The 57,671-nt window shown below is 59.9% G+C and carries 49 protein-coding genes and 1 tRNA gene (1 of these 50 running past the window's edge); 18 read left to right on the top strand and 32 right to left on the bottom strand.

Annotated elements, in window-relative coordinates; all coding sequences use genetic code 11:
* Nucleotides 1–224: 224 nt before the first annotated feature.
* Nucleotides 225–788 (bottom strand): GAF domain-containing protein, encoded by a 564-nt coding sequence (locus tag ACX80T_RS10140; protein ID WP_459304322.1) that lies wholly within the window; start codon nt 786–788, stop codon nt 225–227.
* A gap of 791 nt (nt 789–1,579) precedes the next feature.
* Between ACX80T_RS10140 and ACX80T_RS10135 the strand changes: the two genes are divergently transcribed.
* From ACX80T_RS10135 to ACX80T_RS10125, 3 genes are all read left to right on the top strand, one after another.
* A complete protein-coding gene (locus tag ACX80T_RS10135; RefSeq protein ID WP_459304321.1) occupies nt 1,580–2,131 on the top strand; it encodes a GNAT family N-acetyltransferase in 552 nt (183 codons plus the stop codon).
* Nucleotides 2,132–2,223: 92 nt separating this feature from the next.
* Nucleotides 2,224–2,364 carry a hypothetical protein gene (locus tag ACX80T_RS10130; RefSeq protein ID WP_459304320.1) on the top strand — a complete coding sequence of 47 codons (141 nt, stop codon included), beginning with the start codon at nt 2,224–2,226 and terminating at the stop codon, nt 2,362–2,364.
* Nucleotides 2,316–2,831 carry a GAF and ANTAR domain-containing protein gene (locus ACX80T_RS10125; RefSeq protein ID WP_459304374.1) on the top strand — a complete coding sequence of 172 codons (516 nt, stop codon included), beginning with the start codon at nt 2,316–2,318 and terminating at the stop codon, nt 2,829–2,831. Before ACX80T_RS10130 ends, ACX80T_RS10125 begins: the two co-directional genes overlap by 49 nt.
* Nucleotides 2,832–2,908: 77 nt before the next feature.
* Here ACX80T_RS10125 and ACX80T_RS10120 read toward each other — a convergent pair whose 3' ends face one another.
* Entirely contained in the window at nt 2,909–3,025 is a 117-nt protein-coding gene (locus ACX80T_RS10120; protein WP_459304319.1) for an Lsr2 dimerization domain-containing protein, read from the bottom strand.
* A gap of 769 nt (nt 3,026–3,794) precedes the next feature.
* Here ACX80T_RS10120 and ACX80T_RS10115 point away from each other — a divergent pair.
* The 3 genes from ACX80T_RS10115 (at nt 3,795) to ACX80T_RS10105 (ending at nt 6,532) form a co-directional block, all read left to right on the top strand.
* A complete protein-coding gene (locus tag ACX80T_RS10115) occupies nt 3,795–4,835 on the top strand; it encodes a tyrosine-type recombinase/integrase (protein ID WP_459304318.1) in 1,041 nt (346 codons plus the stop codon).
* Nucleotides 4,832–5,176 (top strand): helix-turn-helix domain-containing protein, encoded by a 345-nt coding sequence (locus tag ACX80T_RS10110; RefSeq protein ID WP_459304317.1) that lies wholly within the window; start codon nt 4,832–4,834, stop codon nt 5,174–5,176. The genes ACX80T_RS10115 and ACX80T_RS10110 overlap by 4 nt, the downstream gene beginning before the upstream one ends.
* 249 nt (nt 5,177–5,425) lie before the next feature.
* On the top strand, nt 5,426–6,532 hold the full coding sequence (locus ACX80T_RS10105; protein ID WP_459304316.1) for a hypothetical protein: 1,107 nt from the start codon (nt 5,426–5,428) through the stop codon (nt 6,530–6,532).
* Nucleotides 6,533–6,562: 30 nt separating this feature from the next.
* On the opposite strand, the gene ACX80T_RS10100 is transcribed toward ACX80T_RS10105, so the two are convergent.
* Nucleotides 6,563–6,979, bottom strand: a complete 417-nt coding sequence (locus ACX80T_RS10100; RefSeq protein WP_459304315.1) for a MerR family transcriptional regulator — start codon at nt 6,977–6,979, stop codon at nt 6,563–6,565.
* Nucleotides 6,980–7,120: 141 nt separating this feature from the next.
* Here ACX80T_RS10100 and ACX80T_RS10095 point away from each other — a divergent pair, with 141 nt between their 5' ends.
* The 4 genes from ACX80T_RS10095 (at nt 7,121) to ACX80T_RS10080 (ending at nt 11,388) form a co-directional block, all read left to right on the top strand.
* Nucleotides 7,121–8,644, top strand: coding sequence for a SulP family inorganic anion transporter (locus ACX80T_RS10095; protein ID WP_459304314.1), 1,524 nt, complete (start codon nt 7,121–7,123; stop codon nt 8,642–8,644).
* A gap of 124 nt (nt 8,645–8,768) precedes the next feature.
* A complete protein-coding gene (locus ACX80T_RS10090; protein WP_459304313.1) occupies nt 8,769–9,116 on the top strand; it encodes a hypothetical protein in 348 nt (115 codons plus the stop codon).
* Nucleotides 9,117–9,149: 33 nt separating this feature from the next.
* Nucleotides 9,150–9,722 (top strand): helicase associated domain-containing protein, encoded by a 573-nt coding sequence (locus tag ACX80T_RS10085; protein WP_459304312.1) that lies wholly within the window; start codon nt 9,150–9,152, stop codon nt 9,720–9,722.
* Between the two features lie 637 nt (nt 9,723–10,359).
* On the top strand, nt 10,360–11,388 hold the full coding sequence (locus ACX80T_RS10080; protein ID WP_459304311.1) for a DUF4192 domain-containing protein: 1,029 nt from the start codon (nt 10,360–10,362) through the stop codon (nt 11,386–11,388).
* A 9-nt stretch (nt 11,389–11,397) separates the two neighbouring features.
* On the opposite strand, the gene ACX80T_RS10075 is transcribed toward ACX80T_RS10080, so the two are convergent.
* From ACX80T_RS10075 to ACX80T_RS10060, 4 genes are read right to left on the bottom strand one after another with little or no spacing between them, the layout of a single operon-like run.
* Nucleotides 11,398–12,582 (bottom strand): alpha/beta hydrolase, encoded by a 1,185-nt coding sequence (locus tag ACX80T_RS10075; RefSeq protein ID WP_459304310.1) that lies wholly within the window; start codon nt 12,580–12,582, stop codon nt 11,398–11,400.
* A complete protein-coding gene (locus tag ACX80T_RS10070) occupies nt 12,575–13,024 on the bottom strand; it encodes a hypothetical protein (RefSeq protein ID WP_459304309.1) in 450 nt (149 codons plus the stop codon). Before ACX80T_RS10070 ends, ACX80T_RS10075 begins: the two co-directional genes overlap by 8 nt.
* A complete protein-coding gene (locus ACX80T_RS10065) occupies nt 13,021–14,049 on the bottom strand; it encodes a hypothetical protein (protein WP_459304308.1) in 1,029 nt (342 codons plus the stop codon). The genes ACX80T_RS10070 and ACX80T_RS10065 overlap by 4 nt, the downstream gene beginning before the upstream one ends.
* Complete coding sequence (locus ACX80T_RS10060; RefSeq protein WP_459304307.1) at nt 14,046–14,534, bottom strand: hypothetical protein; 489 nt, start codon at nt 14,532–14,534, stop codon at nt 14,046–14,048. The genes ACX80T_RS10065 and ACX80T_RS10060 overlap by 4 nt, the downstream gene beginning before the upstream one ends.
* Before the next feature lie 394 nt (nt 14,535–14,928).
* Between ACX80T_RS10060 and ACX80T_RS10055 the strand changes: the two genes are divergently transcribed.
* Together ACX80T_RS10055 and mobF are read left to right on the top strand one after the other, a co-directional pair.
* Nucleotides 14,929–15,459, top strand: a complete 531-nt coding sequence (locus ACX80T_RS10055) for a hypothetical protein (RefSeq protein ID WP_459304306.1) — start codon at nt 14,929–14,931, stop codon at nt 15,457–15,459.
* Nucleotides 15,456–19,019 carry a MobF family relaxase gene (gene mobF, locus ACX80T_RS10050; RefSeq protein WP_459304305.1) on the top strand — a complete coding sequence of 1,188 codons (3,564 nt, stop codon included), beginning with the start codon at nt 15,456–15,458 and terminating at the stop codon, nt 19,017–19,019. Before ACX80T_RS10055 ends, mobF begins: the two co-directional genes overlap by 4 nt.
* Nucleotides 19,020–19,677: 658 nt before the next feature.
* Here mobF and ACX80T_RS10045 read toward each other — a convergent pair.
* From ACX80T_RS10045 to ACX80T_RS10025, 5 genes are read right to left on the bottom strand one after another with little or no spacing between them, the layout of a single operon-like run.
* A complete protein-coding gene (locus ACX80T_RS10045; RefSeq protein ID WP_459304304.1) occupies nt 19,678–20,406 on the bottom strand; it encodes a M48 family metallopeptidase in 729 nt (242 codons plus the stop codon).
* The gene (locus ACX80T_RS10040; protein WP_459304303.1) at nt 20,393–23,491 is read right to left on the bottom strand and encodes a type I restriction endonuclease subunit R; all 3,099 of its coding nucleotides are present in this window, start codon (nt 23,489–23,491) and stop codon (nt 20,393–20,395) included. The genes ACX80T_RS10045 and ACX80T_RS10040 overlap by 14 nt, the downstream gene beginning before the upstream one ends.
* A complete protein-coding gene (locus ACX80T_RS10035) occupies nt 23,488–24,222 on the bottom strand; it encodes a TIGR02391 family protein (RefSeq protein WP_459304302.1) in 735 nt (244 codons plus the stop codon). The genes ACX80T_RS10040 and ACX80T_RS10035 overlap by 4 nt, the downstream gene beginning before the upstream one ends.
* A complete protein-coding gene (locus ACX80T_RS10030; protein WP_459304301.1) occupies nt 24,219–25,445 on the bottom strand; it encodes a restriction endonuclease subunit S in 1,227 nt (408 codons plus the stop codon). Before ACX80T_RS10030 ends, ACX80T_RS10035 begins: the two co-directional genes overlap by 4 nt.
* Nucleotides 25,445–27,874, bottom strand: coding sequence for a type I restriction-modification system subunit M (locus ACX80T_RS10025; protein WP_459304300.1), 2,430 nt, complete (start codon nt 27,872–27,874; stop codon nt 25,445–25,447). Before ACX80T_RS10025 ends, ACX80T_RS10030 begins: the two co-directional genes overlap by 1 nt.
* 86 nt (nt 27,875–27,960) lie before the next feature.
* Here ACX80T_RS10025 and ACX80T_RS10020 point away from each other — a divergent pair, with 86 nt between their 5' ends.
* Nucleotides 27,961–28,281 (top strand): hypothetical protein, encoded by a 321-nt coding sequence (locus ACX80T_RS10020; protein ID WP_459304299.1) that lies wholly within the window; start codon nt 27,961–27,963, stop codon nt 28,279–28,281.
* Between the two features lie 440 nt (nt 28,282–28,721).
* Here ACX80T_RS10020 and ACX80T_RS10015 read toward each other — a convergent pair whose 3' ends face one another.
* From ACX80T_RS10015 to ACX80T_RS09980, 8 genes are all read right to left on the bottom strand, one after another.
* Nucleotides 28,722–29,231: a single-stranded DNA-binding protein gene (locus tag ACX80T_RS10015; RefSeq protein ID WP_459304298.1), complete on the bottom strand. Its 510-nt coding sequence runs from the start codon at nt 29,229–29,231 to the stop codon at nt 28,722–28,724.
* Between the two features lie 62 nt (nt 29,232–29,293).
* Entirely contained in the window at nt 29,294–30,457 is a 1,164-nt protein-coding gene (locus tag ACX80T_RS10010; protein WP_459304297.1) for an ArdC-like ssDNA-binding domain-containing protein, read from the bottom strand.
* A gap of 88 nt (nt 30,458–30,545) precedes the next feature.
* Nucleotides 30,546–31,055, bottom strand: coding sequence for a hypothetical protein (locus ACX80T_RS10005; protein ID WP_459304296.1), 510 nt, complete (start codon nt 31,053–31,055; stop codon nt 30,546–30,548).
* Complete coding sequence (locus ACX80T_RS10000; protein WP_459304295.1) at nt 31,039–32,853, bottom strand: type IV secretory system conjugative DNA transfer family protein; 1,815 nt, start codon at nt 32,851–32,853, stop codon at nt 31,039–31,041. The genes ACX80T_RS10005 and ACX80T_RS10000 overlap by 17 nt, the downstream gene beginning before the upstream one ends.
* Before the next feature lie 8 nt (nt 32,854–32,861).
* Entirely contained in the window at nt 32,862–34,322 is a 1,461-nt protein-coding gene (locus ACX80T_RS09995; protein ID WP_459304294.1) for an ATP-binding protein, read from the bottom strand.
* Nucleotides 34,319–35,824 (bottom strand): SCO6880 family protein, encoded by a 1,506-nt coding sequence (locus ACX80T_RS09990; RefSeq protein WP_459304293.1) that lies wholly within the window; start codon nt 35,822–35,824, stop codon nt 34,319–34,321. Before ACX80T_RS09990 ends, ACX80T_RS09995 begins: the two co-directional genes overlap by 4 nt.
* Nucleotides 35,817–37,289, bottom strand: coding sequence for a type IV secretion system protein (locus ACX80T_RS09985; protein WP_459304292.1), 1,473 nt, complete (start codon nt 37,287–37,289; stop codon nt 35,817–35,819). The genes ACX80T_RS09990 and ACX80T_RS09985 overlap by 8 nt, the downstream gene beginning before the upstream one ends.
* Nucleotides 37,290–37,301: 12 nt before the next feature.
* Nucleotides 37,302–37,589: a hypothetical protein gene (locus ACX80T_RS09980; RefSeq protein ID WP_459304291.1), complete on the bottom strand. Its 288-nt coding sequence runs from the start codon at nt 37,587–37,589 to the stop codon at nt 37,302–37,304.
* A 704-nt stretch (nt 37,590–38,293) separates the two neighbouring features.
* On the opposite strand from ACX80T_RS09980, the gene ACX80T_RS09975 reads away from it, so the two are divergent.
* Complete coding sequence (locus ACX80T_RS09975; RefSeq protein ID WP_459304290.1) at nt 38,294–39,421, top strand: hypothetical protein; 1,128 nt, start codon at nt 38,294–38,296, stop codon at nt 39,419–39,421.
* Between the two features lie 317 nt (nt 39,422–39,738).
* Here the strand turns inward: ACX80T_RS09975 and ACX80T_RS09970 are convergent, their stop codons facing one another.
* The 4 genes from ACX80T_RS09970 to ACX80T_RS09955 form a co-directional block, all read right to left on the bottom strand.
* Nucleotides 39,739–40,569 carry a hypothetical protein gene (locus tag ACX80T_RS09970; protein ID WP_459304289.1) on the bottom strand — a complete coding sequence of 277 codons (831 nt, stop codon included), beginning with the start codon at nt 40,567–40,569 and terminating at the stop codon, nt 39,739–39,741.
* Nucleotides 40,570–41,223: 654 nt separating this feature from the next.
* The gene (locus tag ACX80T_RS09965) at nt 41,224–42,345 is read right to left on the bottom strand and encodes a C40 family peptidase (protein ID WP_459304288.1); all 1,122 of its coding nucleotides are present in this window, start codon (nt 42,343–42,345) and stop codon (nt 41,224–41,226) included.
* On the bottom strand, nt 42,345–43,070 hold the full coding sequence (locus tag ACX80T_RS09960; RefSeq protein WP_459304287.1) for a hypothetical protein: 726 nt from the start codon (nt 43,068–43,070) through the stop codon (nt 42,345–42,347). Before ACX80T_RS09960 ends, ACX80T_RS09965 begins: the two co-directional genes overlap by 1 nt.
* A 52-nt stretch (nt 43,071–43,122) precedes the next feature.
* On the bottom strand, nt 43,123–43,947 hold the full coding sequence (locus ACX80T_RS09955; protein WP_459304286.1) for a hypothetical protein: 825 nt from the start codon (nt 43,945–43,947) through the stop codon (nt 43,123–43,125).
* 269 nt (nt 43,948–44,216) lie between these two features.
* Here ACX80T_RS09955 and ACX80T_RS09950 point away from each other — a divergent pair, with 269 nt between their 5' ends.
* On the top strand, nt 44,217–44,540 hold the full coding sequence (locus ACX80T_RS09950) for an ArsR/SmtB family transcription factor (protein WP_116778076.1): 324 nt from the start codon (nt 44,217–44,219) through the stop codon (nt 44,538–44,540).
* On the opposite strand, the gene ACX80T_RS09945 is transcribed toward ACX80T_RS09950, so the two are convergent.
* Nucleotides 44,494–44,964 (bottom strand): hypothetical protein, encoded by a 471-nt coding sequence (locus tag ACX80T_RS09945; protein WP_459304285.1) that lies wholly within the window; start codon nt 44,962–44,964, stop codon nt 44,494–44,496. The two genes, ACX80T_RS09950 and ACX80T_RS09945, sit on opposite strands and share 47 nt — an antisense overlap.
* A 142-nt stretch (nt 44,965–45,106) precedes the next feature.
* Here ACX80T_RS09945 and ACX80T_RS09940 point away from each other — a divergent pair, with 142 nt between their 5' ends.
* Together ACX80T_RS09940 and ACX80T_RS09935 are read left to right on the top strand one after the other, a co-directional pair.
* A complete protein-coding gene (locus ACX80T_RS09940; RefSeq protein WP_459304284.1) occupies nt 45,107–45,544 on the top strand; it encodes a helix-turn-helix domain-containing protein in 438 nt (145 codons plus the stop codon).
* 143 nt (nt 45,545–45,687) lie between these two features.
* Nucleotides 45,688–45,903, top strand: coding sequence for a helix-turn-helix domain-containing protein (locus tag ACX80T_RS09935; RefSeq protein ID WP_459304283.1), 216 nt, complete (start codon nt 45,688–45,690; stop codon nt 45,901–45,903).
* Between the two features lie 434 nt (nt 45,904–46,337).
* Here the strand turns inward: ACX80T_RS09935 and ACX80T_RS09930 are convergent, their stop codons facing one another.
* Entirely contained in the window at nt 46,338–47,486 is a 1,149-nt protein-coding gene (locus tag ACX80T_RS09930; protein ID WP_459304281.1) for a tyrosine-type recombinase/integrase, read from the bottom strand.
* A gap of 88 nt (nt 47,487–47,574) precedes the next feature.
* Nucleotides 47,575–47,656: transfer RNA gene (locus ACX80T_RS09925), tRNA-Leu, on the bottom strand.
* Between the two features lie 146 nt (nt 47,657–47,802).
* On the opposite strand from ACX80T_RS09925, the gene ACX80T_RS09920 reads away from it, so the two are divergent.
* Complete coding sequence (locus tag ACX80T_RS09920) at nt 47,803–48,405, top strand: ANTAR domain-containing response regulator (protein WP_019482407.1); 603 nt, start codon at nt 47,803–47,805, stop codon at nt 48,403–48,405.
* 113 nt (nt 48,406–48,518) lie between these two features.
* Here the strand turns inward: ACX80T_RS09920 and pyk are convergent, their stop codons facing one another.
* From pyk to trpA, 5 genes are all read right to left on the bottom strand, one after another.
* Nucleotides 48,519–50,012 carry a pyruvate kinase gene (gene pyk / locus ACX80T_RS09915; RefSeq protein ID WP_024475700.1) on the bottom strand — a complete coding sequence of 498 codons (1,494 nt, stop codon included), beginning with the start codon at nt 50,010–50,012 and terminating at the stop codon, nt 48,519–48,521.
* A 70-nt stretch (nt 50,013–50,082) separates the two neighbouring features.
* Nucleotides 50,083–51,540: a glutamate synthase subunit beta gene (locus ACX80T_RS09910; RefSeq protein ID WP_019482409.1), complete on the bottom strand. Its 1,458-nt coding sequence runs from the start codon at nt 51,538–51,540 to the stop codon at nt 50,083–50,085.
* Nucleotides 51,533–56,242 (bottom strand): glutamate synthase large subunit, encoded by a 4,710-nt coding sequence (gene gltB / locus ACX80T_RS09905; RefSeq protein WP_024475699.1) that lies wholly within the window; start codon nt 56,240–56,242, stop codon nt 51,533–51,535. The genes ACX80T_RS09910 and gltB overlap by 8 nt, the downstream gene beginning before the upstream one ends.
* Before the next feature lie 266 nt (nt 56,243–56,508).
* The gene (gene lgt / locus ACX80T_RS09900) at nt 56,509–57,567 is read right to left on the bottom strand and encodes a prolipoprotein diacylglyceryl transferase (RefSeq protein WP_024475698.1); all 1,059 of its coding nucleotides are present in this window, start codon (nt 57,565–57,567) and stop codon (nt 56,509–56,511) included.
* Between the two features lie 3 nt (nt 57,568–57,570).
* Nucleotides 57,571–57,671: the end of a tryptophan synthase subunit alpha gene (gene trpA / locus ACX80T_RS09895; protein WP_019482412.1), read on the bottom strand. It continues 700 nt past the right edge of the window; the window shows 101 of its 801 coding nt (coding positions 701–801); its start codon lies off the right edge, out of view; it ends in the stop codon at nt 57,571–57,573.

Below are 57,671 nucleotides of genomic sequence, written 5' to 3'. Positions count from 1 at the left end.
TCGACCGACGTGATTCGCTAGAGATTTTGATCCTGGGACGGTTCGTTCACGTATTTCGGCTCGGGTGCGGTTTGGTAGGTCATCGATCAGTTCATTGAGTGCCAGAGCGATGGTGTTCCGCTCCCCTACCAGCAGCGGATACATGCCGTTGAGATACGCATCGAGTTCGTAGGCTTTGAGGTTGCCGCCGACGCTGAAGTAATGCAACCAGATCTCGTCAATGGTCAGGTCTGCGTCGTGAGCTGTGAGCCAGGCGCCGCGTTGTCGGTGCGCTGGGCCAAACGCACAGCCAAGCGGAAAGCTTTCGACGTCTGCCGGACATGATCCTCGATAATCTCCATCAGCGGGCGGTCGAAGCGGTGCGGACGATCCGAATACACGTTCAGGGCCGCCCGGGCATCCCCCGCAAGATCAAAAGCGACAGCGACGGACGACCGGATTCTTTCCCAGACCATGATGGGAGTGTAGGCGGGCTGCCGCGACTCATTGTGCATATCGGGTATGTGAACGGTCTGCTGCTCCCGGTTAGCCCGCAGGCACGGACCGTCATCGAACTGGTACTGGATTTCATCCGTTTTCTGCGCTTGTTCACTACTGCTGGCAACCGTACCGACCTTTTTGTGGCGCAACAGAGTAATGCCGCAAAGAAACTCGGGGCCCTCCGAAAGTGCGCTGACGGAGAAGCGGACCAGCTCGTTCAAGAACTCTTCCACATCCACGGTGTCCAGCAGCAGATCCTGCAAGTAGTCACTGATCAAAGGATGGGAGGTATTGGTTCCATCGTCCACCGATGGGCCTCGATTCCGGTATGTGCCCTCAAAATGGGCTAAAGAGGCACTACAAGCCGGAGTGCACGCACGCGTGCGAAAGAGAACATTCAGACGCAGATCGAAAAGCATATCAACGGCTCGCTACCAAACCGTGCCCACCGCGCCGCAGGACACCAACATCGCGAACCGGACCCTTAACGCAGGGGTGCCGGGCACCCCAAGAGGATTGGTAATCGGTATCAACAAACGCTACTGGCGTAACTTCCGACAAGTGGTTGAACTGGCGACGGCAGCGCCCGCAGCCCGTGTCTGACCCGGTGGCTGCCGCCTACGCCCAGCGATCAATGCCACTCGTTCCCTGATTGATCCAGCTTTTGCCTCTTGGCTAATTTCAGCCGTTGACCTTGTGCTAAACCCCGGTTTAGTTATAGCCTTATATTGAGTTCAGCAGTGAGCCGCACAAAGCTTTCTGCCTGATGGAGTGATTTTATGAATCACAAGTTAACAGTCCTCGTCCGATTGGACACGGACCACACGAATGCGGTCATCGCCGTAAATGGATGCTTCACCACTGATGACTGGCGCACACTTCTACCCATTATTGACCGCACCCGGTTACTGACTGGGGGCCCTCCGGTGACAGTGGACCTTACGCGGGCCGACCATGTCGATTCTGCAGCGGTCGAAATTCTGAGAGAATCCGTCTCCGCACAAAAGCCCATGCAAACAGTGGTGTTCAGCACCCCTGCGGTCTTGCCTCTTTGCCCCGCGCTATTGGCGCAGAATCCGGACGACGAGTTGGTGGGATCATGAGCCAGGCATCGGATCTCGAAGAAATCATCAGGTTTTCCTACCCTACCGACCCAGAAACACCTCAACTGCGTCCTGAAGACCTCACCGAGCTCACCACGCAGAAACTACTGCGGCTTTGCGATAAAACATTCCAGGAACTGGACCACGAATATCCGGTATTCGGTGCACAGGAGAACTACCGGATGATCCTGGAGGAAATACAGCTCCGATCCTCCCACGCAAGGACGGATACAGCACCAATCCGTGCCACCGTTCGGGACCATATCGCCGAAACGCGCTTTGAAGTATTCGTGGGAGGGGAAGTGGCTGGTGCGTTAGATTACCGGATAAGTGAACACCAGATGTGGATACTACGCACCGCCGTGGATGAACAGTATGACAGCCGCCGCCTCGATACGGTTCTCCTGGAAACCGCCCTTCATAGCGCACACCGGCGCCGCATCGCGGTCATCCCCCTATGCCCGCTCGCCCGTCAATACCTCATCTCACACCCCCACTACCTGCCCCTGGTACCGGAAACCCATTCCTACACCCTTCTCGCCAGCTAGATAGCGCGTAAAACGATGATGCCGAGCACACGCACTAGCCAAGTCAGTGGGGCCTTTGTAAACTCGCGAACACACTGGACGGTGATTATGCCGTGGCGGACCTACTCCACACACTGGTGGAGCAATCCGTTGAACTCCTCGACGCCACGGCCGCCGGCCTGACCCGCACGGGGTTCTCCACGTACTGGCATCCACCAGCTATGAAAGCCACCTCGTTGAGGCACTTCAACTAAAACATGGTGCCGGACCCTGTGTTGACTGCTATACGACCGGGACCCCCATCACTATCCGCGACATCGCCGGAACCGAACACCGGTGGCCCGAGTTCAGCGACGCCGCAAAATCCCAAGGATTCCGTTCAGCCCATGCCTTCCCAATGCGATTACAAGGCCGAACTATCGGGGCGATGAACCTATTCCGGACCAACGCCGGCAAAATCCCCGACGAAGACATCGCTATCGGACAAGCGCTAACCGACGTGGCAACCATCAACCTCCTGCAAAAACGCACCGCCATGCAAACCGCTATTACTAGCGAACAATTGCGCGAGGCCCTTGGCAGCCGGATCCTCATCGAACAAGCCAAAGGCATGATTGATCACGGACAAAACATCCACACGAACACGGCATTTCACCGTCTGCGCACCTATTCACGAGCACACAGCCGGAACCTACACCTCAACCGCATCCTCACCGTATGAAGTCACCCGAACGGCGCCAGCGGCGGCCTACTTCTGAGCTTCGTTGTAAGCGTCCAGAACTGATTGCGGGATCCTGCCTAGTCCGCCGTCAGATCGATTTCATAACCGGTACCGTCAATCTCAAAGCGAACGGTTTCCTGAGCTGCTTGACCGTTCAAATCAACGATCAATTCCACTTCCACCCGCTGCGCCACTGTCCAACTCCTACGGTCATAGTTACGCGCCAAAAAGCTCCTTGATACCGAGAATATAGCGGCAAAATTGGTTTTGAATGTACGTTCCGAGGTGTAAACGCGGCCCTCGCTTCGTTCAATCCCTGTGCCCACCGAAAGTGGATCAGAAAAAACTAGTGAAGGATCTGAAAATGGAGCTCAACGGACTTACGCACTACCGGGACACTAGACAGGCCGTATTACTGTCAGTGGCGCTACCTACAATGGGGCCCGCGAGGCCTTGGAAGCGCTAATCCCGGAAGGGGCCGCGCTGATCGTGATTCGCACCGGTCAAAAGGTCTAGGCGACTTCTCACTGCGCCGATTGCTGCCGGCGGCTGAGGGTCGGTGCCGGGGCCTGTCGTGGCGGTGCCGGGTGTCTGGACAATTGGGGGCCACCTCCACGACAACCGGCACCATGGGGCCGTGAAATACTGCACGGCTTATCCCAAGTTTACTGATCAACAACGGATACGGCCAGAGCGGGGACAAGACCGCCGGCACGTCAAAAAGATACCGCAACAAGTACGTGGAGTTGCGTCAGATGCGGATTTCTAGGGCAGTATTGATGTACGAATGGTGCTGATCGGCCCTCTTGATCAGTTTAGGTCTTGACCTCGCAATGATTTCTCGCGTCTAATGCATGATAAGTGCGTTTAGCGAACGATTCGGGGTGTGGGTTGAGCCGTCCTTTTGGCGTTTCAGGGGTTCATTTAGTTGATGGGGTTTCTTTCATCAAGGAAGACTCCTCCGTGTTTGACGCGATGTTGGAGGGGTGGAGTTCCCAGCAGCTCGGTGGCCGGCAACTTGTTCGGAAGACTGTCGGGGATCGGTTGCTGATGGTGCGTCGATTTCAGAAGCACGCTGAAACTTGGCCGTGGGAGTGGACGGCGACCACCTTTGATGAGTGGATGATTGATTTGGTTTCAGTTCGGCAGCTCGCACCGGGCACACTTCGGGGCTATCAGATCGCGGTTCGCCTCTTCTGCGATTTCATTTGCTCACCGCATTACGGGTGGGCGCAGCAGTGCGAGGAACGGTTCGGATCGCATCCGGTGCAGATCTGTCACGAGTGGAACACCAGCCCCCATGTGCAGCAAAACGAAGGGGATCCGCGGCGACGCCCGTTGACTCGGGCTGAGCTGCAGCTGCTTTTCGATCGGGCCGATGAGGAAGTCCAGACGCGGTTGTCTATCGGTCGTAAGGGCGCGGCGGCGGCGTACCGGGACGCCACTTTGCTCAAGGTCGTCTATGCCTGGGGTGTGCGGGCGGCTGAGGCTGTCAGACTTGATGTCACTGATCTGTATCGCAATCCGAAGGTGGCCTCGTTTGGCGAGTACGGGTTCGTGCGGGTCAGGCATGGGAAGGCATCCAAAGGGTCGGCTCCGAAGCCTCGAACAGTGGTGACGGTGATGCCGTGGGCGGTCGATTCTTTGCGTGATTACGTGACCGATATTCTGCCGTTGATGAGTACTGGCAGGAGTTCGGCTCTGTGGTTTTCGGAGCGCTCTGGCCGGCTCAGCACACGCTCGCTCAGTGATCGGTTCGCGCTTTACCGGGACGACCTCGGTTTGGATCCGGCGTTGTCGCCGCACTGCCTACGCCATAGCTACGCGACGCACCTGATCGAGGACGGACACGACCCTTTATTCGTTCAACGCCAGCTCGGTCATGCCTATCAGTCCACGACCGGTATCTACACGCACGTCTCCGACGACTTCGCGAACCGCATGATGAATGAAGCGATGACCAGAATCCCTACGTTTCAACACCTTGAAAAGAGGACAAAATGAGCCGGATCATCGGATATGAATGGCATCTACGCGAACAGCTCGCGGTCGCTGGGATGTTCAGCACCACGAAACTCATCCCATTGCTCGAAGAACGCGGCATCCACTTATCACCCAGCCAGGTGTACCGGCTCGTAGCCGAGCGACCGGAGCGCTTGAACCTCCACGTGCTGATGGCGCTGACCGACATTCTCGGGTGCAGCACCGATGACTTGATCGTTAAAGTCGATCTCGGCCAAGCCGAACAAGACAAGGCCGCTGCGGGAGCCAATAAACCGGATTCCGCGTCTTCCATCATCCGGTCGCGGGCTTTACGCCCTCGTCCCGCACGCATCACTCAGTGATCCATCGTGGCCGACTCCCAGGTCCCTTCCACCACAAGTTGTGGACACCCCGGCCGTACCGTGGGGACCCGGGATGGTACTCGGTACTGCGACTATTGCTGGAAGAATAAGCCGGAGACACGACGCCCCTGCGCGCGTTGTGACACTCTGGATCACCTGAATTTTCAGAGCCTTTGCAAACGCTGTCGGGCAACGGATGCGATCAACGCCTTGTTCTCTGAACCGCTTCTGTCCACGCGTCCTGAGCTGGTGCGGGCACGAGACCATCTCCTAGCCGCTGATGCCGCGTATGTGCTGCTGTTGATCAAACGCAAGAAGGCGTGGAACATCCTCAAAGAGGTCCTCGCGCTCCCCCACCCTGCACGGCATGAAGATCTGGATTCGCTGGGTACCGCCCGGGCCGTGAACCAGGTGCGTTCACTGTTCGTCGATCTTGGGGTCCTTCCAGAACGGGATGAGTATCTTCACCGACTATACCAATGGATCCGTCAGCAAACCGCAGCCCAGCCGCAGACCTCCGACCGATTGGTGCTGCACCAATTCATCCGATGGTGCCAGCAGCGACGCCTCCGGAGCGGGCCGATAACTAACACGCAGGCAGCGAACGACAAGCGAGAACTTCGCCTGGTCTTTTCGTTTCTAAATCATGTCAACGCCGACCAGCAGACCATCAGGACCGCGTCTCAGCAACACATCAATACCTGGGCGCTCTCTGCCTCTAGAGATGCTTTCAAGATCCGTAGCTTCATCCGGTGGTGCGCCGTGTCCGGGACGAACAGATCCCTCACAGCGCCTGACTATCCGCACCTGGAATTTCAGATCGGTGGAAGCCTCGGACCCGAGAACGAGGCCGCCCTGGAACGAGCACTCACGGACAAAGCGCTCGACCCGAGGTTGGCTTTAGCCGCCCTCCTCACCGTTGCCTACGGCGTCCGAGTCCATCGAATAGCTGCCTTAAGACTTGATGGCCTCACCGTCAGTAAAGGATCCGCACGAATTCGCCTCGGATCAATAGGAATGGAACTCCCCGCAGCAGCAACACCGTGGGTCCGCGCAGTCCTGAACGGTGCCACCATAAGACGCCGCTTCGGCGGATCTAATCAGGACTCCACCTGGGTCTTCCCCGGGGCCCGGCACGGCGCCCATCAGCTACCATCGAGCCTTGCTGCAAGCCTCCGGCGGCTCGGAATCACACCCGCCGGGGCACACCAAGCATCCAGCGCCGCGATCATCGCCCAAGTGCCGCCCGCCGTTGCCGCGCGCATCCTGGGCGTCGACATGACCACAGCCGCCCACTGGTACAAACTCGTCGGTCAAACCCCTAGCCCCGGGACGCAAAGCACCTTTGCCCCGTAAAACACCAACAGGACGCCCAAGTCATCGCAATCACCCAGTAGGGGCCCGGAGTCTTTGAATAAACTCATCAGCCTGCGCAAGATTCCGTGCCATTTTGGCGCGCTGATGAACAGCCCGCTCCAAAAAAGCTCCGATCACATGTGACGCATTATTGGCATGTTCATCGGTCGCGAGAAGAGCAAGAATCTCGGCCATTTCCTCCAACGAGAACCCCAGGGGTTTCATCTGCTTAATGACAGTGAGGCGTTCGTAATCCTCCTCGGAGAAGACCCTGAAACCCCCGTCGGTCCGTGCTGTTGCAGGCAATAAGCCCACATCGTCGTAGTGACGAATGGTCCGCAGGGACAGGCCCGTCCGCTCCGCAAGTTCACCGATATGCATGGTGCTGGTGCTCCTTGTCTTAGCCGTCATTAGCGCTCCGTCCTCATCTAATTTCAACTCTACCATCACGTTAGGTTAGGGTTTGAGTGTTCGGGTTGAGACCTCCAAGACTAATTCCCCCGTTCCCGGCGCGGCGCTGCGCCCCACATTCATTAGCAAAAGTGAAGCCGCTCACTCGCGTCTTCTCGACCACGAACGGAGCCAAAAATGGCCGTCACACAAACCGAACGTCCTGAGGCGTTCACCCCTGAACAACTCCAATCAGTCAGACAGATCCTCATGTCACCGCGGCGACTCAAGACCGAAGTCCTCGCTGGACTTGTTGTCGCCCTGGCCCTCATCCCCGAGGCCATTGCCTTCTCGATCATCGCTGGCGTCGATCCACGGATTGGTTTGTTCGCGTCCTTCACGATGGCCGTCACCATCGCCTTCGTCGGGGGACGTCCGGCCATGATTTCAGCGGCCACCGGTGCCATCGCCCTGGTCATCGCCCCACTGGTGGCTAGCCATGGTGTTGACTATTTCATCGCCGCGGTGATCCTCGCCGGCATCTTCCAGATCATCTTAGGCCTGTCCGGGGTCGCCAAACTCATGAGATTCATTCCCCGGTCGGTGATGGTGGGCTTCGTCAACGCACTGGCCATTTTGATCTTCATGTCCCAGGTCCCGGAACTACTCGGCGTCCCGTGGTTGGTCTATCCGCTCGTCGTCCTGGGCCTAGTCATTGTTTTCGGCCTACCGAAGCTGACCAATGCAATTCCGGCTCCCCTCGTCGCTATCGTGGTCCTCACACTGATCACCGTCTTCGCCGCCGTTGCCATTCCGACCGTAGGAGACAAAGGCGAACTGCCCGATTCCCTCCCGGCCCTGTTCATTCCGAACGTACCCCTCACCCTCGAAACGCTGCAGATCCTCTTCCCTTACGCCATAGCCATGGCCTTCGTCGGCCTACTCGAATCCCTCATGACAGCCAAACTCGTCGACGACGTTACGGATACCCGCTCCCACAAGACCCGCGAAGCGTGGGGCCAAGGCGTCGCGAACATCGTTACCGGCTTCTTCGGCGGGATGGGCGGCTGCGCGATGATCGGCCAAACTATGATCAACGTCAAAGCCTCCGGCGCCAGGACCCGGATCTCGACCTTCCTCGCCGGTGTCTTCCTGCTCATCCTGGTCGTGGTCCTCGGCGACATCGTCTCCGTCATCCCCATGGCGGCGCTCGTCGCAGTCATGATCTTCGTTTCCGTGGCCACCTTCGACTGGCACAGCATCCAGCCCCGGACCCTGAAGATCATGCCTAAAAGCGAAACGATAGTCATGCTCGCCACGGTCATCGTCACCGTCGCAACACACAACCTCGCGATCGGAGTCGGCGTTGGCGTACTCGTAGCAATGGTCATGTTCGCCCGCAGGGTGTCCCACTTCGTCACAGTCGAACGGTCGATCAAAACAGTAGGAGACCACGAAACGGTCACCTACGCGGTGGACGGAGAACTGTTCTTCGCCTCCTCCAACGACCTCTACACCCAATTCGAATACGCCCTGGACCCTGACCACGTGATCATCGACATGCACGCCTCCCACCTGTGGGACGCGTCCACCATTGCTGCCCTCGACGCCATCACCGAGAAATACCACCACCATGGCAAGGACGTGAAGATCATCGGGCTCAACGACGCCAGCACCCTCATGCGCGAACGCCTCGGGGGCAAACTCGGCGCCGGCCACTGACATCTGACCCCAAATAGGCCGCTTCCATCCCGAAGATCACAGAGCCATTCGGAAATGAAACCATCGAATGCTTAAACGCTGACTAAACGCGATCTAAGCCGCGATCCTATCCACTAGCGACCTCGTGGCCAAGGGAACACAATTCGACCGGATCGAATTGCGCAGCCCGCCAACATACTACGACCGGTTATTGGATGGGTGGATTGAGGAACTGGTGATGCGCGAGGAACCGGTGATGCTCACGGAGGCTGAACTGGATTTACCGTCCAATCCAGTCCATGAGTTCCCAGCACCGCGACGGGTGCATATTTGGATTCGCTACCCCTCGAGCGCATACCGGGTGAAGGGCCACGCGACAGCGTGGACCAAAACGGCCGTCAAAGTATCGTTCTTCGAACCAGGCATCAAGATCCAGCGAGAGGGCTGGGTATGGGTTGGCGCCGTTACCCCTGCCGGACCGAACGAACTCTAGCGCACTAACGCCGTCACGGAATACTCTGTGGTCGTGGCCCTTCCAGCAGGTATCGAGGCGGAGGACCCCGACGACTGGGGTCCGTGCACCTCCACGGCAGAGTGGAAGCTGATGTACCTGAACGGGGTGACAATTGAGCAGATTTCTCGCACCTGCAGGGTGCCAAGTCGTCGAGTCCGCCAGAACATCCAGCTCTTCGTAAAACGCAACCCGGAGCTGGCGGGGGCGCGTTTGGTCCTCCATGATCGCCCAGCACGTCCAACGGCAGCTGAGTTATTGCGCAGGCCGCCGCGCCCCTCCTCGGACGCACGCCTGATGCAAGCAAAAGAGTTCCTCCACAAACACCAACGGCCACCCCGCATCCTCTCCAAGAACCCAGAAGAAAAGGCTCTCGCTGTGTGGATCGCCGGTCAACGCAAACAACTACGCCGACACACCCTGAACTCTGAACGGCTGGAATCGATGCAGACCGCCCTCGGTGACTGGCTTGGAACACCACGGGTACCCAGAGAGACTCAACTGTGGGACCAACGCCTGGCCGAGGTCGCCGATTTCATCAACTCGAAGGTCGCCATCCGCACTACCAGTCCGGAGCGCGAAGATTAGAGGACACCCTTGCGACATGGATGGCCACCCAGCGTGGGCTGCACCGCCGAGGCACACTGGACCCAGGTAGGCGAGAGCGCCTGGACGACCGCATACCGGGATGGGAGGCAGGCTGGAACTTGAACCCAACCAATTCGCAACTTGATGAGGCGATGAGGCATCCGCATTAACACCCAGCTCGCCGCAAACGTGATCGATAACCACACAATTGGCTTTGCCGCCTCCAAGTAGATGCTGACGAGCGGCCGAACCGCTGGAACCTGGCGAATCTTTTATGAGGCACTGTGGTGTTGCCATCGAACGCGGTAACTTCTTCGCGAACAAAGGGACGACCGGAGTCATGCCGCGCCGCCGAAACATGCCCATGAATGACCAGAAGCATCTTCGCTGTTTGTCATTCTGATCCCCATCATCGCTGGGCGGGTCCTCCGCGCAACCAGGGCGCGAAGCGCCGGGAGCTGACCGACTTTTTATTCGGCGCTCCTCCGTCGCTTATTTCCTCGCGAAATTTCGGCCCTCTCCCGGTTCCCCAAGTTGCACTCCGGCCCCTCGTACCCAGCGGTGATTCCTCTATCAGAACGACGCACAAATCTGACAGACACGCCCGGTGCCAGCCAGTCACTGAAGGAAAAGGAACATGGAACCGCTAACCATCAAAACCCCCGCCGACGTCCTCAGTTTCATTGGCCACACCTTAGGATTTTGGCCACAGGAAAGCCTGGTCTGCATCACTCTCGCCGATAACCATGTAGGGCCAACCCTCCGCGTCGACCTGCCGAAGCCAACTACCGAGATCAGCTACGCAAAGATGGTGGCAGGATACCTCGGCCACGACACCAGCGCTGAAGGTGTGCTCTTCGCCGTCTACACCTCGGAGCCCATGAATGGCTATCAAAAGCCCCAGGCGGCAACTATTGCTGCGCTCACGGGCGCCCTAGCCGAGCGAGGACTCACCATCAGGGAAGGACTCCTCGTCGGAGATCAAACAGTGTCACAGTACGACGGCGATCCTGACACGGGCGTCCAGCTCCCCTTGAGTGCCACCCAATCCAGCCAGATCAACGCCGAATTCGTCTACCGCGGCAGCACCATCGAACCCACGAACCGCATCACGCTTCCAGCATCGACCAAGGAATCCCTGACCTTGGATGCCGTTGAAAGCCGGGTCGCCGCCATCCAATGCCTGAACCATCGAGATGCGATGGAGCAGGCGAGGACGCTGTGGACAGAAATGCTGGACGCAAAGGCATACCCGGACGACGAGCAGACCATCAGCCTGATCGCGAACCTCCAGTTCCCCGCCATCCGCGACCAACTCATGGCCGACATCCCCGGAATCGACGAACCCATGGACCGGATCCTCCTAGCCCAAACACGCGGCAAGCCGCAGTGGTCCCGCATCGAATGGGCCGAGCAACTACTCGTCCACGCCTACACTCACAGCGCCACAATTCATTCGGCTCCAGCTTTGACCGCCATTGCGTTCATCAACTGGTGGGAAGGCAGAGGCAGCAAGGCCCATCAGTTCCTGGAGCTCGCCCTTGACGCCGACCCTAACTATCGGCTGGCCAAGCTTAGCGATCAAATGATCGGAACCGGAATCGTCGCTGGCTGGAGCATGGATAAAAGCACGGCCTACCGGGGTCGGGGACTCGAAGCTTCATAAGTCCCTCAATCAGAAGGTTACCGCGGCAGGCCCCGGCGGACCGTTTCGGAGCCAGTTCTCCACCGCTGCGGCCCAACCGTCCGGATCGGCATTCCACTCCTGCGTGTGCTCCGTGGAGGGAAAAGTGATCAGCGTTGCCAGTTCTGGACGTCGGGTGACGAACTCGCGGGAAATGGCAAAGGGCGTCGATCGGTCCCCTTCGCTGTGGATGACGAGGACGGGAACACTGAGTTCGTCGGCCCGGGCCAAAAAGTCCAACGTATGAAAGCTCAAAGGATCGTCCAGGCCCGTAATCCAGCGTGTTCCGTGTGACCCAAGGATCTGCAGTCCAAGCCGTGCAACCAAACCGGGGAGCATACTGGACCCGGCGTTGGCCACTAGAGTGCCGCTCCAGTCGATAACGGGGGCATCGAGCACGAGCCGGGAGATGAGGTCACGAAACTCCGATGATGCCGCGAGCTGAAGAGCAATTGAGGCACCGAGGGACCAACCGAAAAGAACTATCTGGTGTGCACCCTCCCCCACGGCATACGACACCGCAGCTTCAACGTCGCACCATTCGGACTGCCCCAGGTGATACCGGGCGTCCTTGGACGCAGGCGCATCCCGGTCGTTCCGGAGCGAAACAACCAGAGAGGTGTATCCCAGCCGGTCCGCAACAGGAACGCCGCGGAGGGCGCCAGCTCTCGATCCGCCCAAGCCATGAACATGGATCGCCCAAATGGAATCTCCGGACGCCTGGGGCGGAGTGAACTTCCATGCCGGCGCCATGCCGTTCTCGACTGGAATCTGAACGTCCGAGTAGGGCAGCCCCAACGGCTCCGGCGTCGAATAGACGTATCCGCTCCAGATGCCAGTTCTGGCGGTCTGCAGGTCTCCGGAGTCAACCCGTTCTACTACGCGGGTTACCGTTCCGGTGCTAGCGTCCGTCGACACAATATCTCCAATGCAGGCGTGGCCCGTGCCGTTGGAAAACCAGATGCTGTAGCGCCCTCGGGTCGCCGTCCGTGCAGATGTCGGCAACTCCACCACCAGTTTCCCGTCGGCGCCGTGGAAGACACGACGGATTTGCAGATCTTCCTTCCGCCGCGTTTTGGGCACCACAACTTGCCGGGCGAAATAGGCGGCCGCGAGAAAGGCGGCCGCGCCAGCAATTCCGCAGCTAATGGCTACAGCTGCAGCGGCCCTACGCATCGGCGTCGTCCTCGGGAGTTTTCAGGCGTTCGTCGATGGCTTCTCGGAGCCGCAGTAACATCTCCGGGGAAATTCCCTGCAGTTGTCTTGCGGCGAAGTTTCTTACGCGGTTTTCCCGCAGTGTGCGCAGTAGTTCGAGTTGAGCGTCCACCAAGTCGGGAATCTCGCCGTCGTCGTCCAGAAGATACCTGGGGTCAACACCAAAGAATTCGGCGAGGTTCTGCAGAAGCTGCGGGTCCGTCGCCATGGAACTATCGCCGGCACGCATGTAGGCCCAGCGGGATCGAGACAACGGCGTTCCGCGATCTAACATGTGCCTGCTGATCTGCGGATACGTCAGGGGCGATGATCCCTGGGCCTCAAAAAGATCCAGTAGGAGATTTAGCTTCCGCGCGAGTTTCGCCTGCGGCTGTTCATGGATCCCACTGTCGCTGTCAGTCACGGATAAGTGTCTCCTTTCCGTGAGACCCCTGGTCGCCGATGTTCGGGGTCTGCCAACCGGGTTCCAAGATGTTGCTCTGTCTCTCGCAGAACATTCAGATCATTTTGAGTCAGCGATTGAGCAAGGTGAGGGTCCATGAACAGTGCGTCCTGGATCTCTATCAACATCCGATGAAGACGGCGCTTGGGTGCATCGTGGCGGTCGACCACAATTTGAGTCAGATTTAGTCGAATTTCGGATCGCTCCGACGTGATTCGGTCCCAGAGCCCAGACAATCGTTCGACGAGGATAGCTGAGGCACGGGCATCGGACCTGCGCTCCAACCGACGCGCGACAGGCGGCAGGGCTAAGCCGACGCAGAGGAAAACCATGGCGGCCACTAGTGCGGCGTCGTACACGTAGGAGAGACGCGTCATTGCCTCAAGCTCCCCTATGAGATGGAGAACGTTCATTCCCAGCACGACGAGGACCAACACCACAGCCAGAGCGCAGCCCACGCCGATAAACATCAAAGCCACGCGAAAATACGGCCTTGCCATCTCGCCGCGGAACCTGAAACAGGTAAAGCCGGTGATGGCCATCACCACGCCGATGTAGAGGAACTGGACGCCCGAGTACACGGCGGCCGGCCACTGGCTTCCGAAATCCCTCATGAAAGAAGTGGAAGTCAGCGGAGCATCAATCAGGCTGAAGCTGACAATGAGGGCCACAACCACAGTCCCAAGCGTCCAAAGCCTTGCACTTTTGTGAGCGTCTACTGTCTCGCCGACATTAGCGGCCCGCAGGATCGCGCGGGACAGGAAGTAGATACCCACAACCATGAGGATATTGGCTATGAGGTCAAGAAGATTGCGGCTACCGAGCAGCCGGTCTCCCGCGGTATAAATCAGGTCAACGTTGAGCGTAAGTGCGGTGGCTATGGTTAGGGCCGCCGCCAGGATGCTCTTGTCCTTGCGCCGCTTTAGATCCGGCAGGAGGCACAGAGCCAGGCACCAGATCACGGCAGCAGCAATTCCCTGAATCATCCGAAGATCCGTTCAAACGAGCGCGGCTCGAGGCTGCTGTCCCGGATGGCAGCAGCAAAAAGATCCGCCAAGGTTTCGGCAGCGGCCTCGATATGATCCAGGAAGTCACTTCGTCCCAGGATTCGCGACACCTTTTCGCCGGAGAGGTTCGGAAACAAAGTCTCCGCATAGTGTGAGGACACCACAAGCTCATCGTGACGGAGGACCATATGCCCCAGTTCGTGAAGGATGAACTGCTGACGATGTAGTGCCGACGGCGTGGGCGCGTGCAGGATTATCTCCGCACTATCCGTTGACAGCCACAACCCGCAGACCGATCCCCCGTTCAGGGACACGGAAACGGCGACCTCGATCCGCCGATGCCGGAGGGTTTCGACAATCGATAACAGCCCTTCCAACGAAAGACGGCTCGGTAGATTGAGTGCGAGGAATCCTGCTGCAGCGCTTCGCGCCGGCGAATACTTTACGGAAGCTGCGTCGTCCATCGGAACCCCATCCTGCGGCCGCCGATGTTTGCCAGCCGGTCGCCGTTCGTCCCACGGCCCCTCTTCCAAGACCGTCCGGAACCATCTCAGTTCCATTGAACGCTCATACTCTGGACATGTCCAGAGCTTTCAAACAAAACGGCTTCAGGAAGGGCATCCAACTTCTCCGAGGGGCACGCAGACCAGCTAGATGAATGCAGAGTTGCTCTACCGAGGCAGCACCATCAACCTCGCCGGCCACATCATGTTGCCATAACAGCCCTTGACCAGCCAGCAGGCTATTCGTCCGCCCCGCGTTCCAACCGCATCACACCTCTGGCATCCAAGGCGGTCGCCGTGAGCGCGTACTCACGGGAAGTCATGTCGCAAGGCAGGTCGGCGTAGATGAACAACTGTGAGCGGAAAGATTTGTGGGGAATGCGGCGAGCGCTTTAAGCCGTCGCGCACGACGCAGCGGTTCTGCACTGCCCGCTGCGCCAACAGACAGCGTGATCGTCGGCGGCGGCATAAGGCAAAGGGCGCGCCGCCCGCACCCGGCGCGGATGCTGCGCCGGATCCACCCGCCAAAGCATCGGCCCCTGGGGCGCGCCAGTACAACGCCAATACCCGTTTGTCTGCAGCCCTTGCGACGAAGAGCCAGCTTCTGGATACGCTCAATGCCCAACTCCGATCCCAAGCCGTAGACATCGAGCACTTGGCTGCAGAGAACTCGGACCAACGAGCCATCATCAAGGGCCTCCGCGCCGACATCGACCGACAGCAAACCGCGCACAAAACTGACGATTACGACTTGATCCGCCTTGCCGGCAAGCTGCTGGCTCTGTCCCAAACGACCGGCCTGGAAATAGACGACACCACCAAAGCCATATTCCGCCGGCGGGGGTGGACATCCACCAGCCGTCATCGGGAGGCGCAAAAGCCATGACCATGTCTATCGCCCGGCTATCCGCACAGTCAGGCCTGAAATATCTTTTCAAGACCACCATGTTGGACGATCTGACGGTCGCGCCCGCCAATGCAACCACGTACTACATGAAGGCGGGAACGCCGCAGGGACGCTGGCTGGGTTCCGGCCTTCAAGGCATCAGCCGAACCGGCGGAGACGTCGTCACGGCATCCGACGCCAAAGCTCTTTTCGACCGCGCGGTCCACCCGGAAACCGGCAATCCTCTGGGACGTCGGCACGGCCCACCCACGGTCGTCCAGAACAGCCAAGGCCGAACCAAAAAGCGTCACGCCGTCGTTGGTTTTGACCTCACGTTCAGCGTTCCCAAATCCGTGTCCGTTCTCTGGGGCCTGAGCACCCGCGCTCTGCAGGACCAAATTCTCCAAACTCACCACGACGCGGTCGATGCCACCCTGCAGTGGCTCGAAGAGTCAGTCATCCACACGCGGGCGGGCCGCAACGGCGTTGCCCACTTGGGCACCCGAGGCGCCATTGCCGCCGCCTTCGACCATTGGGAGTCCCGTACTGGAGATCCTCAGTTGCACACCCACCTGGTCATCGCCAATCGCGTCCAGCGCGTCACCGACGATGCGTGGGTCACCCTGGATTCACGGACGCTCTACAAGGCCGCTGTCGCTGCCAGCGAGCACTACAACGGTCTTCTATTCGACGCACTTCACCGGAATCTCGGCGCCGACGCAGACATCCGCGAGCCGGATGCGAGCACACGCAACCCGAGCCAGCAACTCACCGGCGTCGACCAAGTACTGATCCGTGAATTCTCCAACCGCTCCCGCCTCATCGATCTGGAAACCGACCGTCTCGTCGCCGAATGGACCGCCAGTCACAGCACTCCGCCAACCGCAACGACCACGATCAAACTCCGCCAGCAGGCAACACTCTCCACCCGCAGTGCAAAGCCGGAATCCGTAGCGCCACTCCATCAGCTCTCCGCGCAGTGGCGTGCCCGTGCTGCAGCCCAAGGCTTCGAGCCCAGCGTCGTTCTCGCGAACACCATGCGGCGCTCCCACTCCGCCCCGTACCGTACCGGTGACTTCACGGCCGACTGGATCGTCGCTGTCGGCTCGCTGACCTGCGAGCGCGTCGCGGCGAAACGCGCCACCTGGAACCGGTGGAACCTGCTCGCGGAGGCGGAACGGGTCTGCGCGGACATCCGCTGCAACACGCCGGTGGACCGCAACACCATGATCGATGCCGTTGCCGCCGCCGCGGAAAACCAGTCCGTTCCACTCAACGAGTACCGTTACACCGTCCCCGTCTACGCGCAGCCCGACCTCAGCTTCGCAAACCGCAGCATCTTCGACTTCCACGGCTCCCGGCTCTACACAGACACAGCGACCCTCGCCAATGAAGATGTCGTGATGGCGGCACGGAACGACGACGGCGGCCCGGCAGTGAGCGCGTCCGTCGCCATGGAATCGCTCGCCGGCTACAAACACCATGGTCGGCTCGAACTCCACAGCGACCAGCGCTCCGCGGCGGCCCAGGTACTGCTCAGTGGCAATCGGCTCGACGCCGTCGTGGGTCCCGCCGGAACCGGCAAGACCACCACCCTCGGCGCAGTCAAAGAAGCCTGGGAGGCTGAATTCGGGGCCGGATCCGTCATCGGCCTGGCACCGGCAGCGGCGAGCGCCGAGGTCCTTGGGCGAGAACTGGCGATGGCCACGGAAAACGTCGCGAAATGGCTCTACGAGTCGGTCGGCAATGGAGCCAGCTATCGGGCTGAACAGTTCTTCGACACGGAACAACTGCTTACCGTCAGCACGGCTCCCGGTCCGCTGTCGCTTCGGCTCGCTCAACGTGCTGCCCGTCTCGCAGCCGAACAGGACAAGTGGCGTTTCCATCTCAACCAGTTGGTCGTCGTTGATGAGGCCTCTATGGTTTCCACCCTTCAACTGTCTGCGCTAGTACAGCAGGCCCGAAAGGCCGGAGCCAAGGTGCTGCTGGTAGGTGACCCCGGACAATTGGATGCCATTGATGCTGGCGGTACGCTCGGCTGGCTCGAAAGGCAAGGAAAGACGGTCCGGCTGACCACCATTTGGCGGTTCGAAGAGGGGTGGGAGCAGGCCGCATCGCTCAAGCTCCGCGCCGGGGACTTCGCTGCCATCGCCGCCTATGAACGACACCAACGTATCCAACACGGCTCGTACGTCGCTATGGTCGACGAAGCCTATGCGAGTTGGCAATCGGACCTCCAAGAAGGCAGGTCGTCCATTCTCATTGCTGCCGACAATGACACGGTCAGTATGCTCAACCAGCGAGCCCAGGCCGACCGCGTCATCCAAGGCACCGTGGACGCGGAACACACGGTGTCGCTTAACGATGGATCCCGGGTTGGGGCTGGCGACACCGTCATTGCCCGCCGCAATGACCGCCACATCACCGACAGCAGCGGTGACTTCATCCGGAACGGAACCATGCTCTACGTTGTCCGGACTGGTAGGCGCGATGGATCGCTAATGGCGGTCCGCCGGGACACCGGCGCCACGATTGTCCTTAGCCGGGAATATATCGAGGCCTCGGTTGAGCTGGGATATGCGACGACGGCCCACCGTTCGCAGGGCATTACGGTGGACACCGGACACACAGTGGTGACGCAGGGCAGGCTGACGCGTGAGCTACTTTACGTGAGCATGACTCGCGGACGAGCCGGAAACTACGCCTATGTCAGCGAAAACGATCCTTCTGACGACGAGCCTCTGAAGCCAGCCTTGCCGTCCTCATGGCGCCAGATCCTCGCCGAGGTCCTTGCCGCCGAGGGTGCCGAACGAACGGCCCACGAAGTTCGCGACGCCCAGCAGTCGAAGGCGAACAGCCTCGAGCGACTCAGTGCTGAATACGACTACCTCGCGCAAATCGCAGCCTCCGAGGACCTGATTGTGTTCCTCAAGGCCCGCGCGCCCGGCAAAACCTCCGAGCTCCTACAATCGCCCTCGTGGGGCGCAGTTGTAGCAGTCTGGCGCAAAGCCACTCGCGTGAGCCGTCCCAGCACACAACGTGTTGTGATCGCTGCCCTGCAAACAGACGCGTCGGCTCGAGATATGGCGGCTGTCATCCACTCCCGACTTCGTCAATTCCTGTCCGGGATGCCCGCAGTTGGAATCGCCCCCTTCGCCGCACCGGCCCGTACTTCGCGTCCTGATCTGGCGGACATGATCAACCAGGTTCAGGACCGGGTCCAGCGCCGGATGACCCAAGTCGCCCGCGACGCCATGATGCTTGACACCGAATGGAAACGGGCGCTCAGGGAGACCTTGGATCCAAATACGCTTGCGGAGCAAGCGACGGACGTCATTCGTCAGGTCGCTATCCATAGGGACCGATGGGGCATCGAGGACTCGCCCCTCCCCCTGGGACCACTTCCTGATTCGTATGACTGGGAACAACAGGAGCAACGCACAAGTATTACCCACCTCGTTGACCAAGTCGCTCTAGCGCCCGCCGGTTGCACGCCGACGACGAAGTTGGTTGATGACCCGACTCCGCTGGGGTACGGACTTATAAAAATCGGCTGGTAAATCTAAACTGGTCGAGAAGGTACTTAATGGATGCAAACCCAGTCCTGAAGCCGAAGCTTGCGACACCTGCGTTAGTTCTGAATAGCGTGGCCCTCTCGCTGTGTGTCACATTCCTTCTGCGAACTATGGCCGCCAGCCGGCCCCCTGCCTTGCTGCTGCAAGCAACAGCGCTTGCAGCCCTCCTAGGCTCCACTGTCGTCGGCGCCGTCTGGTTGGCGCGTCTGCGCCGGCGTCGTTCTTGGACAGCGGCCGCAAACGAAAAGTGGACTCGCTTCGACGAGGCAAAGTTGGCGCACCGCACCACAGCAGAAGTCTCTGTTCTGAGCATCGATTCCCTCGAACCCACGGGATCCTGGATAACGATCAGGTGGAACCGTTTCGAACACATTCAGGGCGCCTGGATCGAAGCGCTGCCCGATCCAATCTGGCCCGGCTCAGTTCTGCTGATTTCCCCTGATCCTGCGCAGGTTCGGCCCGGAGCGCCTTGGCCTGCGCTGTATCTTATCCGCGCCTCTCGCTTCTACGCATGGGCGCCAGCTGCCGCGCGGACGCCGCCCTCCCCGGTCGTCCCGCGGGCGGGTTAGCCAGCATACTGTTCACCAGAAATCGTTATTGGCGCGGCCCAAGCGACAGGCCGTCGTACTCTCCATCATTCCTCTCACTTGAGATTCCATGCTTCGTGACGCAGAGGTGCTTGATTCAAGTCCTCGCGGCGTGCTCGCCAGTCAGGAAGGAATTCGTTCATCAGCTCGGTAAAACGCTCATTGTGGTTGCGTTCAAGCAGATGGGTCATCTCATGCACGACGATGTATTCCAAGCAATTAGGATGTTTCTTGGCCAACTCCGCATTGATCCAGATGTGAGCAGACTCTCGGTTGCACGATCCCCACTTGGTCTTCATGCGGCGCACTGACCACTTGGCAGGTCTACACCCAATGACCGGCTCCCATGTCGCAAGAAGAACTGGGAGCTCCGTTTTCAATGCCTGCCGGTACCACTTATCAAGGGCATCTCGCCTCGTTTCCGAAGTGCTGTCTTTTGGTGCGTGCATGACAAGCTTGCCTCCCGATAGCTCGAAACGAATCCGCCCCGATGATTGGATCACGTACAGGCGGTAACGTCGACCCCAGACGTAGTGCGATTCGCCAGTGATCATCTCTCGTTCAGACTGCCGCACGGCGTCTCGAAGTTGCTCCCGCTGCCGCTTGATCCAAGGCAGGCGTTGGACGATGGCTAGTCGGATGGCATCATCGTCGAGCCGTTCGGGTGCGGCCACGCGTACGCGACCCAAGGGTGGGTGAACGGCAATGTGCATGTTCTTGATGTGCTTGTAGACCACATCCACATCAATGCCGGCGACTCGAAGGTATGCATTAGCGGTACTCATGCCGAGCCTTCACGAGTTCAAACAATTTATCAAAGCGGTCAAAGGAGTCAGGCAAGACGCGCTGGATCGCTCGCTTCACGACCTTCTCCTTCATACCGTTTCCGACCCAGTCGTGGGGCTTGCCGCCGCGGATGGCGGCATCGATGTGGACTGCCCAGTTTGGATCAGGGAAAGAGAAATCAACGAGTGCGCGTTGTGCGCCGTCCACAGCCCATGCAGGGTAGTCGTTGCCTGTGCCCTCGGCGCCGACAGCCGTAGCGTGGGCAATTAACTCCTGGAGGTATTCCTGATACTCGAGTGCACCTTGGCGTCGCTTCTCGATGATGGCATCGAGCAGGGAGGACATCGTTTCGTAGTATTTCGGATTCATCGCTTGCTCGTCGACGATCACCTGCCGAATATTGTTGACGATCACCTCGGCTACAGCTTCAGGGTCTTTCTTGAGACCCCCGGGGAGCTTGTCGAGGGCAGCAGCGCCTTCCTTCACGATCAACTGTACGAGCCCGACATCCTGGAAATCGGCAACGACATGGGACGCATCGGCTCGAATGTAGGTATCCAAGAGAAAGCGCATATCTGCCTCGTACTGTTTGAAATCCTCGTTTTCGCCTGCGCCAACCTTGACCTCGGCAACCACGTCGACGTAGTGCTTGACTTCCGTAGCGATGGCAGCTGTCTGGGCGTCGCTGTAGCCGGCCTGATCCATGTCGGTCGCGATGGCCGCATAGGCACGAGTCAGCGCAGCGACAGACTTGTACAGCTCGACACGCTTGAGTTCGTTTGCCTTGATTTGCGCGGCGTCACCGACCTCGGCGGCTACAAAGTAGTGCTGATACTGTTGCGGATTTTTGGGCGGTAGCACTGCCTCACAGAGGGCACGAATGCGCTCCAAGGCTTCATCCAGGTCCTGACGTCCTTGCTGGTGACGGTCCTTCATGATGCCCTTGACGTCGTCTTCGTCGTAGTCGTGAAAAGCACCATGGGTGTAATCGGTGATGGCATCCTCAAGCGAATTGAAGAGATCTTGGTAGTCGACGATGTAGCCGTAATCCTTGTCGTCGCCGTCGAGCCGGTTGACGCGACAGATTGCCTGGAAGAGGCCGTGGTCGCTCATCTTCTTGTCGATGTAGAGGTAGGTGGCGGAAGGTGCGTCGAAACCGGTGAGCAGCTTGTCTACCACGATCAGTAGGCGCATCTGGCCCGGTTCTTTAATAAACCGCTCCTTAACTTCCTTCTCGAACTGCTCGACCTTGGCCACGGCCAAGTTGGCCGGCTCGTTGAAGTAGTCGGACAGCATCTGCCGGTAGATATCGTACTGGCGCAATTTTTCGGTCGCGCCGTGGCCGGTATCTTCCTTAGAAATATCCCCAGGCTGCGGTTGGTAACTGGTGACGATGGCGACCTTGCCTTTGAGATCAGTTTGGTTGAACATTTCGTAGAATTTGCAGGCCTGGTAGATGCTGGAGCCGACCAGCAGGGCGTTGCCCGTGCCGTCTATCAGGCGGGGCTTGGTTCCCATGTCGAACATGATGTCCATGACGATCTGCTTGGCCCGTGGTTCCGAGCTAACGACTTTTTGCATAGTGCCCCAGCGTTTCTTAAGCTCCGCCTTGGACAAGTCGGTCATGTTCTTCGTCTTGGTATCAAACCACTTATCGATCTTGGCGTGCGAGACGAGCTCCTGATCGATGCTGCGTGCTTCATAGCGCAGGTCCAGCACCACTCCATCATCGACGGCTTCATCGAATTTGTAAGTGTGGATGAAGGTGCCAAAGGTTTCCATGCTGGTTGCCTTGTCCTTCTTGAGTAGCGGCGTACCAGTGAAGCCGATAAACATTGCGCCCGGTAGCAGATGCTTCATTACCTTATGCATCTTGCCCGACTGCGTTCGGTGCGCTTCGTCCACGAAAACGAACAAGTTTCCTTTGGCGGAGAAGCTGGCCGGAATCTTGGCGTTCAACTCTGCGAAGAAGTCGCCGCTGGCTTCATCCCGGGTTTGGTCATCGTCGCCAGATCGAAATTTGTGCACCAAGGACCCAATCAGCCATGGCTCGTGCTTATTCAATGCACCAATCAGATCAGCACCCGAGCTGGTGCGGTAGATGTCCTCGTTGACGCCGTTGAAGACCTTCTTGATTTGATCATCCAACTCCGTGCGGTCAGTGATGATCAGGACGCGGGCTTGCTCCGCACCGCGAGTCTGGTGTTCGCGGATCCACTTAGCCAACCACACCATGGTCAGGGACTTGCCTGATCCCTGTGTGTGCCAGATAATTCCGCCCTCGCGCTTGGCGATACGATCCTGGGCCGCTTTGACACCGAAGTACTGGTTGTGGCGGCAGGTCTTCTTGACCCCGGAATCAAAGACCATGAAGTCATGTATCAGCTCTAGGAAGCGTTCCTTGGCGCACATCTGGACCAGTGCACGATGCAGAGGATTCTCGGTCTCAGATGGTTCCTTCCACGACAGCCAGTACTTTTCGGACGTTCCGATAACCCCGTAGCGCAAGCCCTCAATATCGTTACCGGCGAACACCATTTGCACAGTGGTGAAAAAAGGTTGAATGAAGTCCTGGCGCTGATTGCCGATATTCTGACGGATACCCTCGGATACGCCAACTTTTGAGCGTTTGAGTTCAATGACGCCCAGCGCTAGGCCGTTGACGTAGAGCACGATATCGGGGCGCTTGCTGTGCTCGCCTTTGATCGAGACTTCCTCGGCCACGACGAAGTGATTGGCCTCCGGGTTCTGCCAGTCGATTAGCCAGACAGTCTCGGTGTTTTCGCCGATGCCGGGCCTGACTTTCACGCCGTATCGCAGCAGGTTGTAGACATCGCGGTTGGCCTCGTAGAGCTTGCGGCCGCCACCGAGCGACGCATCTTTCTTGAGCTGGTCTGTGGCCTTATTGACCAGGTTGTCGTCGTAGCCACGGGCTCGAAGATTCTGCTCAAGTAGAGCAGTCTCAACATGAGAGTTGCCCTCGCGGTACGCCCAGTTGCCGCTGTACTCATATCCGAGTTGTTCCTGAAATAGCTCCACTACGCGGATTTGTGTTTTTCGTTCTATTTGTCCGACTGTGCTCATGCTGACACCTCCTTACGCTCTACCTCGGCCTTGTCCACCCACCGCGCCAGGACGCTGAGTGCTGCGAGGTATTCGAGTGCTTCTTGTTCTGATAATTCCTGATGCGCTTCATGGCTCAACGGGTTCCGTATACCAGCGAAGACACCTTCTGCGAAGTTCATCGCACCGCGCTGCACGGACTCAAAAGTTTTGCTGCCATCGTCAGTCATTCGACGAAGCCGAGCCTTACCGGGTGCTGCAGCGTCCCTGCTGAAAGCCTGTTTGAAAAGATCCGTTTCACTGATGTCGCGTCGACCAACTTTGTTTTGCGCCTCGGCATTGAGTTTGCGGATCGCACCTTCAACTGCTTCGCGGTAGTGTCCGGAATGCCAGAGAGACTTAGCTCCAGTCCATACCCATGGATGCAGATTCGCCGCCGACAGTTCAGGGGCATTCTCACCGAGGTTTTCCTGTATTTCTTGGTTGCGAACCAGCGCCTCGCGAGCACGAAGTGTGGCTGTCCGGTGGCGGATCCATTTGTTAGCCTTACCCGCATCAAGATCACGCCAGCCAGGGATCACACGGTCGAGTATCTGCTCAACGACATGTGCTTGCTTCGTGATTTCCTCGTCCGAAGCGGCAGTAATTTTTCGCCCGGTCATATCTACAATGCCGGGAACGGGATCTGGATACCGCATCGCAGTCTGCTCAATGAATTTGTCGAGTTCTTTCAGTGCCCAATCTAAGTTCATGCTGTGGCCTCCTCCGTCGGCATGCGTCTTCGACCGGTCAGAAGCTCCTGCATCATGCCTTGCTTAATGTTGCGCGCTTTAGTGAAGCGGCATTCCAGCGCGTCAAGTTCCCTGTTGAGGTCCGCATAGACTTTGCCGATTGCTATCTGTTCAGCAAGCGGGGGTAATTCAATGGGGATGCTGCGAAGGATAGCAGTGTTTAATGAGGGCATTGTTTGCCCAACAGCAGCAGCACGAACAGCCTCCCGAAAAGGTTTCGAATGAAACTGCGCGCTCATGAATACGGGGTCAGCGCTCGACGGATCGAAGCGAACCCGTAAGAGACGTCCAGAAAAGAGCCACCCTTCTTCTGACATCGAGATAAGCGAATTCCGATCGATCGATCCGACTCGACTGAATACTATATCTCCGAGTTTCAAGCGATATGCCTTAAGTCGCAGACTGTCCGAATGTGAGACCATGGGGGCTTCATCGGCGTCTAAACCTCGTTCACCAAGGTGTTCGACGGTAATTATGGGCGTGCCATCGGTCACGTAGTCGCTTTCATGTAGGGCCGACCCAAACGGTCCAGTCTTGACGTCGGCGAGATCTCCGACGGTCACGCGTGACCAGCGACCAGCATATCCGGGCATCCTCGTCTTGCCAGCGAGGAGTTGCTGCATCATGCCTCGCTTGATCGCCTGTTTTTTGGCAATCACCCGCCCTAATGCAGCGATCAGGTGATCGATGTCGTCGAAGGCAGCAACGAGAACCTGTTGTTCTGATTCCTTTGGAAAGTAAACTTCAAAGGACTGGACCACTTTGGTATCCAGAACTCCTGCGGTATTTCCAGCTGAGGTTACAAGCTTCAGCAGCTCGAACTCATTACCTCGAATCACATGGGTGAGATATTTGGGCACTAGTCCGCTCTTAGGGGCTAATGCTTTGACGTCCTGATTGAAGGCGACGGGCGCAACGACCAGTCCAGCGCGAATCTCATTGTGCAATGCACTTCCTCGTACGAGCAGCAGAGTTGATCCAATTGGCGCCATTTTGCTACCAGTAACCACCGCTTCGGACGTGAGGAACTGGTTCGAGGTACTGATCTCGGAGTCTTTCAGTGTGAATGCGCTAATCCATGGGATATCACCCTTCCAAAAGTCCTCCCGGGCACGATTAGGGGTTCCGCCCGAGTACCAGGTGCTCATGGAACCAATCGTTCGTTTCGGAATCGGCTGATTCATTAGTGGACTCCCATTGCCTCGAGATGACTCGCAACTCTGGCTTGGGTTTCGACGAGTGTATCTTCGAGCTGTCCTTGTGTTTCCGCATACCGCTCACCGAGTTCCTGTAGCCGTGCCACCAGTTCGAGGGTGAGAGTGTTGACCTCTCCCGCGACACGACGCCTGATGGTTGCATTCCATTTGTCGTCAAGAACTAGTTGCTGAATATCGTGTTCAGTGAGATCGCTGTACTTATTAAGTGTTGCGAGGTCGAGCTTCGCTTGCGCATCCTTGGATGCCTTTTTGGCTGCTGCTTCCGCATCGTAGAGCTTGACTAGGTGCTTCAGCGCTTTGACTTCTTCCGAATCGGCGCCTTCGCGCTTGGCGACCTTAAGCCGCGCGGATGTCAGGGCCTTGGTGATTTTGTTGTCCATGGCCTCGGCAAGGAGTCCGTCTTCGACGGCGTGTTCTTCGGTGTATTCCTCGACGGCGAGGACAGCTTCTTCGGTGGTTGCGGTCAGATCGTCAAGTTCTGACTGATCATCGGCGAAGTAACGATCAACAACGAGCGCAGGCTGAATGAGGTCCATTTTGTACTTTGTGGCGTTGCGGCCGGAGCCGATGGCAAGGTCTGGCGTTTCCGACAGTTTGCGCTCTTTATCGTCTATGGTCTTGCGCGGTGTTGCGGCGCCGGTCCAGCCGTCGTTCATAACCAGGAAGACGTCGTCGTGCATGACATTATGCCAATAGGACATCAGCTGCTCGTACACGCTGTACTCATCCAGCAGCGAAGTTTCCTTGAATCGAACCAACAAGTCGTCGCCCAGCTCGGCAATGAATGCATTGGGTTTTGTATCTTCGGAGATTTCTTCCAATTGAGGACGGTGGGTGGCGAACCAGTTGTCGACTTCGGTGCTGACTTCCTTAGCAAATCGTTTGAACTCTGCGGAATCGAGGATGGTCTGCTGCACGTTGGCTACGTCGATAGCTAGGTCGCTGTATCCGGGTCGGTTTGGCTTGAAGAGAGTAGAGCGAAGGGTGGGGAACGCATCCCAGTAACCCGACAGTGCGTCGAGATCGCGTTCGGGGATGCCGCCATGAATGTGGGCGTACAGGTCCTGAATGTCTTCTGGTTCAGATGAGTCGATGTATCGCGGAATGTTGAGGTTAAAGTCGTTCTTCGAATCAGCGATCTCGTTGAGTGGTACTAGCCGCGAGTAGCGCTCCACCTCCGTTTGTTTGGTGTAGACGTCGACGATCTTGTGTAAGTCCTGGGAACGCAGACGGTTCTTGCTCCCGTCTTTACTGAAGCCTTTGGAGGCGTCGACCATGAAGACTCCGGAGCGGGCTGCTGCGTTTTCCTTATCCAGGACGATGATGCAGGCGGGGATGCCAGTTCCATAGAAGAGGTTGGCGGGCAGGCCGATGATGCCCTCGATAAAGCCCTGATTGAGCAGTCGCTTGCGGATAACTGCTTCGGCGTTACTGCGGAACAGGACGCCGTGGGGCAGGATGACGGCCGCTTTGCCGCTGCTCTTCATGGATTTCAGGACGTGCAGTAGGAAAGCGTAGTCGCCATTTTTTTCTGGCGGCCTGCCGTATTCGAAACGGCCGAGCTCGTTCTCCAGACCGTTACTCCAGGACTTCACCGAGAAAGGCGGATTGGCAACTACGAAGTCGAATGTATCGAGCTGGTCCCCCTTCGTGAACTGTGGGTTCGTGATGGTATCGCCTTTGCGGATGTTGGCGATCTCGTTGCCGTGCAGGATCATGTTCATCTTCGATAGCGCCCAAGTTGCATTGTCCTTTTCCTGGCCGTAGAGCGTCAGGCCGTTTGGGGCTTCATCACCAACTTTGAGCAATAGGGAACCGGAGCCGCAGGTTGGGTCGTATCCTGTCGCCGAGAAAGGAGTGTCGGCGTTGATACCAAGAAGCTTGGCAAGGATGCGTGAAACCTCGGCAGGCGTGTAGAACTGACCCTTGGATTTTCCTGACTCGGTCGCGAAGTGTCGCATTAGGTACTCGTAGGCGTCTCCCAGCAGGTCGTCGCCTTCGGCGCGAGAGCCGCGGAAGTCTAGGTCTTGGAAGATGGTGACCAGCTTAGAAAGCCGATCCTGCATTTCCTTTCCCTTGCCGAGCTTTTCTTCGTCATTGAAGTCCGCCAGGTCGATGACCTTCTGCAGGTCGTTGGCCTCAGCGAGCTTAGCGATGATCTTGTTGATCCGATCGCCAATTTCTTTGTCACCCTTAGCGGCGATCATGTCGTCGAAGGAGCCACCTGCTGGCACGTCGATCAGTGAGTACGGATCCGTCTTGGACTTGTCGGACACGAACTTCACGAACAGCATCGTCAAGATGTAATCCTTGTACTGACTGGCGTCCATACCGCCTCGTAGCTCGTCACAACTCTTCCAAAGCGAGCTGTAAAGATCCGACTTCTTGAGCGCCACGGCACGTACCCCTTGTGTTGATCTTGTTTCAGTTGAACTGGTCACGCAGCAGTGGCTTACTGCCTCAGTCGAAAGTGCGGAAAAAAATGCATGAGCTGCGCGTTCAACGATCCCCGCATCGAAGACAGCCTAGCGAATATCGGCGAGCAGATCGCGGTGTGTGGCTTCTCGCCAAGACGATTGACCAGATCGCCGACCCGAATTATCACTACGAAAAGGCAACAGATAGGGTCCGGCAACTACTCAATGAATCCTTTTATAACCGCTTCCTAGTGGATCAAGACGGCTCGGTTGGAACGGACCTGGATCAACCGTTCGATGACATCATCGCGGCCCAGGCGGCCTACCGGTCGATCAAACACTCTCCGGCGATGCCGGTCCATGGATCGACTACATTCGTCCGATAAACACGCGATTCTGGACGTTTCCCGCGTATACTCAACCCAGTTCGCGGATACCAAAAAAGGCGCCGATTTCTCGACGCCCTCTATGTTGCTTCAACTAAAGTCGATCTACTTCCACCATCGTTCGAATAAAGCGACTCTGGTCGAGGTGAAAGGATTCGAACTTTCGACCTCGTCGTCCCAACGGCGGTCACTTCCGACAGCCGGTGCTGAAGTAAGGGCTTGAACTTCGCCGCACGGTGTCTGGTTTTTAATTCACCGAGCCCAGGGTCCAGGCCGTCGGGCGGCACTGATATTGAGGTTCCTAGGACTCTGACCGCCACTTCATGACGCTGGAACTGTCGAAGTCGGGCTGGAAACCTCATTTCAAAGGTGCGCAAGCAAGTTGCGCTGCATTTTCAAGTCTGGCCTAGGCTTGCGGCTGTGGTTCCACCCGCGCTACTTCAGTAATTCATCTTATTCTCTGCCACGCCCCTGAAAGGGGGGACTACCGGGCTCTTTGAAGTGACGTTATAGGCTGGCGTAGCAGCCTTTGCCATCACCGGCGCCTCAAGGCGTGCCCGAACCCCAGCGTCAGGCCCGGCAGCTGCCGCGTGCGATGAACGCTGGTACACCGAGGTGCCGAACCGCAGGTCCGGCCCGATCGTATCGGCGACGATCCGACGGGCTTCGCGGCGTTCGCCGTCCTTCTCGTACGAGCGGAATTCCAACTCCCCCGCAACAGTAACCGGGTCACCCTTCTTGAGCGAGGTCGCCGCGTTTTCTGCCAACGCGCGGAAGGCGGAGACATTGTGAAAGACGGGTTCTCCATCGCGCCAAGTGCCGTCCGTCCCTTGGATTCGCTGGTTCACGGCGACGCGAAGCTTTACGTGGGCCACGCCGCTCTCGCCGATGCGCAGCTCGGGATCCGCCACGAGATTGCCGGAGACGCTGACCGGGATCTTGGTGCTCATTGCTCTTGTCCTTTCAGTTGCCGGCGAGACTCTCCCGCCGGACAGATTTGGTAGGGCCATCGTTACGGCCCGGCCATTACTGGCCCGTCCACAGACCGCCCGGGCCGTTGTACGCCCATGTAGGACGCGGCGCGGTTCACGCGAGTATTCGCGTCAGCAGCGGAGATCTTGCCGCCAAATCCTGGCGGATGGGTGATTTCGAGAATCCCCTTGCTGGCAGCGGTGACGCGGCCCAATACTGACTTGGCGATGTCCGCACGGGACCCCGGTAACTCGCCGCCAGGGTCGTGGGCCATCGCATCGTTCTCTGCCTCGATGACGGCGTCAGCCCATCCGGCCAGGTAGGTGGCGGATTGTGGGCCGCGGTCGATCCCGTGGGCCCTGAGTACCGTGTAGGCGACCGATTCAGCCTCGACTTCGGCCAGCCCTCGGTGATCCGCGCTGCTGCCGTAGAGCCTGCCGATCTCGTCGTCCTGTCCATGGAGGAGCACATGCCCAAGCTCGTGGGCTAGAACCGCTGTGCGCTCTTCCAGGCCCAGCCAGGCACCGACCTGGACCCGGTGTCCTGCGAAGTCCGTAATGCCGCTTGTTAGCCCGTACTGTGCGTCAGTCACATCGACGTCGAACCCGTGTCTGCTGGCGACAGTCGCAAGGGATAGCCACAGCTCACCTGCATCCACGCCGCCAGCGGCACCACCGCGGGGCACCAACAGCGGCGTCCCATGCGTCTGCGAGACGTCAAAAACTGCCTGACCTCGCCAACCGGTGATGACGGTCTTTTCTCCATCGTCGGCGGCGCCGTGCAGCAACTGATCACCCGCCGGGATGCGCTGCCGGGTACCGTCAAGAAATGTCGAACGCTGAACCCGGGCCGTCCGGGGCGCAATCACCCAGAGTGCACGCTCACCACGCGACACGGTGCGGCCGTGACGAGCCCATTCCTTGTAGCCAGCCACCAGCGTGGGTTCTTCAGTGCCGCGCTGGGCCATCTGCATCATGAGCAGTGCAACGTTTCCGCCCGAGTATCGCCATAACGTGGCTGACGCATCCAGCAGCACCTGCCAGTGCGACGGAGATTCAACTGCCTTTTCCAGGATCTTGTGGAGTCCATCCGTTAGGGCGGCGATGCGTGCTTCCGGTGTCATGCGTTCCTTGCCGCGATCGCTAGCGCTGAGCGCGTCAACTGCCACCACATTGACGGAATCGTCCTCAGCTTCAGGGGCCATGACAGCCGCCCTCCATACTTCTAGAGTTTCCGCCGGGACAACCCTGCGGCTACCCATTCATGTCGTGAGAGACGCGAACAGCATGACTTCAGAACTCGTCATGGACCTGGTGGAAAGCCGCCATCCACTCAACGAAGTCCAGCGCGTCCAACTGCAGGATTCTCAAGGCGGGCTCTTTATGCGCTTGCAGCCCGACACAACCGGCCGTCCGAGTATGGGTCCGCAGACGCTCGACGGCGTGTGGCAGCCGCTCATGAAAGGCGAGCGGCCCGAAACCGGGATCGTCGCTGGCATAGGAGGCCAGTTCCGCCCGGTGCAGCGCGTACAGCTCGGCAACGATCTCGGTGTGGCGCCACCAGCAATCCGGGACCACCGACGTCGTCAGCTGGTACGTGGCGACAAGCCATCGGACCCACGCTGCCAGGTCGCCCCACACGGTCCCGGCCTGCACCGCCGTCAGTTCCCGCCACCGGTGCGTTACGCCGTTCACCCTCCCGGGCGGCTTGAATGCGGACCTGAAAAGCTCGGCTGTAAGATCGTCGTCGTCTCCCCCAGCTGAGGGGATCTCAAAGCGTTCGGTGTCATCCTGGCTCGCCATTGCTCACCTCCACAGGTGTTTGCTGCCGCAGGCGGTGCCCGTCCGCCAGTGCCTGCTCAAGCTTTAGCTTCGACCGGCTAAGTTCGGCCGCGTCTTTACGCTTGTGCCATTGGCGCATATCCAACAGGATGGGGCGGGTTCGCCGTCCGAGCATGAGTGCTGTACCGGTGGGTAGGCGCCGGATCTCATGCAGCGCCAGCACCGGGCTCTCCCTGATCTGCTCGCCGTCCTGGCGGCCCTGTGCGGACCAGGAACGGGTGTTCAGGATCAGGTTCCTCTCCCCGAGCAGCCCGGCCAGCGACCGGAGGTCGCGCTCGTCAGAGCCGCCGCCGAAGATCACCTTGATGATCGCCGAGTCCCAGATGGTTGCGGCCTCATCGATCGACCAGCCCGTCCGCGCCTGGGACAGCGACTGCAGGACCACAAGGGTGGAAATACCGATGCCACCGCCGTCAGAGAGGGCTATCGGCAAGCCCGGCCACGGTGCCAGGTTCGCAATCTCGTCCAAAATGAGGGACAGCGGCGGATCCAGCCGGCCGCCAGGGGCGATAAAGGCCATCTCGCGGGCGGCATTGTCGATGTCGTCGATCAGGGCTGATAGGTAGGGCCCTGCTGCAGCGGCTCCGGCGCGTGTGCCAATCAGATATAGCGTGCCGCGATCACGGATGAATATTTTGGGGTCAAACTCCTCGGACTCATCTTGGGGGTCCAGCGCGGCGAGCACCTTCGGCGATGACAAGGGCGCCACGGCGGCCGAGACACCGATCCAGGAGTTGGAGGTGTTCCGCGGATCGTCCTCCAAAATGCCCATGAGATCGGCTTGCCACCCCAGAGCCGCCCCGGGCCGACTGAGTACCTCCAATGCCTCACGCGCCAGGACAGGGCTCGAGGACCAACGGCGAAACGCTCTGACCCCTTCGCCCGACAGCGCGGCAGCATGGAGGAGGCATTGCAGGATGATCAGCGAGCGCTTCTGCCAAGCGGCGTTCTCGCCCTTCATCTCCGTGTCAGCGGTGATGACGAGCGCGCGGCGGGTGGCGATGTCCGGGTCCTCGCAGCCACGCACCGGTGACCAGCGAAGCGTTGAGGGCAGACCGGACATGCCCTGCGGATCGAACACGGTCACCGGCCTGCCGTCACTGGCACGTGCCCCCATAGTGACTACCAGGTTGTCTGCTCGGGTGGAGGTAGTGACTACCGCGCCCGGCGCATCGAGAATGGCATTGATGACTACATAGAGGCCCTTACCGGACCGCGGTGCGCCCTGGATGACCATCGATTCCTCGGTGGAAACATGGATCGTGACTCCACGGGAACGACCCAAGGTCCACGCCACGTCCTGAATCCGGGGCTTGGCCAAGCCGGGCCGGGTGAACTTGCCCCGTCTCCGGACAGCTCTGGCTCCAAAGTCATTGAGAATTTCGTAGCGCTGCGCGATCCCCTCCCGTTTCAAAATGTCCTGGCGCAGCCAAGCCCCTGATTGTTTCCATCGCGTCCAAATCGTGTAGCAGCCGACGGCGACCAACGCGGCCAGAATCAGCACCGGACCAACCACCCACCAGACACTTCCGGTCCCGACGTCGCATCCTCGTGGTTGTAGGGCGATCCAGTCGATCCTGCCGATGAGGAGTGCAGCGGCGGCTCCCGGGTTGAATTGCGACGGCGGACCGCCGCCGCAGCGCCAGATGATTAGGATGTATGCCGCGCCCTGGACGACGGCGCTCAGGCAAACGTAACCAGTTGTGGCGATAAGCCCGGCCGTAACCAGTAGAGTGTCGTCCCCCGCCCGTCGGATCATGACGGCGCTCAGATCATCCGGTCGTCGGTGCCGAAGACTTCCAACTCATCGGTGGTGACCCTGTTCGCCACGATAAAGGAACGGTTCCCAACCTTCCAGAGCCCGACGCCCTTAGGGAGGTTCTCCACGTGTTCGCATTCAGCTTCTGACAGGCCCAGCGCCTCCTTGGTCAGACGCATCGCATCGTGCTTTTGCCGGTAGATAATCCTGGTGTCTGCTTCGGTGAGCAGGCCAAGTGCCTTCTGACGGTGCCCGCTGGTGCTGTCTCCGATTTCGTTGAGATCGGCCACTTTGTGCATGATCAGCAAATTCGCAATGCCGTAGGTACGGGCCAGCCGCCATTGCTCGCTCATTTTGGCCAGCATGTAGGGGTCGGCCAACATGCGCCAGCCTTCGTCGTAGACCACCAACCGTTTGCCGCCGTCAGGATTGGTGACCGCCGCTTCCAGCCAGGTCGCACCACACGCCGCGGCAAGGGACAGCGCCTGTTCCGAGGCACCTATCAACGCGGACGTGTCCATCACCATCATGGGCGCATCAGCGTCGAAGGAGACAGTGGACGGGGCATCAAACATACCCTCCAGGTCACCGGAAACGGTGCGCCGCAGGGAGTGGCTGACGCCCTGTCCTCCGTCCTTGCCAACCAGCCCGATGGTTTCCCTCGACGGTTTCAACAGGTGGTCTAGGACCATCGGAAGCGTGGGATTCGAGTTCTCTGCCACGGTTTCCATGAGCGCCATGTCCAGGGCTGTGTGCTCGACCGGACGCAGCGGCATCCCCTGTCGCATGAGCGACACGAGAGCCACCAGAAGGTAGCGGCGCCGCTGACGGACCACCGCCTGCCACTGAGCCTCGCTCAGCGCGCTGGACCGTGGACCGGCGTCCAGCGGATTGACCCGGGCCGCACGGCCGGGTCCAACGGAAATGACCTTCCCGCCGACGGCGTTCGCGACGGCGACCCACTCGCCCTTGGGGTCAGAGGCGACGGCGGCCTTCCGACCCAGCGTGATCGACCGGGCCACCAAGGACTTTCCGCACATCGACTTTCCTGTCCCCACGGTGCCGATCACGACGATCGACGGGCCGCTGATGACGCCCTTGTCATAGAGAATCCAAGGATCGTAGGAGAACGCTCCTGAGCCAAAGACATCTGTGCCAATGTACGTTCCCTCGTGGCCTAGGCCCGACTCGGTGATAAACGGGTATGCAGCGGCGAAGGTCATGGTGGACGCCCTGTGCGGTGCCGGGCGAAGGCGGTGCGGCCCACGCAGCGAGTTGGCGTCACGGCTCCCCCAGTCGCTGCCGTGCTCCCTTCTGTCGAGCCCGACGCCGACCGTCTCTCCCAAGCTGCGAAGCGCGGACTTCCACGGCGGGCTGTGATCGTGCGCCTCCTGCCGGCGTCGTTTCTTCCGCTCCTGGCGATTCCCACCCGCCGGTACGTACTGAACGGATTGGCGTGTCCTGTTCATCGCAGTCCCCGGCCAAACGGGAGGGCGCCGGCGACGAAGGCCGCCCATTGCTGACCAGCAAGCAGCCGCAGTTCGACGAAGGCTCCCGCCGCCGCCGACTCGAGCTCTTGCCTATAGCGGGCCAAGTCTTGAAGGGTGCCAGCTGTGATTGTCACATAAGCGGCTGGCCGCACGTCTCCGTGACCGGAGACGATCTCTTCCTCGCGCTGAGTCACCTCTTCTTCTTCTGCCCGTTGCTCGCGGGTGAGCGGCCTGTCGAAGCGGGTGTTGATCCGGCGCCGGGTTTCATGGGCTTCCTGGGCGGAACGGATGTCCCGCAGCGCCTCGGTCGTGGGTACGGCCCGGATCACCTCGGTCACCGTATGGCGGAACTCGCCGACGTAGATCAAGGGGTGCAGGAAGCCTGGAAACACTTTCTGCCGCGGCCATTCGGCGATCCAGAACGTTTGATGAAAACCGGAGTCAGTCCGCACATAGGTCCAATGCTCGTCGACCGCCATCGGTCCGGCGGCGGCGCCGGGCGCCCTTGGTTCTGTATCGTTCTGCGGCCCCGGCGCCGTCGTGCTGCCTGTGGGCTGCCGGACTGGGGTTGTCGGGGCAGCGGGATCAAAGGCGCCGCGGACGACGTCGAGGACGCCTGTCTCCGGAAGCCATTCCTCGACCCTGACATTGTGTGTGCCCAGCGCGGTGGTCATGGCCTCAACCTCAAGCCGCAGCACCTGTTCGACGCCGACCAGTCCCCCGCCGGATTCCTTGATTCGGCGTCGCGCTTTGCCTGTGTCGACAACGAGAGCGAGCAAAAGATCGTGGCTCATGACCGATCCGGCCGCAGCGATCAGGTCCTCGTAAGCGCGCTGACCCCAGGTGAGCTCTTTTGGGGTGCTTGAAGGTTGAGGGACAGCGTGCTCGTAGAAGTTGCGCAGGGCCGACGAGAGATAGGGGACGGTGTAGTCCTGGACGGCGATTCTGGCGACGCTGCTGCGCTGGGCCAGGCCTGCCTGTACTCGGGACCAGGCTTGAACCGCCCATGCTTTGTCGTCTGAGTCCAGGAGCGCGAATGATTTTGCGCTGCAGCGCAGCACGGCGATCGCTTCCTTTGCTCGGGTATCCATGATGAATGACTCACCGGTTGAGGTGCGACGCAATTCCAGGTTCCCCAATCCACCCGGCAGCGCCAGATGCCCCGCTAAGGCCGGGCGCTCCGGCCTGACGAGGAAACGGGTCTGCCGGGCGGCCAATCGGGAAAGGAACACGGCTGCATGCCCGGCCCATACCGGGTAGGGAATCCTCGAATACTGGAGCAACCCGAGAAGGATGAGTGACAGCCACATCGGTCCGGATGCGAAGAAGCCAACTGGTCCTTGAAGTGCCGACGCCGTGCTGGCGACAAGGACCCCGGCCGCCAGCAGCAGCAACTGGTACCAGTTTAATCCCATAAATATGCCGCGACGTTCGTACCGGGGAAATTTGACGGCCTCGAGGGCACGCGAATCTTCAGACATGGGAATCACCGTCATTCTGGTGCTGGACAACTGCTTGCTGCCGGATGGGCGGGCGGCCCGGAGTTGCCATCGGAGGTCCCAGCCGGAAGGCGGGCCGCTGAGAGGTGGGTGACGGGGAAACTGGCGGCGGGGAGGTTTGCTGCGGTGCCGGTTGGGAGATCGCCTGATCAGCCGACTCCCGCGGCCGCGGGGGCTGCTCGCCGATTTCACGCGTAACCGGGCCCTCTACCGGTGTGCCCGGATACGAATTCGGCCCGCGCTGGCCTCCATGAGCCCGGGGTGAGGGTCGCTCGGCAGCCATGGCGCCGGCGTCGAGCATCAACGGTGAGGTAGCGCCCTCGGAAGTCCCAGGCGAAGTCGCCCCGGTCTGCGTTGGCGGCAGCGGTGCACGGGGTGGCAGCACGCGAGTGGGAAACTCCGGTCGGCTCGACTGGATTGGACGGGTCGAGGTTGAATGCGATGCCAAACCCGCGAGCGTGAAGCGGCCGCCGGTCTGTCGACTGATCTGCCGGGCGGCAAAGCCAGAGCTTCGAGAAAGTACGTGACCGCCTCCCGCAGTTTGCGCGGCTGCTGCAAGCTCACCACCGGCGAAACTAACCAGGCGTAACGCCATCAGCGGAGCACCGCAGGCCAATGCCATGCCGACCACGCCGGCTGCCAGTCCGGCGAATGACTTCGACTCAGCAAAGAGTTTGATGGCCACGGCCAGTACGGTCGCGGCCAACGGTTTGGCGAGAAGCAACGCGACGACGATCTCGCACCACCGCCGTGCCCACGTTTGCGTCTTTTCCCAGGGCATGAGCATGAGAGCGACTGGGGCGACTGCGGCGAGCACGATGAGCGCAAAGGATCGAAAGATCATCGAGCACATCAGGATGAATGCCAGGACCCAAACAATGATGACTGCCATGGCGGTGACGACAACCGCTCCGGCCGCGCCTCCACCGGATCCGGGAGCCAAGGAGACGACGTTCCAGTCTCTGCTGGCGCCGGCCGGAGCCTTTTCGAAGCCGAAGAGCCTCATGAACAGCATGTAGGGATCTGTTCCCAAGGAGCCAAGAAGCGCTGACGACGCCGAATCGCTGATTTCGGTGAGCTGGCGGACCAAGAACACCGCCCCTGCCACCAGGGGGACCGCAGCAGCCCCGCCCACCAGTGCCCGCACAAGACGGCGGGGTTGTTGGCTGATCAAACCCGACAGCAGTTGGAGGATTATGGCAACGACGAGGGGTGTCATCATGACGACGATCCACCAACTCGTGAGTCCTTCGACGGCGATCCACTGGGAATCATCTACGTCTGAAAGGCTGAACGCTCCAGTGATGAAGGACCAAATCCAGGAGGCGATGTTTTGAAGAATATTCGCGAAAAGGGCTGTGATTGAACCTTGAATGCCGTCGTTCGCTTCGGAGACAAGGCCGCACCCCGGTGGCCACCACCCGTTGAGATCACATTCAACCGGCATAATGACTCGGACCTAGAATCCGAGATTGAACGCCGACTGGGACCAAAGGATGTAGCCGTTGATGGCACCCAGTATGGCTGCCACCGGGCCAGTCCAAAGCAGGATCATGCCCCCACCGGAGGCCAGGCGCGATGATTGGCTCAGCTTGCCCGCCAACAGCATCGCCGCGCCGATGATCGCGACAATTGCAATCACTATGAAGGCGCCGACGAGGATGCCGCCGCCGATCTGTTTCAGCGATTCGAGAAAGGGAAAGTCGGCGTTCGGGATAATTCCGGGATCCACAGCTGCCAGCAACATCAGGCGCTCCGTCTGTCGTATGCGAAGGGAATGGGGGTTTGAGCTCACGACTTCATAGACGTTGCGGGGCGGGACAACATGACTGATATTGGAGCCCGCACGGATTCTCTGCTGCTGATTACCCTGCGCAGGATCCAACATGGTGAAGACTGATGAATGTAAGCACCCGCGGGAAACTGAATGTATCGAGCAGATATTCGAACAAAGGGTGTGGTGTGGGCGATGTCTTTGCTCCCCGTGTGACGGCGAAGCTGTCATCTCGAACCGGGGCCAGCTGAACCTCGACGCCATGCGGCAACGTTTGGGAGACGGACGAAAGCTCTGTCCGGGCTGGCTATGGCAGTGTCTGCCAAACTATGTTGCCTTCAACGTCCGGGCTGTAGCCGGAGGTGACGTAAGGGGTTGCCTCTGAGCGACCGGCGCTCACTCGCGGAGGGACTGGTCATGTAGGTGTCAGTCAATGGTTCCCTTGCCTAGGCGTTTGGCAACGACCTCAGCAGGTCGCTGTTGGCTTTGGGGTATTACGTATGTGGCCGCACATGCAGTTCATGCTGCCTGACACCCAGCTGCACGCAAGCCGGCAAGTAAGGCGGCGTCCACAGAGCGATGGTTGAGTCCGTAAGATTCGTCTATGAGCCGTAAGCAACGCATGGTGATTCGCCGTCCAGGACTGCCAACAATGCGCTGGAGGGACGCGAAGGTCAGTGCTTAAGGACATGAGATTTACCTGCGGCAACATCCACGCCGACGAAGATGGCTACTACTGGTTGCTGAATGGTGTTGAACGCAGAGATAGGAACGACGCTCTAGATGTAGTGGGGAGTGACCTGGACGGCATTAGCGCTACTCACCTGCGACAGATGTACCGGAAACTTCGGAAGAACCTAGGTCCGGAGTACGCGCCCTCCGATATGGTTATCCGCGCGGGACAGGTGGCTTCAGACTTCGACCTTCGCGATCTCCCAGATCTACCAGTCTCCGGCGTGTGCTTCTCCTTTGATGAGGGAGAAATATACCTGGTAATAGAGTGTTTCCTAACGCTTCCAAGCAGCTACAACTCTGAGTCTGACCTCGATGTAGCAACGCTGATCGCTCCACTACTGGACAGAAAGCGCCTTTTACTCGCGGACATTCGCGCGGACTTCTACCCCGAAAATGACTGTCTGGTTACGGTGAGGCTGGGACTCAACCCACGCGCGCGCCCGTTATCCGATCTGCACGCCGATGCTCTGGAAATTAAAGCATTGATTGAGGCGTCGTCCGGAGAGGTGACCCGCGAAACGGTCGCGGAGTTGATACGAGGTGGGCACGTCAAAGCGTTACTAGGGCAACCCGAGGGCGATTGGCTTGAGGCCAAAAGTCAGCACGCTGACCTCACAACGGAAGTCGGCAGGATACGCCTCTCCCAATGGGTATCCCAGTTTGCCAATGCACCGGAGGGCGGAGTCGTAGTTTTGGGGTTGGCTACTAAGAACCGGGGCAGTGGCGACGTAATCATCAAAGTCAGTCCCCTGCCCCGTGAGCCGGGGATACGCCGGAGGTATGTACAGGTCTTAGACACCAAGGTAATCCCACCGATCGAGGACCTTCGTGTCGAAGTAATAGCGTACGGCGACGAAGATCTGATACTGATCGAAGTGCCCCCACAAGCCGAGGAGAACAAGCCCTTCCTCGTTCATGGTGCCGTCATTGAAGGAAAGGCCCAAGGGACTTTCTTTTCCATCGTGCGACGTCGCAATGATGAAATGGCATCCACCCACCCGGCGAACGTTCACGCTAATCTGACAGTCGGACGAGCTTTCTTGCAACGAGGCGAGTTCCTCAGGAAATAGCCGCAATGACGTGCCCGTATGCACAGGTCGGTAATCGTACCGACCAACATTTTTAGACTGCCTAGACGAACCCAAACGCGTGCGTGCCGGTTATCGCCGAGCGAACAAATGCTCGACGCGGGTTACCCACCTGCTACCCTTCTCGACATCCCATCCCCTAGCCTTTCGAGCGACTGGGTTAGGTGACCAAGTCAATTGCTGTCAGTAGGGTGATTCGTTGCCGAAAGTCGAGCAGATCTTGCGCAGGAAAAACACTCGTAGGTCGGGTGTGGCAGCTCATTTTCCAGGTCACGGTACCGGCTGATCCGAGCATTCCGCTACGCTTGCTCATCCCGCGCCAGTTCAGGGTTTCGGGCCAGCTTTACCAGGCCGTCAGCGTAGTGTTCGACTGCTACGCACATGGCCTTCAGACGATTGTCTAACGACCCCCAAGGGCGGGAGGGTTTGCCTGTAACGATATGTGGGGGCATTTCGACGTCCCTGACATCAACGTCGAACTCGAACTGCAGGTCGAGCATATCGGGTGTCAGCTCTTCGGGTCCGAGTTTAGTGAAGGTGACCACGATACCCTCGTCGTCGAGGGGCCCTTCGATAATCTTGAGGTCGTAAATGGTCGTCTTGTCGTATGTTCCTTGGACTTTTTCCGGCCTTATCGCAAGTTCGTGGGCGACGCGGTGTCGGTCGAAGCGCGCAAGGTCGTGCAAGATGCGAAGGCAATTCCACCCGGGGTTCTCAGCCTGGAAGGGCTGGATTCGATGAAGGGCGTCGACGAGATGCGGAGATAGGTGCTGAAGTCGTTTCTTGTTCGCGGTCCACTCCTTGGGTGAAAGGGCGATGGGCCACTGAAGTTGGGAAGCTCCTGGCGGTGGGTTGGTTCCGGAGTCAATGATCGCTACGGCGTAGAGGCAGTTGTCCAAGCCTGCGCGAAGGTTTTGAAGTGCCTCTCCCAGGAGAATGGAGAGTTGGTCAGGTATGGGTTCGCGGCGTTCAACCCGAATAGGCCCGTGGCCGTGGGCATCGATATCGACTCGTAGTCGTGATGGGCGGGCTTCAAGGTACTTACCGAGGAGTTGGGCGAACTCGTTGATGTTTTCCTGAGCACGACTGATTCTGGCTTGCGATAGTAAGACTTCGCGCAGTGGTTTCAAGAGGTAGGTGCTCCCGATTGGACATGGAAGTTGGCTACTGCCCCAAGGGGCCTGCATTAGGTGTAGTCAATTTGCTGCGTCGGTGACGCAGGCACAACGTTACCGTGGGGCGGATCGCCACCGGTCTACTTCCTTGGGCTGAGTGTGATCAGGATGCTGCTCGCCGAAACCGTTGCAGCCGCGAGGGCCGACGGCGTGTCTTGGGTGACATGGCCCGGGGTGCAGCGCAGAAGACCGCACCATGGCCTAGGCAATTAAAGTCCGTCAGGATAGGGCGTCCCTCAGGGCAGTTATCCCGGGACTAGTCAGCAGGACGGCAAACCGGCTCGGAGCCTCTAGAGAGCGTCACCCGCATCCTCTTGGAGAACGTCGTCGAGAGTCCAGGCCGCGAAGTGGGCTGTCTGGGAAGCAAGGTGCCGACCTTGCGGATGCCCAACGAATTTTCGGGGTCGAGGACCACGTAGCCGAGCAACTGGAGGAGTGCGTCCCTGATCCAGGGATGTTGATCTCCTCGGGAGCCTTTAGATCCACGAGCATCTCCCCGACAACACAATCAACGCCTGCCCCTCCCACTTTCGCACCACTCCGTACACTCCCTCTCATGCCCGGCCGCGGAATCCGATTTAGGGTTGCTAGGTTCGGCGCAAGGACAGGTCACGGCAGTAGGTCAAAATATGCCGTATCCGTATTCCAAGCTATTGGATGCAGCAACGTACCCACCGCAGGGTTCAACGCGCTGTACATCATGCTGTCCCCCGCATAAATGCCAACGTGTCCCCAATTGTTTGGCCCTTGCGCGTTCTGGACTACGAGGTCCCCTGGCTGGGGAGTCTCAGTCCGAGTACCTACTCTCCATTGCTCAACTCGTGGAAGGTTGACTCCAGCCTGCTTGTAAATCCATTGAACGTAGCCAGAGCAGTCCCACGCTTTGAAGGCCGTCCCACCCCACACGTACGTTCCGCCGACACCCTGTCGGGTGAAACGCAGAATGTCCTTGCGTACTTGGTTCAAGTTCTCCGGCTCGCTTGTTGCCGACCTAGACGGACTGGTGCATTCAGCGGACCCGATTCCGCCCCCGAGCGCCTCTACAATTGCCGTCGCTTCAGCCTCCCACCGCGCGTATAGCTCTGGAAAGGCCGACACCTGAACAGCCTGCGCAGCCTGGCCTTTGTTCATTGACTGCCAACCTCGGATGTCCAACAACCCCGGCGGGCTTCCGCGGTTAGGGCCACCCGGTCCGCCGTAAAAGGCTCGCACGTTGTACTTGGGATCCATCAGCTGTTCAACAGTCCCCCAACCGGCCGCCGGACGTTGCTGGGCGGTGCCGAGGGAATCGTGATCGCTGCCGACGCCGTCATGCGGGTACTTGAGCGAGGCAGGTACGTTCACGTTGGCAAGGACCCGGAGGCTGGATTCCTGCAGGGCCATCATGATTGCGATAATCTGACCCTCTCGGGGTACCCCCAATTGCTGGCCAATGGAGACGTAGTCCCCCGCGACCGCCATTTGCCTGTCGGTCACATTGACCTCACCCGGGGTGCTTGGGCGGATACGCGAAGCGCGGGATCCGCTGGCGGCTGGCTCGCTGGCCCCGCCGCTTTCCGAGCAGACATCGGAGGTCTCAGCCGAGGTATCAGCCGCGCTCGCGCCGAGCACCGCCACGGCCGCACTAAATGCGAAGGCGCCCGTAAGGATCAAGATTGAGGCCACTGCCAGCGAAACCCGCAGAAGGGCCCGACGCTTGACCAACCCCGCAAACACCATGGCGGCCGGCATCAATAGACGATTCTGCTCGGTGCGGCATAGAAGCCGACCATGACGCAATGATCCGGCGGGGCTGTCACAGCGGGCGGGCAGTTCACCATGACGCTGACAGGTGCGGTGTAGGTGTTGGTGCTCGAAGCCGATTGATCCAGAACCCTGAGCGAGACTGTGCACACATGCAGGCCCTCCCATGGCGCTGGCCGCTCCCGAACCTTGGCCAGTTCGCTGTCACAACGCAGGGATTCAACCGCGGCCGAACGGTATGCCTGCTGATCAGCCAGAGTCGTATAGCTTCCTGCGTTGATCCCGGTCGCTTCGAACTCCTGCACCAGGACTCCCAGTGGATTGGATCCGTCCGGCAGCACATTCCACCAGTCACGGAGGTGTGAGTAGACCTCCGAGTAGGACGACTCTCGCGTGTCCCAGCTGTAGATCGCCGTCGCTGCCGCGGCGGCGAGCTCACGGAAGTCAGCTGTGCGAGGCGCGCCGTCTGCCTCGGGGTTCACCACGTCGGGAACCACCGTCGGAGTTGGTGCTGGCGTCCCGGGGGAAGCAGTCGCCGGCCTCTGCGTGCTGGGCATCGTCGACGACGGTGGAACTGGAGCCGATGCGGGCGTGGCCGCCGGCCGCATGAAAGCAGTGAGCGCCGTGAAGACGCTTAGGAGCACAATTGCAGCGATCCACCAGAAACGCCGGCTGTTGGAGCCAGGCTGCGAGTTTCTCCGCAGTACGGACATCGGGGCCTCCTTCCTGCCTGTTCATGGCGGAAGCCCGGCTCCACCACATGATTCAGTAGGCAGTCAGTGTCCCGGCTTGGAGGATTTTCCATGCCGTTTGATACAGTCGGCGCGCGAAGCCGATCTGAACAGCAATATAGCGCTCGGTGACGCCCAGCTGGGTGGCCAATGCTTCCAGGGCCCTCTTTCGTTCAGGTCCTCGGAGTCCTGGTCGAACGACAGTTTCGGCAGTTCTGCGGAGCACCGGTGTGGGCAGACAGTCTGCTGCGTGCCGAGACACGTCTCCGATGTTGCGGATGGCCGCATGATCAACGTTTAATGCATTTTGAACGGTTTTCGCCGTCTGGCGCACCACGGTCACCGCGTGCCAGCGACGGCGGTCTTGCGGCGACGGCGGACCGTACTGCCGGGGCCCGGTGAGGCTCTCGACGGCAAGATTCCAGACGCCCGCTGGCACGCTGGCCCCGGTCAGTTGAATGATCATTCGTGCCCACTGCTGGTCAATGACCTTCTCGGCACTTTGACCTCCGTTCCGGTCCATGCCCAACACCGCCAGTGCATCGAACGACGCGGGCCCGTCAATCCCGGGATCCGTGAGCAGCGGGAGCGTCTGATGGCGCAGCTCTCGACGGACGTGCGCGGCGCACACGTTCGCACCCACCCCCTGAACCCAGGCGCCGAAGGGAATGCCGGGGAGCTGACGGTAATGACCCCGGGTCACCCCATCCCACACCGCAACACGGATGTCCTGCATGACGTCGTCCACGTCGCAGGACCTACCGATCCGGGCGAGATGCGAAACCACGTATCTCTGCACACCGTCGACGGCGATCATGATTTGATCCACCGGGACTGAAACCGCGGCCTGCTCTGGCACGCGACGAAATGAGACATCGATGGTTTCTGCACTTGCTTGATCTTGTTGGGCTTGGTTCGCCCTGTATTCGACGCGCATGGTCTTCACCGCTTTGACTAAACGACTCCAATAAGGCCGGCGTCGGCACAGCCGGCGCCTCAGGTGTGGCTGGAACAATCAGCGTCAACCACGACTACATTAAGGCTATGAAAACTATTGTCAAAGCTACTTAAAGTATTGTCAAGACTGCCAGTCTTACTTTTTGGGGTTCGTTCGGTAAGAATGGTTCCATGCCCAGGATTACGCAGCCGCACGACGAAGCCTGGTCCAACGACGTCGAAGCCGCCGTAGCGACATTTGGCAACAGATCACGCAACGAGATCCTCCGCTACCTTTCCGCGCACGGTCCGGCGACCCGTGGTGACATTGTGGCGGCAGTGAGCGCCGGTGAGCCGAGCGTGGCCAAGCACCTGCTAGCCCTTGAGGAGACAGGCGCCATCGCGGTGGACCTTGATCCTGGCCGACGGCATGGACGCTCGCCGCGTTATTCAGCCAACCCTGAACGGATCAAGAAGTTACTGGCGGCTCATCTTCAGTATCTGCTGGAGGATTAGTTGCAGCCTCTTCCGCTCCAGGATGGCGACCGATGTCCCTGTTGAGGTATTCAGAGATGACCCTTAGCGTTTCTGGCGAAACATCGCCCAGCGTCCGCGCCGCGAAGGACTTCACCCTTGCCGCACGGAGGGACTTCACAAACTCGAGCTGCGAATCGATCCGTTCGGGCAATTCGGCGTCATCGCCGGTCAGGTATGAGGGGTCAACGTTGAAGATGTCGCATAACCCGCCCAACAGCACCGGATCGCTGACCAGACGCCCAGTCCCCTCTTTCATATAAAACCAGCGCGCGCGGGACAACTTGATGCCTCTACCCTCGAGTTCGGCCTGAACCTCGCGGAACGTCACGGGCTTCCCACGTTCAGCGACCACGACGTCGAGCAACAGGTTCAGACGACGAGCCAGCTGGGCTTGGGAAGACAACCCATCATTTGGTCCCGTTTCGTCCATCCTCGCTGCCCACCCTTTCATCAGATCGGGGACGAGAGTCCGCCCAGGTGCTACGAATCCCCTTCGCCCCAGTATTGCCCGAGTCATCCCGCGCGGCAATCAACTGCTCGATCCGATGGTCCAAATAGGACACCAGTTTAAGGTGCGACGACTGACGCAGTGCCAGGCTTCGGGACGCGGGCGGTTCCACGATATTTACGAAGTGAGCCTCTTCCAACTTGACCTCAACCGGGAGTACCCTGCTTGTGTAGACCCGTCTACACAAGCACTCGTAATCACTCCTCAGGTTGTGGCCTTCATGACGAGCATCTTGATGAACCGAACGCGAAGCCGAATTATCCGCTTCCTGCTGACAAACGGCCCCTCAACCTGCAGCGAAGTCGGATCCGCACTCGGAGTGTCTCCACCAGCCATTCGTCAGCACTTAGCACTGCTATGTTGTGCTGGTCTTGTGGAACGCAACGCAGCCGCCAGATTTACTGCACACCCGGATCAAGTACTGCAAGAAATTGAAGCCATCGCCACGACCTTCGCTCTTGAGGTCAAGCCTTAGGTGGAACTCCCCAGGAAGTAGCGACGCCCGCATCGGCGCAAGGAGACCCTGGTCATTGCCACGAAGTCATGCCGCCGGGTCTACTGGCGTCCATAAACTAAGAACACCACCGGCAGCAATGCCGACACACAGGAGAATCTCTAATGACCACCACGCCTGAACTCAGCGACGGGCGGGGTTCGGCCCAACAACAGTGGCTCACGCCAAAAGAGATCTGCGCTCAACTCCAGATCTCCGAACAGACGTTCTATCAGGGGCGGGTGAAACACGTCGGACTAAAAGCTCACCGGATTGGTAAGCATCTGAGGATCAGCCGCGAGGACTTTGAGTCTTGGTTGTCGGCAAGACTGGAACCGTAGAAGGCGGGCAGATCCCGACCCCGTTCGCAGGACCGACGCGCCAACCCGACTACACTCCCCATTCTGAAGAGCCCTTCACGGACCTTTCCCGGTTCTGTCATGCCGCACACAACGTTGCCGCCAATGAATTAGAACTATCGCCAGCGAGGCGCCATTTACCGTTCAGAAACCAGGAGAGGGTTCGGCGAGGAACATGAAGCTAAAATTCTTTGAACCAGCGGAGGCGGCCGCGGTCCTAAAGTGTTCAGAAGCGTGGCTCCGGGCCGGTGTGGTGAAGGGCGAGTTCCCCCACACCGTCTGGGGGAAGGGGAAAGTGGTCTTCACATCATCACACTTGAGGCAGATCGCTGAGCTGCGCGAAGTCCGTTCCGCAGGGCAGCCCCGACAACCTATCCGAGTCATCGGGACGAGGGCCCGTCAAAAGACCTCCTAGTTCAAGCAGAGCCGACTCGCCATTCGCGCCAAATGACGGCGGACCGCTCCACAGCATCAGCAGAATCTTGCAGTGCCTGAGGCATTAGGTGACCGTATACCTGCTCGGTCGTCCGGGTAGAGGCGTGGCCGAGCCGTCTCGAAACAATAAAGAGTGATACACCATCCTGTATTAGCCAAGAGGCGTGTGTATGGCGTAGATCGTGGACGCGTGGCGTCTTCTTCAACCCCTGAGACTGAGCTGCTTTCACCGCAGGCAGCCAATAATGGCGCCAGAACAGTCCATGCATAATTCTCTCGCCCTTTGGGGTCGTGAAGAGGAGTTCGCTTCCCTGGCGGCTCGCTACCAACGGTATTAGTACATCGACGAGCTGAGGATTCAACGAAACGGTCCTCTTTCCGGCGCCGGTCTTTGTAGCACCGATGTAGTACTGCGACCCGGCACCGCGCTTCCACGCCTTATTGATTCTTATGGTGGCGGGCTTTGACATGAGATCGACGTCAGCCACAGACGCTGCAGTGGCTTCACCAAAACGAGTTCCGGTCATCACCAGGAACTCGGTGAAGGCTTTGTACCGCTCCCCCATGCACTCAAGGATCAGTCCAAACTCGGAGTGAGTCAGAAACCGAGCTTCATCCTCTGCCTTCTCGCCCGTCGGTAGTTGGACTCCCCGGCAGGGATTGTCACTCCGATATCCCAACATGATGGCCGTTTCCATCGAAGCAAAGATCAGACCGTGATTGTTCCTGATCGTCTTGGGAGATCTGCCCTTTTTTTGCATCGCTTTAATCCAGTAGGTGAGGTGCCGATAATCCAGCTTGTCGACTGGTATATGTCCAATGACATTCGCGATATGTAGGTTCAACATCGTTTGGTAGGTATGTACCGTTCCTACGGACGGCCTAACGAGCAGGTCGATGTGTTCCTGAATTACAGCCGCTACAGAAGGCGCCCTCGTTTGGTTCTTTACCATTGCGTGCTGAGCGATAGCGAAGGACTGGTCGTTCGCATCGAGCAAGCGCTTCAGAGTCTCGGCTTCCGTCGAAGTAGCGAAGCTGATCGCCTCTTGTTTCCGAGTCTTGGGATTCCGCCAGCGAACCGTGAACGACTGAGATCCGTCCGACTTTCTACGCGCCCAGATGCTCGCCATGCACTCAATTTTAGGCTTCGTGTGCACAGATTACGAGATTTTGTGCACACTTACCTGCCTAATACCCCTCTGACTAGGGGAAACACTGTGCCCGAAGTGGGACTTGAACCCACACATCTTTCGATACTGCATTTTGAGTGCAGCGCGTCTGCCAATTCCGCCATTCGGGCCAACATGCGCCCTGACTGATATGAAATGACCTACTCAAGTCTTCGTCAGTGCGCGAAACTACTCTACATGCCGATAGGCTGTTTTAGTGAACCGGCAAGGCACTGCCCTGCCGGGCAAATCTGATTGATTGAACAAGGAGCCTCCTGTGTCTGAATCCAACGAGTCGACCGTCTCGGGTGTTGCGCGGCGCGTGATTGTTGCCGAAGATGAAACTCTCATCCGTCTGGACATCGTGGAGATCCTCCGTGGCGAAGGATACGACGTCGTCGCCGAAGCTGACAACGGCGAAAAGGCCGTCCAACTGGCCAAGGAGCACAAGCCCGATCTGGTGCTGATGGACGTGAAGATGCCTGTCATGGATGGCATCACTGCAGCCGAACAGATCGTCAAGGCGCGCATCGCGCCCGTCGTTCTCCTGACCGCCTTCAGCCAAAAGGAATTGGTTGAGCGGGCACGCGACGCCGGTGCCATGGCCTACGTGGTCAAGCCGTTCACGCCAGCCGATCTGATCCCGGCCATCGAGATTGCCCTCTCCCGCCACGAAGAGATCAAGGCACTGGAAAATGAGGTCTCGGACCTGCAGGAACAGTTTGCCACCCGCAAGCTCGTGGAGCGCGCCAAGAGCCTACTCACCACCAAGATGGGCCTCACCGAGCCCGAGGCTTTCCGCTGGATCCAGAAGACCTCGATGGACCGTCGCCTCAGTATGCGCGAGGTCGCCGAAACCATCATCAACCAGGTCAACTAAACACCTAGCAGCGCCCCCGGCAGCACAAAGCTGCGTAGACACAAAAAACCGGCTGCCGCAGCACGTATCTGTGCCGCGGCAGCCGGTTTGTGCCTGCTGACTTACCTACAAGCCTATTTGAGCTTGTTCTTGACCGGCCACGGACCGACCTTCTCCTTGTTCGGAGTGTAACCGTTAGGGAGCTGTCCGGCGTCCGCAATGTCGCCGACCTTATGCACCTTGATGGAGTTGGTCGAGCCTGCCTGCCCCGGAGGCGACCCGGCAGCAATGACCACCAGGTCATCCGGCTCCACGAGACCCTGCTCCAACAGCACCCGATCCACCTGGGCGGTCATCTGGTCGGTGTGCTCAACGAACTCCACGAGCATCGGCTGGATACCCCAGATCATCGCCATCGAGTTCAGCGTTGACTGAACCGGGGTGAAAGCGAATACCGGCTTGGTAGGCCGCAGGCGCGACAAGCGACGTGCCGAGTCACCCGATTGGGTAAAGGTACAGATGTACTTCGCGTCCAGCTGGTCGGCGATCTCCACCGCCGCACGGGTAATCGCACCGCCACGGGTTTTGGGCTTGCTACCCAGTGGAGGTACCCGGTCCAGACCGTGCTTCTCGGTCGACTCGATGATGTTCGCCATCGTCTGGACGGTCTCCATGGGGTACTTGCCCACACTGGTTTCGCCCGAGAGCATGACGGCGTCGGCTCCGTCGAGTACTGCGTTGGCACAGTCAGACGCCTCAGCGCGCGTGGGCCGCGGGTTGTCAATCATTGACTCGAGCACCTGGGTCGCCACGATTACCGGTTTGGCCCAACGACGGGCGAGCTCGATGGCCCGCTTCTGCACAATCGGTACCTCTTCGAGGGGCAGCTCCACGCCCAAATCGCCGCGCGCCACCATGATGGCGTCAAACGCGTCGATGATCTCCTCGATAGCGTCCACCGCCTGGGGCTTTTCGATCTTCGCAATGACCGGAACCCGGCGTCCCTCTTCGTCCATAATTTCGTGAACGCGGACGACGTCGGACGCGTTCCGCACGAATGACAGTGCCACCATGTCGACGCCACGCTGGATGGCCCACCGCAGGTCGGCCTCATCCTTGTCGCTCATCGCAGGCACACTCACCGCGACACCGGGAAGGTTGATGCCCTTGTTGTTTGATACAGCGCCGCCGACGGTGACGACAGCAACAACCTTCGTGCCGTCGACCTGAGTTGCGCGCATGGCAACCTTGCCGTCGTCGATGAGCAGGGTGTCGCCCACATTGACGTCGTTGGGCAGGCCGAGGTGGGTAGTGGAGCAAATGTCCTGCGTGCCCTCGACGTCCTCGGTGGTGATGGTGAAGGTGTCGCCGGGAGCGAGTACATGCGGGCCATCAACAAATCGACCAAGGCGGATCTTCGGCCCCTGGAGGTCGGCGAAGATCGCCACCGGACGGCCCAGCTCTTCCGAAGCCTGCCGCACATACTCGTAGGTCTGGTTATGCACCGTGTGATCGCCGTGGCTCATGTTCATCCGGGCAACGTCAACACCGGCTTTCAACACCGCCACCGTGTTCTCATAGCTCGCGATTGCGGGGCCGAATGTTGCAACAATTTTTGCGCGTCTCATGAAACCTAGCCTAGTCGTCTTGTAGTAGATGATGTTGGGTGCGCGGCGGCCTGCTCGCGACTTCGTGCACTCAGAGCACTGCCATGGCTCGGTCGGTGGGAGCCACCGGTGCCGGCAGTTTGGTCTTCCCCATCAGCCACTGATCCACTGCCGCGGCGCAAGCGCGCCCCTCCGCGATGGCCCAGACGATCAATGACTGTCCGCGGCCGGCATCGCCTGCCGCGAAGATCCCGGGAGTGTTGGTCATGTAGTAACCGTCCCGGCCAATATTGCCGTGTTCGTCGAACTCGGCCTGCACCTGCTCGGTGATACCGGCCGGTTCGGGTCCGGTGAATCCGAGTGACAGGAACACCAGGTCCGCCGGGATGTTTCGTTCGGTGCCAGCCTTCGGCACCCGGCGTCCCTCCACGAACTCCGTCTCGGCAACGCGAATAGCCGTCAGCTTGCCGTTCTCGCCGACAAATTCGACGGTGGACGCGAGGTAGGTCCGCTCGCCACCTTCTTCATGCGCGCTGGCAACCTCGAACAGGGTCGGGAACGTTGGCCACGGCTGGTGCGCGGCGCGGTCCGCCGGAGGCTGTTGACCGATTGCCAGCGTCGTCACCGATGCTGCGCGCTGACGGTGCGCGGTACCCAGGCAATCCGCACCGGTGTCACCGCCACCGAGGATGACCACGTGCTTGCCTTCGGCGTCGATCTGCTGTTCGACGACGCCGCCGGCGCTCACCCGATTGGCCTGCACCAGGTAGTCCATCGCGAAGTGGACGCCCTCAAGTTCCCGGCCAGGGATGGGCAGGTCACGCGGGATGGTGGCACCGGTGGCCACCACGACGGCGTCGTAGCGGCGCCGCAGCTGGTCCCAACTGATGTCCCGGCCCACCTCGACACCGGTCCTGAACCGGGTGCCCTCGGCGCGCATCTGCTCAAGGCGCCGTTCCAGATGGTGCTTTTCCATTTTGAAGTCGGGGATCCCGTAGCGCAGGAGCCCACCGATCTTGTCGTCACGCTCGTAGACCGCGACCGTGTGACCGGTCCGGGTCAGCTGCTGCGCCACGGCAAGGCCGGCCGGGCCTGAGCCGACGACGGCGATGGTCCGGTCGGTGAGCCGCTCCGGTGGGTGTGCCTCGACCCAGCCCTCGGCGAAGGCCTCATCGATGATTGACACCTCCACCTGCTTGATCGTCACAGGCGGCTGGTTGATTCCGAGCACGCAGGACGCCTCACACGGGGCCGGACACAGCCGGCCGGTGAACTCGGGGAAGTTGTTGGTGGCGTGCAGCCGCTCAATCGCTTCCCTGCCTTTGTCACGGTACGTGAGGTCATTCCATTCCGGGATCAGGTTGCCCAGCGGGCAGCCCTGGTGGCAGAACGGGATACCGCAGTCCATGCACCGTCCGGCCTGGGCTTTGAGGACACCCTTTTCCTGCGCCTCATAAACCTCTTTCCAGTCCATAATCCGCACTGGCACAGGCCTGCGGGGTTGGGTCTGGCGTTCGCGTACCTTCATGAATCCGCGTGGATCACCCACCGGTTACCTCCAAGATTCGGGTCCAAGCTTCTTCACCGTCGGGATCGAGCCCATCTTCGATGGCCGCCGCCCGCGCGTCAAGGACCGCTGCGTAGTCACGCGGCAGCACCTTGGTCAGTCGGGCGATCGTGTCATCGAAATTCTCCAGCAGGTGCGTTGCGAGGTTCGATTCGGTCTCTTCCACATGCTTGATCATCAGCTGACGCACTATTTCGATATCCTCGGCGTCGAGATCAACGAGTTGAAGTTCGCCGTTCTCAAGGCTCTGGATGTTCATGCGCCGCCGGTTCAGGTCCAGCACGTAGGCGGTACCACCGGACATCCCCGCCCCGAAGTTGCGGCCGGTCCGACCGAGGATCAGGGTCTGCCCGCCGGTCATGTACTCGCACCCGTGGTCGCCGATTCCTTCGACAACCGCCGTGGCACCCGAGTTGCGCACCAGGAAGCGCTCCCCTACCTGCCCTCTGAGGAAGATTTCGCCGCTGGTTGCCCCGTAGCCGATCACGTTGCCGGCGATCACGTTGCGGTCGGCTGCGAACACGTTGGAGCGGTCGGGCCGAACAATCACCCGGCCGCCGGAGAGGCCCTTACCCACGTAGTCATTCGAGTCGCCGAACAACCGCAGCGTGATCCCCGCTGGCAGGAATGCTCCCAGCGATTGGCCGGCCTGCCCGGTGAGCGTCACGTCGATGGTGTCGGTGGCCAGCGTCTCGATACCGAACCGTCGGGTCACCTCGTGTCCCAGCATGGTGCCCACCGACCGGTCGGTGTTGACCACGTCAACCGAGATCTTCACCGGCGCACGGTTCTCCAGTGCGTCCGCGCTCATCTCGATGAGCTTCCGGTCGAAGTGCTGATCCAGCTCGTGGTTCTGGGTGGTCATATTGCGCATCGGAGCGTCGTCGCCGAACTCGTTGCCGCGCAGGATCGGATCCAGATCCAGCCCATCGGCTTTCCAATGGTTGATGGCCTTGCGGGCATCGAGTGATTCGCTGTGGCCGATCGCCTCTTCAATGCTCCTGTAGCCCAGGCTGGCGAGGATTTCCCTGACCTCCTCGGCGAGGAACTCGAAGAAGTTGACCACAAACTCCGGCTTGCCGGTGAACCGGGACCGCAGTTCGGGGTTCTGGGTGGCTACGCCCACAGGACACGTGTCCAGGTGGCAGACGCGCATCATGATGCAGCCGGAGACAACCAGCGGGGCGGTGGCGAAACCGAACTCCTCGCCCCCCAACAGGGCTGCGATGACGACGTCGCGCCCGGTCTTCAGCTGACCGTCCACCTGGACCACCACGCGGTCGCGGAGCCCGTTGAGCATCAGGGTCTGCTGCGTTTCCGCGAGGCCCAACTCCCACGGAACCCCGGCGTGCTTGAGGGAGTTCAGTGGGCTGGCACCGGTGCCGCCGTCGTGCCCGGAGATGAGGACGACGTCGGCCTTGGCCTTGGTCACGCCCGCCGCGACGGTGCCGATCCCCACTTCGGAGACCAGCTTGACGTGCACCCGGGCCGATGGATTGGACCGCTTGAGGTCGTAGATCAGCTGGGCAAGATCCTCGATCGAGTAGATGTCGTGGTGCGGCGGTGGCGAAATCAACGCCACCCCCGGGGTTGAGTGCCGGGTCCGGGCTACCCAGGGGTAGACCTTCTGGCTCATCAGCTGACCGCCCTCGCCGGGCTTGGCACCCTGCGCCATTTTGATCTGGATGTCCTGGGCGTTGGTCAGGTAGAGGCTGGTGACACCGAACCGGCCCGAGGCAACCTGCTTGATGGCAGAACGACGCTCCGGATCGAGCAACCGGTCAACATCTTCGCCGCCTTCACCGGTGTTGGACTTGCCGCCCAACCGGTTCATGGCGATGGCCAGCGTCTCGTGGGCTTCCTGGGAGATGGACCCGTAGCTCATGGCACCGGTGGAGAATCGTTTGACGATGCAGGAGACCGGTTCCACCTCGTCGATGGAGATCGGTTCGCGCACCCCCTCCTTGAACTGGAGGAGCCCACGCAGGGTCATCAGTTCCTTGGACTGGTCATCGACGCCGCGGGTGTACGCCTTGAAGATGTCGTAGCGCCGCTCCCGGGTGGCATGCTGCAGCCGGAACACTGTTTCGGGATTGAACAGATGCGGTGGGCCGTCGCGGCGCCACTGGTATTCGCCGCCATTGTCCAGGCTCTGGTGCGGATCGTCGATGCCATCCTCGGGGTACGCGCTGGCATGCCGGGCAGCCGTTTCGGCCGCCAGCACGTCCAGGCCGACGCCGCCGAGTTGCGTCTGGGTGCCGTGGAAGTATTCGTCGACCAGTTCCTGACCGAGGCCCAGCGCTTCGAACGTCTGCGCGCCGCAGTAGGAACCCACGGTGGAGATGCCCATCTTGGACATGATCTTCAGGACGCCCTTGCCGAGCCCCTTGATCAGGTTCGCGACGGCCTGCTCGGCGGTGACACCGGTGACGTCACCGTTGCGAACCAGCTCCTCACAGCTCTCCATCGCCAGGTAAGGGTTGATCGCTGAAGACCCGTAGCCGATCAGCGCTGCTACGTGATGTACTTCGCGCACATCGCCGGCTTCGACCACGAGGGAGGTCTTGGTCCGGTTTGCGCTCTTCAGGAGGTGATGGTGGACAGCGCTGGTGAGCAGCAGCGACGGGATCGGCGCCCACTGCGCGTTCGAGTCACGGTCCGAGAGCACCACGTACTGGATGCCCCGGTTGATGGCGCTGGAGACCTGCTCACAGATCTCGGTGAGCCGCGCCCGCAGGGAGGCTTCCCCGCCGTCGGGCCGGTACAGGCCGCGCACCTTCATGGCGATGCGTTCGCCGTCGTCGTTGGAGAGATTGGCGATCTTCGCCAGCTCGTCGTTGTTGATGACCGGGAAGCTGAGCCCCACCTGGCGGGAGTGCACCTGTTTGGTGGAGAGCAGGTTGCCGTTCGGGCCGATGGAGGCCCGCAGTGAGGTCACCAGTTCCTCACGGATGGAGTCCAGCGGCGGGTTCGTGACCTGAGCGAAGGACTGCACAAAGTAGTCGAAGAGCAGCCGGGGGCGCTTGGACAGCACTGCCACCGGGGTGTCGGATCCCATCGCGCCCAGCGGTTCCGCGCCGGCCTTCGCCATCGGGCCGATCAGGATGCGTAGTTCTTCCTGCGTATAGCCGAAGGTGCGCTGGCGCCGGTTGATGGACGCCTTGGTGTGCAGGACGTGCTCCCGTTCGGGGAGGTCCTTCAGGTGCAGCAGGTTGTCTTTGACCCATTCACCCCAGGGGTTGGCGGAGGCGATTTCGGCCTTGATCTCCTGGTCCTCGATGACGCGGCCTTCCTCGGTGTCAACGAGGAACATCTTGCCCGGGGACACCCTGCCCTTGTGCACCACCTTGGACGGTTCGATGTCGATGACACCCACCTCTGAGGCGAGCACCACCAACCCGTCCTCCATCACCCAGTAGCGGGCGGGGCGTAGTCCGTTGCGGTCCAGGACCGCGCCGACGAGAGTGCCGTCTGTGAAGGACACTGCGGCTGGGCCGTCCCACGGCTCCATCAGCATCGAGTGGTACTGGTAGAACGCACGGCGGGCCGGATCCATGGTGGAGTGGTTTTCCCACGCCTCCGGGATCATCATCATGATGGCGTGGGTGATGGGCCGGCCGGAGAGCATCAGCAGTTCGGCGACCTCATCGAACGACGCCGAATCCGACGCCCCGGGCGTGCAGATGGGGAACAGCTCTTCCGGATCATCGCCGAGCAGGCTGTGGGAGAGCTGCGACTGGCGGGCGCGCATCCAGTTCCGGTTGCCCTTGACCGTGTTGATCTCGCCGTTGTGGGCGATGGTCCTGAACGGCTGGGCCAGCGGCCAGGACGGGAAGGTGTTGGTGGAGAACCGGGAGTGGACAATGCCCAGCTTGGTCTTGAACCGCGGGTCGGACAGGTCGGGGTAGAACGGTTCCAACTGCGCGGTGGTCAGCATGCCCTTGTAGACCATGGTCTTCGAGGACAGCGAGGGGAAGTAGACGCCGAGCTTGTTCTGGGCGCGCTTACGGACCCGGAACGCCAGGGCATCAATATCGACGGCGTCTGCAGTGTCACCGGCTGGTGACAGGAAGAGCTGCACAAAATGGGGCATGCAGGCGCGGGCCATGGCGCCGACCAGATCGGCCTGGATCGGCACGTCCCGCCAGCCGAGGACGGTGAGTCCCTCGGACTCGGCAATCGCTTCCAGCCCGGCACGGGCGGTTTCTTCCTCACGGCCTGCGGCGGGGAGGAAAGCGGTCCCGACGGCGTACTGCCCGGCGGGTGGGAGGTCGAAGTCGACGACGGCCCTGAAGAACTCGTCGGGCACCTGGGTGAGGAGGCCTGCGCCGTCGCCCGTTCCCTCGTCGGCGCCTACCGCACCCCGGTGTTCCAGGTTGCGGAGCGCGGTCAACGCATGGTCGACGATGTCGTGGCCGGGTTCGCCGCGGAGGGTAGCGATCACGGCAAGGCCGCAGGCGTCCTTCTCGTTCTCCGGGTTATACAGACCCTTGGCCTCGGGGATGTTGGCGAACCTCTCGAAGGGAGATTCGACGCCAGGGCTGGTGACGTCGGGGCCGGTTGCCTCCGGGGCAACCTCGTCGACGATTGACGGGTGCTGCTGGTGCTCGGCCGATACATTTGCCGCCGAGTTCTCAGCTGTGGAGTTGCCGGCTGCGGAGTTGCCGGAAATGGGAGCATTCATAGGTAGAGTCCTTCCCCCAGAATGGAGCGTCGGGAGGGGACGGCCTTGGCCCCAGGTCTGCAGCTTCGTGAGCTGCGCACTACACGAACTTATTCAAGATTCTATGGCTTGGCTGACGTTTTCCGGAGGTTTCTGGGACAACGATTGCAGAACAAACGGGCACTGGTGTGCCCGACCATAACCGGCACTCCGCCCGAGGGGTGGTCTGCGGCGCGCCGGGGCCACGTCTCTGTGGCGGTGTCCATGGTGGGCGGTGGCCCTGGACGCTAGGGGCGGGAATCGTTCTCCCTTGGCGTGTCAGGAGTGACTTCCGTCTCGGGAAGGTTTTCCTTGCTGCCGTTTGTTTCGACGAGATTACCACGGGTAGTGGAATTCGTTTCCTCTGTGTCCGCATGGTGGGAGTGGATCCCACCGTCGGCGTCTGTTTCGTCGGTGACCGCTGGTTCCCGCCCGGGAAGGTACAGCGACTGGGTGCCGGTGCTTTTACGCTTGACCCCAAGATAGATCAGGACAGCGATCGCGCCGATCAGGACCAGGATGCTGGTCCACACATTGAGGCGCTGGGTGACACCGAAGAAGGTGACCAGCTCGGCGTCGTCAATCCTGAGGGCCTCGATCCAGACCCGACCGGCGGTGTAGTAGGCGGCGTAGGCCCAGAACATCATGCCACCGCGAAGGCCGAAGCGCTTGTCAAGAAGCAGCAGGAGGGCGACGCCGGCGAGATTCCACAGCATTTCGTACAGGAAGGTGGGGTGGAACAGCGTGTCGGCTGCCATGCCGTCCGGGAAGTTGGCGTTCTCGGGGTCGATTTCCAGGCCCCAGGGCAGCGTGGTGGGCGCGCCGAAGAGCTCCTGGTTGAACCAGTTCCCCAACCGTCCGACCGCCTGCGCCAGCAGGATTCCCGGTGCGGCGGCGTCCGCGAACGCACTGAGCCGGACCCCCGACCTGCGGCATCCGATCCAGGCACCGACGGCGCCCAGGGCGATGGCGCCCCAGATGCCCAGCCCGCCCTCCCAGATCCGTGGGATGCGGGAGAGGTCACCATCCGGTCCGAAGTAGGCGTCCGGTGAGGAGAACACGTGATAAAGCCGTCCACCAAGGATGCCGAAGGGGATGGCCCAGATGGCCACGTCCCAGATGACGTCAGGGTTCCCGCCATACCGCTTCCAGCGGGAAACGGTCAGCATCAGTGCCAGAACAATACCGGCCAGGATGCATAGGGCGTAGGTGTAGAGCGTCAGCGGCCCAAGGCTGAAGGATGCCCACTCGGCTGGCGGGCTCGGAATACTGAGGGGAAGCGCCCCGATGGTGCTCACGATACCCATGGGTTAGCTCTTTCCCGTTCCGCTACTGAGATCCTTGGTCAATTCCGAGAGTGCCTCGACGCCACCGTCGCGCAGGGCAGCAACGAGGGCGGTGCCCACGATCA

It is taken from the genome of Arthrobacter sp. Sr33 (assembly GCF_054511195.1).
This window is presented reverse-complemented; position numbering and strand designations above follow the sequence as displayed.

What these genes read in the sequence shown, in the direction of transcription:
- ACX80T_RS10135 (WP_459304321.1), top strand. Translation starts at nt 1,580, where the DNA reads ATGAGCCAGGCATCGGATCTCGAAGAAATCATCAGGTTTTCCTACCCT.
- ACX80T_RS10110 (WP_459304317.1), top strand. Translation starts at nt 4,832, where the DNA reads ATGAGCCGGATCATCGGATATGAATGGCATCTACGCGAACAGCTCGCG.
- ACX80T_RS10100 (WP_459304315.1), bottom strand. Translation starts at nt 6,979, where the DNA reads ATGGTAGAGTTGAAATTAGATGAGGACGGAGCGCTAATGACGGCTAAG.
- ACX80T_RS10095 (WP_459304314.1), top strand. Translation starts at nt 7,121, where the DNA reads ATGGCCGTCACACAAACCGAACGTCCTGAGGCGTTCACCCCTGAACAA.
- ACX80T_RS10080 (WP_459304311.1), top strand. Translation starts at nt 10,360, where the DNA reads ATGGAACCGCTAACCATCAAAACCCCCGCCGACGTCCTCAGTTTCATT.
- ACX80T_RS10075 (WP_459304310.1), bottom strand. Translation starts at nt 12,582, where the DNA reads ATGCGTAGGGCCGCTGCAGCTGTAGCCATTAGCTGCGGAATTGCTGGC.
- ACX80T_RS10065 (WP_459304308.1), bottom strand. Translation starts at nt 14,049, where the DNA reads ATGATTCAGGGAATTGCTGCTGCCGTGATCTGGTGCCTGGCTCTGTGC.
- ACX80T_RS10060 (WP_459304307.1), bottom strand. Translation starts at nt 14,534, where the DNA reads ATGGACGACGCAGCTTCCGTAAAGTATTCGCCGGCGCGAAGCGCTGCA.
- mobF (WP_459304305.1), top strand. Translation starts at nt 15,456, where the DNA reads ATGACCATGTCTATCGCCCGGCTATCCGCACAGTCAGGCCTGAAATAT.
- ACX80T_RS10045 (WP_459304304.1), bottom strand. Translation starts at nt 20,406, where the DNA reads ATGAGTACCGCTAATGCATACCTTCGAGTCGCCGGCATTGATGTGGAT.
- ACX80T_RS10040 (WP_459304303.1), bottom strand. Translation starts at nt 23,491, where the DNA reads ATGAGCACAGTCGGACAAATAGAACGAAAAACACAAATCCGCGTAGTG.
- ACX80T_RS10035 (WP_459304302.1), bottom strand. Translation starts at nt 24,222, where the DNA reads ATGAACTTAGATTGGGCACTGAAAGAACTCGACAAATTCATTGAGCAG.
- ACX80T_RS10030 (WP_459304301.1), bottom strand. Translation starts at nt 25,445, where the DNA reads ATGAATCAGCCGATTCCGAAACGAACGATTGGTTCCATGAGCACCTGG.
- ACX80T_RS10020 (WP_459304299.1), top strand. Translation starts at nt 27,961, where the DNA reads ATGCATGAGCTGCGCGTTCAACGATCCCCGCATCGAAGACAGCCTAGC.
- ACX80T_RS10015 (WP_459304298.1), bottom strand. Translation starts at nt 29,231, where the DNA reads ATGAGCACCAAGATCCCGGTCAGCGTCTCCGGCAATCTCGTGGCGGAT.
- ACX80T_RS10010 (WP_459304297.1), bottom strand. Translation starts at nt 30,457, where the DNA reads ATGGCCCCTGAAGCTGAGGACGATTCCGTCAATGTGGTGGCAGTTGAC.
- ACX80T_RS10005 (WP_459304296.1), bottom strand. Translation starts at nt 31,055, where the DNA reads ATGGCGAGCCAGGATGACACCGAACGCTTTGAGATCCCCTCAGCTGGG.
- ACX80T_RS10000 (WP_459304295.1), bottom strand. Translation starts at nt 32,853, where the DNA reads ATGATCCGACGGGCGGGGGACGACACTCTACTGGTTACGGCCGGGCTT.
- ACX80T_RS09995 (WP_459304294.1), bottom strand. Translation starts at nt 34,322, where the DNA reads ATGAACAGGACACGCCAATCCGTTCAGTACGTACCGGCGGGTGGGAAT.
- ACX80T_RS09990 (WP_459304293.1), bottom strand. Translation starts at nt 35,824, where the DNA reads ATGTCTGAAGATTCGCGTGCCCTCGAGGCCGTCAAATTTCCCCGGTAC.
- ACX80T_RS09985 (WP_459304292.1), bottom strand. Translation starts at nt 37,289, where the DNA reads ATGCCGGTTGAATGTGATCTCAACGGGTGGTGGCCACCGGGGTGCGGC.
- ACX80T_RS09980 (WP_459304291.1), bottom strand. Translation starts at nt 37,589, where the DNA reads ATGTTGCTGGCAGCTGTGGATCCCGGAATTATCCCGAACGCCGACTTT.
- ACX80T_RS09965 (WP_459304288.1), bottom strand. Translation starts at nt 42,345, where the DNA reads ATGCCGGCCGCCATGGTGTTTGCGGGGTTGGTCAAGCGTCGGGCCCTT.
- ACX80T_RS09960 (WP_459304287.1), bottom strand. Translation starts at nt 43,070, where the DNA reads ATGTCCGTACTGCGGAGAAACTCGCAGCCTGGCTCCAACAGCCGGCGT.
- ACX80T_RS09950 (WP_116778076.1), top strand. Translation starts at nt 44,217, where the DNA reads ATGCCCAGGATTACGCAGCCGCACGACGAAGCCTGGTCCAACGACGTC.
- ACX80T_RS09940 (WP_459304284.1), top strand. Translation starts at nt 45,107, where the DNA reads ATGGTCCAAATAGGACACCAGTTTAAGGTGCGACGACTGACGCAGTGC.
- ACX80T_RS09935 (WP_459304283.1), top strand. Translation starts at nt 45,688, where the DNA reads ATGACCACCACGCCTGAACTCAGCGACGGGCGGGGTTCGGCCCAACAA.
- ACX80T_RS09930 (WP_459304281.1), bottom strand. Translation starts at nt 47,486, where the DNA reads ATGGCGAGCATCTGGGCGCGTAGAAAGTCGGACGGATCTCAGTCGTTC.
- pyk (WP_024475700.1), bottom strand. Translation starts at nt 50,012, where the DNA reads ATGAGACGCGCAAAAATTGTTGCAACATTCGGCCCCGCAATCGCGAGC.
- gltB (WP_024475699.1), bottom strand. Translation starts at nt 56,242, where the DNA reads ATGAATGCTCCCATTTCCGGCAACTCCGCAGCCGGCAACTCCACAGCT.
- lgt (WP_024475698.1), bottom strand. Translation starts at nt 57,567, where the DNA reads ATGGGTATCGTGAGCACCATCGGGGCGCTTCCCCTCAGTATTCCGAGC.